At 68.6% G+C, this 56,446-nt stretch carries 49 protein-coding genes and 5 pseudogenes; 29 read left to right on the top strand and 25 right to left on the bottom strand.

What is annotated here, in order from left to right; translation table 11 throughout:
- Positions 1–324: 324 nt before the first annotated feature.
- Positions 325–705: a hypothetical protein gene (locus ACTWQR_RS30280; RefSeq protein WP_443230379.1), complete on the bottom strand. Its 381-nt coding sequence runs from the start codon at positions 703–705 to the stop codon at positions 325–327.
- Between ACTWQR_RS30280 and ACTWQR_RS30275 the strand changes: the two genes are divergently transcribed.
- Together ACTWQR_RS30275 and ACTWQR_RS30270 are read left to right on the top strand one after the other, a co-directional pair.
- Entirely contained in the window at positions 692–1,075 is a 384-nt protein-coding gene (locus tag ACTWQR_RS30275; RefSeq protein WP_443230378.1) for a DUF4232 domain-containing protein, read from the top strand. The genes ACTWQR_RS30280 and ACTWQR_RS30275 overlap by 14 nt on opposite strands.
- 78 nt (positions 1,076–1,153) lie before the next feature.
- Positions 1,154–3,331, top strand: coding sequence for a protein kinase domain-containing protein (locus ACTWQR_RS30270; protein WP_443230377.1), 2,178 nt, complete (start codon positions 1,154–1,156; stop codon positions 3,329–3,331).
- 86 nt (positions 3,332–3,417) lie between these two features.
- Here the strand turns inward: ACTWQR_RS30270 and ACTWQR_RS30265 are convergent, their stop codons facing one another.
- Positions 3,418–5,475 carry an ATP-binding protein gene (locus tag ACTWQR_RS30265; protein WP_443230376.1) on the bottom strand — a complete coding sequence of 686 codons (2,058 nt, stop codon included), beginning with the start codon at positions 5,473–5,475 and terminating at the stop codon, positions 3,418–3,420.
- 499 nt (positions 5,476–5,974) lie between these two features.
- On the opposite strand from ACTWQR_RS30265, the gene ACTWQR_RS30260 reads away from it, so the two are divergent.
- A complete protein-coding gene (locus ACTWQR_RS30260) occupies positions 5,975–7,114 on the top strand; it encodes an aminotransferase class I/II-fold pyridoxal phosphate-dependent enzyme (protein ID WP_443230375.1) in 1,140 nt (379 codons plus the stop codon).
- Positions 7,111–8,028, top strand: coding sequence for an AEC family transporter (locus ACTWQR_RS30255; RefSeq protein WP_443230374.1), 918 nt, complete (start codon positions 7,111–7,113; stop codon positions 8,026–8,028). The genes ACTWQR_RS30260 and ACTWQR_RS30255 overlap by 4 nt, the downstream gene beginning before the upstream one ends.
- Positions 8,029–8,180: 152 nt before the next feature.
- Here the strand turns inward: ACTWQR_RS30255 and ACTWQR_RS30250 are convergent, their stop codons facing one another.
- Together ACTWQR_RS30250 and ACTWQR_RS30245 are read right to left on the bottom strand one after the other, a co-directional pair.
- Entirely contained in the window at positions 8,181–8,705 is a 525-nt protein-coding gene (locus tag ACTWQR_RS30250; protein WP_443230373.1) for a CGNR zinc finger domain-containing protein, read from the bottom strand.
- Positions 8,695–8,952, bottom strand: a complete 258-nt coding sequence (locus ACTWQR_RS30245) for a hypothetical protein (RefSeq protein ID WP_443230372.1) — start codon at positions 8,950–8,952, stop codon at positions 8,695–8,697. Before ACTWQR_RS30245 ends, ACTWQR_RS30250 begins: the two co-directional genes overlap by 11 nt.
- An 864-nt stretch (positions 8,953–9,816) precedes the next feature.
- On the opposite strand from ACTWQR_RS30245, the gene ACTWQR_RS30240 reads away from it, so the two are divergent.
- Positions 9,817–10,872: an MBL fold metallo-hydrolase gene (locus ACTWQR_RS30240; RefSeq protein WP_443230371.1), complete on the top strand. Its 1,056-nt coding sequence runs from the start codon at positions 9,817–9,819 to the stop codon at positions 10,870–10,872.
- A 313-nt stretch (positions 10,873–11,185) separates the two neighbouring features.
- Complete coding sequence (locus ACTWQR_RS30235; protein WP_443230370.1) at positions 11,186–12,040, top strand: LLM class flavin-dependent oxidoreductase; 855 nt, start codon at positions 11,186–11,188, stop codon at positions 12,038–12,040.
- Between the two features lie 188 nt (positions 12,041–12,228).
- Here the strand turns inward: ACTWQR_RS30235 and ACTWQR_RS30230 are convergent, their stop codons facing one another.
- The gene (locus ACTWQR_RS30230; RefSeq protein ID WP_443230369.1) at positions 12,229–12,417 is read right to left on the bottom strand and encodes a hypothetical protein; all 189 of its coding nucleotides are present in this window, start codon (positions 12,415–12,417) and stop codon (positions 12,229–12,231) included.
- Positions 12,418–13,038: 621 nt separating this feature from the next.
- Between ACTWQR_RS30230 and ACTWQR_RS30225 the strand changes: the two genes are divergently transcribed.
- Entirely contained in the window at positions 13,039–14,466 is a 1,428-nt protein-coding gene (locus ACTWQR_RS30225) for an RICIN domain-containing protein (RefSeq protein WP_443230368.1), read from the top strand.
- Positions 14,467–14,561: 95 nt separating this feature from the next.
- Here the strand turns inward: ACTWQR_RS30225 and ACTWQR_RS30220 are convergent, their stop codons facing one another.
- From ACTWQR_RS30220 to ACTWQR_RS30205, 4 genes are all read right to left on the bottom strand, one after another.
- Positions 14,562–14,951 (bottom strand): hypothetical protein, encoded by a 390-nt coding sequence (locus tag ACTWQR_RS30220; protein ID WP_443230367.1) that lies wholly within the window; start codon positions 14,949–14,951, stop codon positions 14,562–14,564.
- On the bottom strand, positions 14,948–15,163 hold the full coding sequence (locus ACTWQR_RS30215; RefSeq protein WP_443230366.1) for a molybdopterin cofactor-binding domain-containing protein: 216 nt from the start codon (positions 15,161–15,163) through the stop codon (positions 14,948–14,950). Before ACTWQR_RS30215 ends, ACTWQR_RS30220 begins: the two co-directional genes overlap by 4 nt.
- Before the next feature lie 333 nt (positions 15,164–15,496).
- A complete protein-coding gene (locus ACTWQR_RS30210) occupies positions 15,497–16,849 on the bottom strand; it encodes an MFS transporter (protein WP_443230365.1) in 1,353 nt (450 codons plus the stop codon).
- A 389-nt stretch (positions 16,850–17,238) separates the two neighbouring features.
- Positions 17,239–18,231 carry an aldo/keto reductase gene (locus ACTWQR_RS30205; RefSeq protein WP_443230364.1) on the bottom strand — a complete coding sequence of 331 codons (993 nt, stop codon included), beginning with the start codon at positions 18,229–18,231 and terminating at the stop codon, positions 17,239–17,241.
- Between the two features lie 123 nt (positions 18,232–18,354).
- On the opposite strand from ACTWQR_RS30205, the gene ACTWQR_RS30200 reads away from it, so the two are divergent.
- Positions 18,355–18,990: a TetR family transcriptional regulator gene (locus ACTWQR_RS30200; RefSeq protein WP_443230363.1), complete on the top strand. Its 636-nt coding sequence runs from the start codon at positions 18,355–18,357 to the stop codon at positions 18,988–18,990.
- Between the two features lie 235 nt (positions 18,991–19,225).
- Here ACTWQR_RS30200 and ACTWQR_RS30195 read toward each other — a convergent pair whose 3' ends face one another.
- Positions 19,226–19,834: a TetR/AcrR family transcriptional regulator gene (locus tag ACTWQR_RS30195; protein ID WP_443230362.1), complete on the bottom strand. Its 609-nt coding sequence runs from the start codon at positions 19,832–19,834 to the stop codon at positions 19,226–19,228.
- Between the two features lie 132 nt (positions 19,835–19,966).
- Here ACTWQR_RS30195 and ACTWQR_RS30190 point away from each other — a divergent pair, with 132 nt between their 5' ends.
- The 4 genes and pseudogenes from ACTWQR_RS30190 to ACTWQR_RS30175 all read left to right on the top strand — a co-directional run bounded on the left by ACTWQR_RS30190 (position 19,967) and on the right by ACTWQR_RS30175 (position 22,924).
- Positions 19,967–20,806 (top strand): alpha/beta fold hydrolase, encoded by an 840-nt coding sequence (locus tag ACTWQR_RS30190; RefSeq protein ID WP_443230361.1) that lies wholly within the window; start codon positions 19,967–19,969, stop codon positions 20,804–20,806.
- A 161-nt stretch (positions 20,807–20,967) separates the two neighbouring features.
- A pseudogene (locus ACTWQR_RS30185) lies at positions 20,968–21,508 on the top strand (helix-turn-helix domain-containing protein); the annotation flags it as partial.
- Positions 21,509–21,665: 157 nt separating this feature from the next.
- Positions 21,666–22,415, top strand: coding sequence for an SDR family oxidoreductase (locus ACTWQR_RS30180; RefSeq protein WP_443230360.1), 750 nt, complete (start codon positions 21,666–21,668; stop codon positions 22,413–22,415).
- A complete protein-coding gene (locus tag ACTWQR_RS30175) occupies positions 22,412–22,924 on the top strand; it encodes an MFS transporter (protein WP_443230359.1) in 513 nt (170 codons plus the stop codon). The genes ACTWQR_RS30180 and ACTWQR_RS30175 overlap by 4 nt, the downstream gene beginning before the upstream one ends.
- Before the next feature lie 52 nt (positions 22,925–22,976).
- Here the strand turns inward: ACTWQR_RS30175 and ACTWQR_RS30170 are convergent, their stop codons facing one another.
- The gene (locus ACTWQR_RS30170; protein ID WP_443230358.1) at positions 22,977–23,702 is read right to left on the bottom strand and encodes an SDR family NAD(P)-dependent oxidoreductase; all 726 of its coding nucleotides are present in this window, start codon (positions 23,700–23,702) and stop codon (positions 22,977–22,979) included.
- Between the two features lie 597 nt (positions 23,703–24,299).
- Here ACTWQR_RS30170 and ACTWQR_RS30165 point away from each other — a divergent pair.
- The 4 genes from ACTWQR_RS30165 (at position 24,300) to ACTWQR_RS30150 (ending at position 27,678) form a co-directional block, all read left to right on the top strand.
- Entirely contained in the window at positions 24,300–25,115 is an 816-nt protein-coding gene (locus ACTWQR_RS30165) for an oxidoreductase (RefSeq protein ID WP_443230357.1), read from the top strand.
- A 71-nt stretch (positions 25,116–25,186) separates the two neighbouring features.
- On the top strand, positions 25,187–25,369 hold the full coding sequence (locus ACTWQR_RS30160) for a hypothetical protein (RefSeq protein WP_443230356.1): 183 nt from the start codon (positions 25,187–25,189) through the stop codon (positions 25,367–25,369).
- Positions 25,370–26,086: 717 nt separating this feature from the next.
- Positions 26,087–27,271 carry a serine hydrolase gene (locus tag ACTWQR_RS30155; RefSeq protein ID WP_443230355.1) on the top strand — a complete coding sequence of 395 codons (1,185 nt, stop codon included), beginning with the start codon at positions 26,087–26,089 and terminating at the stop codon, positions 27,269–27,271.
- A gap of 104 nt (positions 27,272–27,375) precedes the next feature.
- Entirely contained in the window at positions 27,376–27,678 is a 303-nt protein-coding gene (locus ACTWQR_RS30150; RefSeq protein WP_443230354.1) for a hypothetical protein, read from the top strand.
- A gap of 353 nt (positions 27,679–28,031) precedes the next feature.
- Here the strand turns inward: ACTWQR_RS30150 and ACTWQR_RS30145 are convergent, their stop codons facing one another.
- Entirely contained in the window at positions 28,032–28,736 is a 705-nt protein-coding gene (locus ACTWQR_RS30145; protein WP_443230353.1) for an SDR family NAD(P)-dependent oxidoreductase, read from the bottom strand.
- A gap of 407 nt (positions 28,737–29,143) precedes the next feature.
- Between ACTWQR_RS30145 and ACTWQR_RS30140 the strand changes: the two genes are divergently transcribed.
- From ACTWQR_RS30140 to ACTWQR_RS30130, 3 genes are read left to right on the top strand one after another with little or no spacing between them, the layout of a single operon-like run.
- A complete protein-coding gene (locus tag ACTWQR_RS30140) occupies positions 29,144–29,341 on the top strand; it encodes a hypothetical protein (RefSeq protein WP_443230352.1) in 198 nt (65 codons plus the stop codon).
- Between the two features lie 30 nt (positions 29,342–29,371).
- Positions 29,372–29,989, top strand: a complete 618-nt coding sequence (locus ACTWQR_RS30135) for a dihydrofolate reductase family protein (protein ID WP_443230351.1) — start codon at positions 29,372–29,374, stop codon at positions 29,987–29,989.
- Positions 29,990–29,993: 4 nt separating this feature from the next.
- On the top strand, positions 29,994–30,836 hold the full coding sequence (locus ACTWQR_RS30130; protein WP_443230350.1) for an alpha/beta fold hydrolase: 843 nt from the start codon (positions 29,994–29,996) through the stop codon (positions 30,834–30,836).
- Between the two features lie 201 nt (positions 30,837–31,037).
- Here ACTWQR_RS30130 and ACTWQR_RS30125 read toward each other — a convergent pair whose 3' ends face one another.
- Both ACTWQR_RS30125 and ACTWQR_RS30120 read right to left on the bottom strand, forming a co-directional pair.
- Positions 31,038–31,853: an SAM-dependent methyltransferase gene (locus tag ACTWQR_RS30125; RefSeq protein ID WP_443230349.1), complete on the bottom strand. Its 816-nt coding sequence runs from the start codon at positions 31,851–31,853 to the stop codon at positions 31,038–31,040.
- A gap of 374 nt (positions 31,854–32,227) precedes the next feature.
- Positions 32,228–33,148 carry a LysR family transcriptional regulator gene (locus ACTWQR_RS30120; RefSeq protein ID WP_443230348.1) on the bottom strand — a complete coding sequence of 307 codons (921 nt, stop codon included), beginning with the start codon at positions 33,146–33,148 and terminating at the stop codon, positions 32,228–32,230.
- A gap of 98 nt (positions 33,149–33,246) precedes the next feature.
- On the opposite strand from ACTWQR_RS30120, the gene ACTWQR_RS30115 reads away from it, so the two are divergent.
- Positions 33,247–33,738: a GNAT family N-acetyltransferase gene (locus ACTWQR_RS30115; protein ID WP_443230347.1), complete on the top strand. Its 492-nt coding sequence runs from the start codon at positions 33,247–33,249 to the stop codon at positions 33,736–33,738.
- 40 nt (positions 33,739–33,778) lie between these two features.
- On the opposite strand, the pseudogene ACTWQR_RS30110 reads toward ACTWQR_RS30115, so the two are convergent.
- Both ACTWQR_RS30110 and ACTWQR_RS30105 read right to left on the bottom strand, forming a co-directional pair.
- Positions 33,779–34,080 (bottom strand): annotated as a pseudogene (locus ACTWQR_RS30110) (IS3 family transposase); the annotation flags it as partial.
- A 304-nt stretch (positions 34,081–34,384) separates the two neighbouring features.
- The gene (locus tag ACTWQR_RS30105) at positions 34,385–35,068 is read right to left on the bottom strand and encodes a TetR/AcrR family transcriptional regulator C-terminal domain-containing protein (RefSeq protein ID WP_443230346.1); all 684 of its coding nucleotides are present in this window, start codon (positions 35,066–35,068) and stop codon (positions 34,385–34,387) included.
- A 97-nt stretch (positions 35,069–35,165) separates the two neighbouring features.
- Between ACTWQR_RS30105 and ACTWQR_RS30100 the strand changes: the two genes are divergently transcribed.
- The 3 genes from ACTWQR_RS30100 to ACTWQR_RS30090 all read left to right on the top strand — a co-directional run bounded on the left by ACTWQR_RS30100 (position 35,166) and on the right by ACTWQR_RS30090 (position 38,445).
- The gene (locus ACTWQR_RS30100) at positions 35,166–35,882 is read left to right on the top strand and encodes an NAD(P)-dependent oxidoreductase (RefSeq protein WP_443230345.1); all 717 of its coding nucleotides are present in this window, start codon (positions 35,166–35,168) and stop codon (positions 35,880–35,882) included.
- Positions 35,883–37,166: 1,284 nt separating this feature from the next.
- On the top strand, positions 37,167–37,994 hold the full coding sequence (locus ACTWQR_RS30095) for a class I SAM-dependent methyltransferase (RefSeq protein WP_443230344.1): 828 nt from the start codon (positions 37,167–37,169) through the stop codon (positions 37,992–37,994).
- Positions 37,995–38,037: 43 nt separating this feature from the next.
- On the top strand, positions 38,038–38,445 hold the full coding sequence (locus tag ACTWQR_RS30090; RefSeq protein WP_443230343.1) for a hypothetical protein: 408 nt from the start codon (positions 38,038–38,040) through the stop codon (positions 38,443–38,445).
- A 258-nt stretch (positions 38,446–38,703) separates the two neighbouring features.
- Here ACTWQR_RS30090 and ACTWQR_RS30085 read toward each other — a convergent pair whose 3' ends face one another.
- Together ACTWQR_RS30085 and ACTWQR_RS30080 are read right to left on the bottom strand one after the other, a co-directional pair.
- A complete protein-coding gene (locus tag ACTWQR_RS30085; protein WP_443230342.1) occupies positions 38,704–39,207 on the bottom strand; it encodes a hypothetical protein in 504 nt (167 codons plus the stop codon).
- A complete protein-coding gene (locus ACTWQR_RS30080; RefSeq protein WP_443230341.1) occupies positions 39,204–39,872 on the bottom strand; it encodes an SDR family NAD(P)-dependent oxidoreductase in 669 nt (222 codons plus the stop codon). The genes ACTWQR_RS30085 and ACTWQR_RS30080 overlap by 4 nt, the downstream gene beginning before the upstream one ends.
- A 148-nt stretch (positions 39,873–40,020) precedes the next feature.
- Between ACTWQR_RS30080 and ACTWQR_RS30075 the strand changes: the two genes are divergently transcribed.
- Positions 40,021–40,713: a TetR/AcrR family transcriptional regulator gene (locus ACTWQR_RS30075; RefSeq protein ID WP_443230340.1), complete on the top strand. Its 693-nt coding sequence runs from the start codon at positions 40,021–40,023 to the stop codon at positions 40,711–40,713.
- Between the two features lie 728 nt (positions 40,714–41,441).
- Positions 41,442–43,172 (top strand): 3-oxosteroid 1-dehydrogenase, encoded by a 1,731-nt coding sequence (gene kstD, locus ACTWQR_RS30070; RefSeq protein WP_443230412.1) that lies wholly within the window; start codon positions 41,442–41,444, stop codon positions 43,170–43,172.
- Between the two features lie 1,018 nt (positions 43,173–44,190).
- On the opposite strand, the gene ACTWQR_RS30065 is transcribed toward kstD, so the two are convergent.
- On the bottom strand, positions 44,191–46,539 hold the full coding sequence (locus ACTWQR_RS30065) for an alpha-L-fucosidase (RefSeq protein WP_443230339.1): 2,349 nt from the start codon (positions 46,537–46,539) through the stop codon (positions 44,191–44,193).
- Between the two features lie 121 nt (positions 46,540–46,660).
- On the opposite strand from ACTWQR_RS30065, the pseudogene ACTWQR_RS30060 reads away from it, so the two are divergent.
- Positions 46,661–46,894, top strand: a pseudogene (locus ACTWQR_RS30060) (IS701 family transposase); the annotation flags it as partial.
- Between the two features lie 218 nt (positions 46,895–47,112).
- Here ACTWQR_RS30060 and ACTWQR_RS30055 read toward each other — a convergent pair.
- From ACTWQR_RS30055 to ACTWQR_RS30035, 5 genes and pseudogenes are all read right to left on the bottom strand, one after another.
- Positions 47,113–47,313 (bottom strand): annotated as a pseudogene (locus tag ACTWQR_RS30055) (IS1380 family transposase); the annotation flags it as partial.
- A gap of 162 nt (positions 47,314–47,475) precedes the next feature.
- On the bottom strand, positions 47,476–49,701 hold the full coding sequence (locus tag ACTWQR_RS30050; RefSeq protein WP_443230338.1) for an MMPL family transporter: 2,226 nt from the start codon (positions 49,699–49,701) through the stop codon (positions 47,476–47,478).
- Between the two features lie 5 nt (positions 49,702–49,706).
- A complete protein-coding gene (locus tag ACTWQR_RS30045; RefSeq protein WP_443230337.1) occupies positions 49,707–49,922 on the bottom strand; it encodes a hypothetical protein in 216 nt (71 codons plus the stop codon).
- A gap of 764 nt (positions 49,923–50,686) precedes the next feature.
- Positions 50,687–51,355, bottom strand: coding sequence for a response regulator (locus ACTWQR_RS30040; protein WP_443230336.1), 669 nt, complete (start codon positions 51,353–51,355; stop codon positions 50,687–50,689).
- On the bottom strand, positions 51,330–51,935 hold the full coding sequence (locus ACTWQR_RS30035) for a sensor histidine kinase (protein WP_443230411.1): 606 nt from the start codon (positions 51,933–51,935) through the stop codon (positions 51,330–51,332). The genes ACTWQR_RS30040 and ACTWQR_RS30035 overlap by 26 nt, the downstream gene beginning before the upstream one ends.
- A 1,176-nt stretch (positions 51,936–53,111) precedes the next feature.
- Between ACTWQR_RS30035 and ACTWQR_RS30030 the strand changes: the two are divergent.
- A pseudogene (locus tag ACTWQR_RS30030) lies at positions 53,112–53,709 on the top strand (sigma factor-like helix-turn-helix DNA-binding protein); the annotation flags it as partial.
- 308 nt (positions 53,710–54,017) lie between these two features.
- On the opposite strand, the gene ACTWQR_RS30025 reads toward ACTWQR_RS30030, so the two are convergent.
- Positions 54,018–54,746 (bottom strand): hypothetical protein, encoded by a 729-nt coding sequence (locus ACTWQR_RS30025; RefSeq protein WP_443230335.1) that lies wholly within the window; start codon positions 54,744–54,746, stop codon positions 54,018–54,020.
- Between the two features lie 80 nt (positions 54,747–54,826).
- On the opposite strand from ACTWQR_RS30025, the gene ACTWQR_RS30020 reads away from it, so the two are divergent.
- Positions 54,827–55,129 (top strand): hypothetical protein, encoded by a 303-nt coding sequence (locus ACTWQR_RS30020; RefSeq protein WP_443230334.1) that lies wholly within the window; start codon positions 54,827–54,829, stop codon positions 55,127–55,129.
- A 214-nt stretch (positions 55,130–55,343) separates the two neighbouring features.
- Positions 55,344–56,090 (top strand): phosphotransferase family protein, encoded by a 747-nt coding sequence (locus tag ACTWQR_RS30015; RefSeq protein ID WP_443230333.1) that lies wholly within the window; start codon positions 55,344–55,346, stop codon positions 56,088–56,090.
- Positions 56,091–56,446 lie beyond the last annotated feature (356 nt).

Genomic DNA, 56,446 nt, shown 5'->3' with positions numbered 1-56,446 from the left:
TCCGAGAGGCTGGCCTCGACGGCCGCCCCGATGCCGTTCGGAGGTTACTGACCGCGACACCCAGATACGTGGTCAAGTCGTGCTCTGAGAATGCTCGAAACTGATCCCCCGTAAGTCATAGCCCTGAGCATAATTTGGCATGGAACGGCCAGGAAATGAGCACCGTGGCCACGCAGTCAGGGCCGGTGACGATGCAACGATCGGACCGTGAGGTGCCCGGTGCCCGGTGCCCGGTGCCCGCTGGGCGGCTGGTCTGCGTTGCAGAACGCTGACGGCGCTGTTCCAAGCACGAACCGACGCGGCCCATGGGCCGAGAACGTCCTGTCAAGAAGAGGTAACCAGCTTGCGCACACATCGACTTGCCGTGGCCTTGGCCAGTTCCACCGTTCTGGCCTTGGCGCTCACCGCCTGCGGAGAAGGCGACGCCGAGTCGAAGTCGGTCGGAACGGCATCCACGGAGCCCACCGACACGACTCTCACGCCAACCGCCTCCGCCACCGCCACCTCGGCGTCGGCCTCGGCGTCTGCCACCGCCGCTGGGCAAGCCACGAAGGGCGAGGGCTCCCAAGGCTCCGGAAACGGTGGCGGCACCGGAGCGGGTGCCACCAAGACCTCGTCCGCCGGCACGGGCTCCGGCAGCGCCAGGCTCGTGGACTGCACCGCCGGTTCGTTGAAGTTCGCCATCAAAGCGGTGAAGAGGCCCATCAACCATGTCCTCATCACGGCTACGAACACCGGCTCGAAGGCCTGCCGCATCTACAGCTACCCCGCCCTGCGGTTGAGTGAGAACTCGCAGGCCGAAGCAGCCAGGGTGGGGCAGAGCCAGCCACAGGCCGTCGTCACCCTCGACCGTGGGGCCACCGCGTACGCGGGCCTGATCACCGCGTCCGTCGACCGCAACAGTCAGACCAAGGTCACGACCTCCTCCATCGGTTTGTCCCTGTACGGCCCCGACGGGGGACCCAGCGAAGCAGGGCGGGACATTGCAGTTCCCGGCGGTTCCCTGTACGTCGAGGAAGACAACGCCCAGGTCACCTACTGGCAGGACAACGCGAGCGACGCGCTCGCCTGGTGACCTGGAACTGGCGTCCTGAGCAAGGGCCTTGGCCTAAGCCGAGCCGTCGATCCACGTAAGAAGAAGGTGTGACCGTCCATGCCATTGCGAGATGGTGACCCCGAATCGGTGGGGGGCTATGTCCTGCTCGACAGGATCGGCGCCGGCGGCATGGGCACCGTGTTCCTGGGCCGCTCGGCCGCCGGACGCAGGGTCGCGGTGAAGCTGGTGCACCCACAGCTCTGCGAGGACGAGGAGTTCCGTGTCCGTTTCCGGCAGGAGATCGCTGCGGTCCGCCGGGTCAGCGGGGCGTTCACGGCGCCCGTCGTGGACGCCGACCCGGATGCCGAGCAGCCATGGATGGCCACGCTGTACGTACCGGGACCGAGCCTGGCGGCCTGTGTGGAACGCAGCGGGCCGCTCACCGGACCGGAGCTGCGGATTCTGGCACTGGGGCTCACCGAGGCGCTGCGCGAGATCCACCGGGCCGGGGTGGTGCACCGCGACCTGAAGCCGGGGAACGTCCTGATGGCCGAAGACGGCCCACGCGTCATCGACTTCGGCATCTCGCGCGCCGCCGACAACCAGCAGTTGACCGTCACGGGCAACGTGATCGGCACGCCGCCGTTCATGTCACCGGAGCAGCTGAGCTCGCCGCGCGACGTCACGTCGGCGTCGGACGTCTTCTCGCTGGGCTCGTTGCTGGCCTACGCGGCCACCGGGAACGGACCGTTCGACGCGGACACGCCCTACATGGCCGGCTACCAGGTGATGTACGAGCCGCCGACACTGGACGAGGTTCCGCAACCACTGCGCGCTATCGCCGAACGCTGTCTGGACAAGGACCCGGCGGCACGCCCCGGACTGGTGGAACTGCACGACTGCTTCCGCGCGTTGCCACAGACAGCCGGCTCCGGCGACTTCGGCCACACCACCGGTCCCGGCGAACACGGCCACCTAGAGGATGCCCACGACCCCGGCAACGCGGTTGGCACAGGCGAAAGGGCGATCCCGGGAGCCTCCACCGAACCCGTCACCGACCGAGGTCTGCGCAGAGAACGCCGTGGCCGACGGCTCACGCGTGTGCTCACGGCCGTCGGTACAGCGGTCGCCGTCACCGGGTTGAGCCTCGCGGCGGTCAACGCCTTCGGCGGCGACGAACAAACCGCCGCGCGCACCGCTTCGCTGCCCGCCGGCTGGCAGCCCTGGCAGACGACGCTCCGGCACGGCTCCGTGCCCGACACCGCGATGGATTCCGGCCCGCCGGGATGCGTCCCCGAGCGCACCGTCCTCTACTGCGGCGGCGAGGGCTTCACCGTCGCCAAGGTCGATGCCGCCACCGGCCGCGTCATCTGGCGGTCCGGCGACTCCGTGCAGAACGCGAAGCCGTACGGCGTACAGAACGGGGTCGTGTACGTCGCCGAGCAGACCCAGGGCGAATTCCGGGCCGCGGCTCTGGACACCGCCACCGGGAAGCGGAGGTGGGTGCGAGACAGCCCGAACGGCCGCTCGGTCGTGTTCAGCGGCGGGCTGGTGATCTCCACGGGCGACATCCAGGGATTCATCGCGTACGACACGTTGGGGAAGGAGCTGTGGCAGTCGCCGAAGGCCGCGTTCTGCGAACCGCTGTCCCTGGACGGCGTGCCGTACGCGGAGTGCACGCTCGCCGGCCAGCCCACCACCCTGCTGCGCCTCGACCGGGCCAACGGCACGGCACGCAAACTCGTGACCCTGCCGATCGGGTCGAAGAGCATCGGGCAGTCCGGAGGCGCACCGGTCTACGCGCAGCCCGCGGCGGCGGCGAACCAGGACGGGGAGATCGAGAGCGAGCGCCGATACACCACGTTGCTCCGGGTCGACCCGCGTACCGGCGATGTCCGTCCCGTGCCGCTTTCCCGCACCCTGCGCGGCGCGCCGACCCTGCTCGGCGACGATGTCGTGGTCTTCGCCGAGACCAACGGAAGCGTCACCGCTGTGTCTGCCGATGAGGGCAAGCAGTTGTGGCGGCGGTCGACCGGCATGGAGGGCCTGTCGCAGCCGGTGTTGTCGACGACGTACGGGCGGATCTACCTCTCCAACCGCATCGGCCGCGTGGTGGCCCTGGACCTGAGCACCGGCAGGGAACTCTGGCGCACCGCCGCCGTCGACATCCTCGGGGACGCGTCCCAGGACTGGGCGCCGAGCGTGGTCCTCGTCAGGGACGAGATCGTGGCGATGGCCGGCAACACGCTCTCCTCCGTCGGTCCGGACGGCCCCACGGCGCAGGCCACCGACTGACGGCCATGGCGTGCGGCGGCAGAGGGCTCGCAGGCCGGAGGCCACCTCCACGGTGCGTCGACGGACATCGCTCAGGGCTGCACGCCTCACTGCTCCGCTGACACGTTCCGGCCCACCGGAAGGATCGGTGTTCCGCTCAGTTCGTGACTCCACAGCACGTCCCTGATGTGCTGCACCGCGGCCGTCAGGTGGCGGCGGTAGGTGCTGAAGGACATTCCGAGGCGCCGGGCTGCCGCTTCCTGGGTGGGGGCGGTCTTGCTGTACGTGGTCGTGAGGACCTGATGACGTGTCTCTCCGCCGCGCTCCCGCAGCAGGGTGTCGATGGCGTGGAGCAGGACATCGTGGAGGTTCTGGTCGTGCTCTACGACCATGCGGCTGCGGTTGAGGGGGTTTGCCGCGAGTTCGCCCGGCCACCACAGTGCACGCACGGCGTCCCGTACGGCGGTGTCGAACTCCGGCCGGGACAGCACCACGTGTTGCGACCGCTCCCGCGGAGCTGTGACGGCAGACGTGCCGGTAGCCACGCCCTCCTGCAGAGCTTTGTGCTTCTTCGCCATCCACGCCATTGCGGACTGCGTACGCCAGTCGTGGGCGAACAGGCAGTAGCCGTGGTCGCCGACTACGGGCCTGGCATCCGTCGGCAGCATGTCGCCGGGCTCAAGGTGAGCGTTCCAGAACCCGTCGTCCCGCATCACGACGAACAACCACGCCAGACGGTCGGCCCGGATGATCTCCGCCGTCACGCGCCACGTGACCAGGTTCAGAGATGCCGAGGGCCGCTGGTACGCCTGCCCGTCCACGATGAACCGTGCAATGGCCATGTGCTCGCCCGCTCGCAGTGGGCTTCCGGCGCGGGCGTGAGACCAGGCGGCGGCCACTACCGGATCGACGTCCTCCCCCTCCGGCCCGCTGAACCGCAGCAACGCCGAAAAGGCAGTGATCTCATCGCTCCGGTTCGAGCGGTAGACCTTGAACGCTTCGGGCTGCCGGTTCAGCCAGAAGCGGGCGATCGCGGCGGACTCGGCGCCCTCCGTCAGGTGGACGAGCTCCACCACGCGGCCCTCGTCGTCAGGCGTACAGGGCATTTCCCGCACCGCGTCCTCGGGGTCCCACACGAGGGTGTCGGCAAGATGATCGAGGGACCGGTCCAGGTACACGAGTGAGTTCATGGCCTGTAGCACCTGTGCGGCGGGCACCTCGCGGACCCGGCCGAGCAGATAGTGGTGCATCCGTCGGCGCAGGGCGGCGAATCCGTCGGGGTCTCGCCAGCGGAGATCGGCGGCCAGCACCTCGCGCACGACATCGTGCGGATAGAGCCCGGAGGCGGTGGATTCGATGAACGGCTGGCTGCGCAGCCAGGCGAACAGGTCGGCGGCGTCTTCGCCCGTCATCGCCCGCAGCAGGGCCTCGGAGGTGACATCGGCCTGCGCGCACACTTCCAACGCCGTGCGGTGCGCCGCACTCGGGGCGTGGCCCACGAGTTGGGCCAGCAACGTCGCCATCACGTCCTGGCCCGGTGACCAGTCGGCAGTACCCCGGGCCCTGCCCGTGTTCCGCTGCACGGCGAGCGTCGCCGCCAGCGACAGGGCCAGCGGATTACCACTGGTGAAGGACATCAGCGCGTGGTGCGTCCCGGCCGGGACACCATGTACCCGTAGGAAGGCGGCGGCATCCTCCCGGGCCAGATCCCGCAACCGCACCACCCGTAGCAGGTCCGCCCACCCCGGATCGGCGACCCAGCGCGGATCGGGGGCCGCGCGGCCGGCCACCACCACGACCGTGCCCAGCGGCAACCGCGGCAAGAACTGCTCCCACAACCAGTGCTCCAGGCCGTGGCAGAGCTCGAAGGTGTCGACCAGCAGCACCGTGTTCGGCTCGCCGATCGCCTTCGCGGCGGCGTGCTCGAAGTCCTCCGGCGTCGCGGCGACCGTACGCCCGTCCACCTCGATCACCAGCCGCCCCGCCTCCCGCGCCTCAAGAGCGAACCGCCTCAGCAGCGCGGACTTGCCGATCCCGCCCGGTCCATGCAGATACAGAACCGACGGCGCGTGGGAGTCTCCCGCCAGCGCGGACCGGAAGACCGCCCGCTCCGCCATCCGTCCCACGAACGCCCGGTCCCGCGCGGCGAACACCAGGTCACCCAACAAGCCACCGTTCCCCGAATCCACTAGCCCTCCACCAACCGAACCGTGCATGGCCGAGCACCTTACGCCGCGCTGCGCAGGCCAACCGATGAGACTAGACGTGCGTCGATACGACTTGGTTCACTCCGGCGCCGGTGGCGCGAGTGCTCGGTGCAGGGACCAGGCGGGCCTGGGCGTGCCATGGCCCCCTGCGCCGTGGTGGGGGAGCTGCGGTCGGGTCTGTAATGGTTGTAATGCCTGGCGAAGTTACATCAGCCTGTCGGTATGAACGGTGTGACACCAGCCCACGGGGTACGGATCCATCCCGCCCGACTCGCGGAGAAGCGGTTCTTCACCAGCAGGACGCAGGCGTGGGCCGCTGCGCGGATCTGGCAGGGCCCACTGCAGGCTCGCAGTCGGCCTGGCCCCGCGTTTCCTCCGGCCCGAGCGCGTGCGCTTGGCTCGCCGCGTTCCCTCGGCCAGTCGTCGGCGGGGGTGCTGAGCGGTGTCTAGTCGCCTCGTGGCACCTGCCGCTTCGCTGATCATGGAGATGGCACGCCGGGCGGCCGAGTACCGTGCGGCGGGCCGTCGCATCATTGACCTGACGCTCGGCGAGCCGGACTTCGCCCCACCTGCGCACGTCGTTTCTGCCGCGCAACAGGCCGCCGCCCGGCCGATGGGCTACACCCCTGCCAACGGGATACCGGAACTGCGCCGTGCCGCGCGGCGTGCGCTGGAACGAGACCGCGCTCTGAGGTACTCGGACGCCGAGGTGGCCGTGGGGTGCGGCGCCAAGCAGGTCATCTTCAACACGTTCTTCGCCACCCTGCGCCCCGGCGACGAGGTGATCATCCCGGCGCCCTACTGGGCGAGCTATCCGGACATGGTTCGTCTGTGCGGCGCCGTGCCCGTGATCGTTCCCTGCTCGGCCGAGTCAGGGTTCAGACTCTCTCCCGACGCGCTGGAAGCGGCCGTGACCGACCGCACGCGCTGGGTCGTGCTCAACGCTCCCGGCAATCCATCGGGCGCCACCTACAGCCATGACACCTTGGCTGGTTTCGCCGAGGTATTGCGGCGCCGCCCCTCGGCGCTGATCCTCTCGGACGAGATCTACGCCCACATCCGCTACCACGCCGGCGACTACGTCAGCATCGCCCAGGTCGCGCCTGACCTGCGCGAGCGGATCCTGCTCGTCGACGGCGTCTCCAAGGCGTACGCGATGACCGGCTGGCGTGTCGGTTGGGGGTTCGGGCCGGCCGAGTTGGTCCGCGGCATCACCGCCGTGCAGACGCACAACTGCACGCAGACCTCGGCCGTGAGCCAGATCGCGGCTGTCGCCGCACTGCAGGGGCCGCAGGATCTTCTGGCGGAGCGGCGTGAGACATACCGTCGGCGGCGCGATGCGGGCTTGGCGATCCTGAAGCGGAGCCGGTACCTGGACACGGCCGAACCTGACGGCGCGTTCTACCTCTTCCCGCGCCTTGCGGTCGGCGACGACATCGCAGCGGCGGACGCCCTCCTCGAAGCGGGATGCGCGACCGTCCCGGGCAGTGCCTTCGGCGCGCCGGGCCACCTGCGGCTCTCCTTCGCCACCGACATCGCCACCCTGGAAGAGGGCTGCCGCATCATCGTCGCCACGCTGGATGGGTTCTCGGAGTGATCGCACTGACCGTAAGGGCGCTCGTTCCGATAGTCCTGCTGATCGCGTTGGGCTACGCGCTCAGACGATCGATGATCACAGCCGAGAATTTCTGGTCCGAAGCCGAGCGCCTCAGCTATCGCGTCCTGTTGCCGGCCCTGTTCCTGCACAGCCTGGCGACCGCCGACATCGACGATCTGCCGGTGGGGGCTCTGACAGGCGCTCTGATCGCCTCCACGGTGGCAGTGGCCGTGCTGGTCATCGCCTGCAAGCCCCTGATGCGGCTGAAGGGCGACGCCTTCACCTCGGTCTTCCAGGGCAGTATCCGGTTCAACAACTACATCGGTGTGACGATCGCTGCCGGCCTGTTCGGCGCCAAGGGCGTCGCTGTCGCCGCGATCTGCAACGCGGCGATCGTGCCCACCGTCAATGTGCTGTGCGTGCTGGTTTTCGCCTGGTTCGGGACCGCGCGCCTGCACTTCTCGGCCATCGTCAAACAGCTCGTGACCAACCCGCTCATCCTCGCCTGCGCAGGAGGCATCCTCCTTCAGGCGCTCGGTCTGAGCCTGCCGCCGGGCATCGAACCAGCACTCCAGACGCTGGGAGCCGCCTCGATGCCGCTGGGGCTGCTCTGCATCGGTGCCGCGCTGCGCTTCGGCACGGCACGGTCGTGGGTGGTCCCGATCCTCGCGTCGTCGTCCGCCAGGTTCGCCCTCATGCCGGCCGCGACCTTCCTGGCGGCGCAGCTCGTCGGCCTGAGCTCCCACGCGCTGATCATCGCCGTGCTGTTCCAGGCCCTGCCAACGGCATCGTCGTCGTACATCCTGGCACGCCAACTCGGTGGCGACGCGCCGCTGATGGCCGGGATCACCGCGACGCAAACCGTCCTGGGCATAGCCGCTGTCCCGCTCGTCGTGTCCCTGGTCCCGGCATAGCGTCGGCCCGACGCTAGCGGCCGTGGTTGAGTTCGGTGCGGTACCGCGCCCCGCAAGGAGGCCGCGGGGAACTGCGCGACCAGCCCCCATCGGTCCGCGCATGCGGCGGAGCCGCATATCGACACCGCATCAGCGTTCCTCCAGCGGAGCGCTTAGCGTTGCTTGCTGCGGTGGCGGCGGACCGCATCGGTGTTTGCGCAGCGGGCGGAACAATAGGTACGGCGGCCGTTGCGGCTTGTGTCGACGAAAGCGGTCCGGCAAGAGCCCAGCGCACATACGCCAAGCCGTTCCCCTTCGGCCTCCATGGTGAAAATGGCCAGCCCTCCGGCGGTCAAGGCTTTCACACGGCTTTGGAGGTCTTGGCCGTCCGGAGCAAAGTGCAGATGTGGTCGCAGGTTGTCGTGCGTGGTCAGATACACACTCCCGGCGCCATCCGCGAGCAGAGCGTTGATGTTCTGGCATCGTTCGGTCTGTGAGGACGCCTCGAAGACCAGCCTCATCCGCTGCGACCACGCCCTGATCTCCTCGCAGGTGGAGCCAGTGACACGTGGACGACGGATCTGATGCTCCCGCAGCGCCCGTTCCAGCGCCTCAGGCATCCATGAACCACTTGAATCAAGGTTCACCAGCGCCACGGCCAGGTGAACCCCAACCATGTTGTCATGCTCAAACTGCATTTGACCATTGCAGCACAGGGGCCTCCGCTCCGGCTACTCGGGCCACTGCCCACTGCTCCCGCAATCCTCCATCGCGTTCGGTGCCGATCCGCTCGGCGCGCCCGTCGGCTTGCTCGCTGAGCGCACGCAGGTGGCCGGAGAACACGGCGGGCTTCCTGCTCGGGAAGACGGACAGCGTGAGCTCATAGGCGCGGAATCCAGCCCTTTTGACCTCGATGAGGCCGACGTACGGCCGGTTCCGCAGCATGGTGCCCCTTGCCGATCGCCCTGCGTAACCTGGGCCCAGGTGATCGCCGAGGTCGCCAGATGGGGTGCCCGGTCCCCTCGGATGCGATGGCGGCAGCCGGCTCCAGTTGCCGGACGACCGCCTCGATGATCTCCGCGCACTCGTGCTGTGGCTCACGGGGTGGTGAATCCGAGATGGAAGATCGCTTGTCGGCGGGTGCCACCGTGTGCCATTGGCGCCAGTCGGATGGCGGCGTCGCTGCGCGTTGGGGCGGCGCCCCGCCCTGGACAGCCCACCCTGTCCCAAGGCTGGTCGGCTATCGGGCGAGCCCGGCCCTGCGGCGACCGCGCAGTCGGCCACGCCCGCGTGTACCGGCGGGGGAGAAGACCCCGTTCCCCGACAAACGGTGCGGAGAGCAAGGAGCGACGGCAGAGTGGGGGAGGGACGCACTGGCACGCGGCTGCGGTAGCACGAAGGCGTTTCTCGGCTTCCCGGGTGATGCTTTCCTGCCACCAACGATCATTCCGGCTCCCGGCGTCAGTCGTCGTGTGGACCGCCGACAGCGGCAGTTGTCCAGCTGCTCCGTTCACGTCGCAGGACGGACGAACGGGGCGAACTCTTCGAGAGCGGGTGACTCGCAGTGCGGTGGCTCGAGGCAGCACGCGAAGCCGATACGATCCCGCTGCGGCACGCGGCAGCTGGACACGACTGAGTTGACATTGAGCAGGTCATGGCCCATATATGCGCAACGCCAACGTAGAGGATGTGTGATGCCCGGCGCTGCCGGGTCGGCACCGCTCGGTCCGCGCCCCGCGCAGACCGGTATCGGCCGGCCGAGCAGTCGCGAGATGTGATCCGCGAAAATAGCGAACTGGTGAATTCTCCATGGCCCACACAACCGAAACAGCCCTGGCGGCCAACCCCTCGTCGGGACTGCCCGGCCACAGCGCACCCATGACTCCTCCGCAGGACCAGGCGGTGTCCGCGAGTGCCCTGCCGGACTACGCGCCGGTGCCGCCCGGAGCGCTGGGTCCGGCACTCAACGAGGACGGCTACTACGTCGGCCGGATCGAGCGGAACCTGTATTGGGTTACGGATTCCATCTACCAGGCGATGTTCCTGACGACTCGTGACGGCGTGGTGCTCGTCGACGCGCCGCCGACCATCGGACGGAATCTGTTGAGGGCGATCCAGCAGGTCGCCCGGGCCAACGACAAGCCGGAAACGGTCACCCACCTCATCTACTCGCATTCTCATGCGGACCACATCGGGGCGTCCTCACTCTTCGGCAAAGACGTGGTACGGATCGGGCACACCGAGACCCGCCGCGTGCTGCAGCGAGCGGGCGACCCGGACCGGCCCGCCCCGGCAGACACTTTCGAGGACGTTTACGTCCTCAACGTGGGTGGCGAGACTCTGGAGTTGAATTACCACGGCCCGAACCACTCGCCGGACAACATCTTCATCTACGCGCCCAAGCAGAAGACCTTGATGCTCGTCGACGTGCTCTACGCGGGCTGGGCGCCCTTCAGGAACCTCGCCATGGCCCAGGACGTTCAGGGCTCGGTGAAAGCCGTGGACATTGCCATGGACTACCCGTGGGAAACTCTTGTCGGCGGCCACCTCGGGCGCCTGGGTGTCCGGGCGGACGGTGAACTGCAAAAGCAATACCTCAGCGACCTCGACACCGGCCTGCGGGCGGCGCTGAACTCGGTTGATCCCACTCCGTTCCTCGAGCGGTACAAGTCCTCGGGCAACGCATGGGCAATCAACAAGGCATACCTCGACGCCCTGGCCAAGCAGGCGGCGGACCCCGTCATCGCCAAGTACCTCGACAGGCTGGCCGGTGTCGACATCTACACCACGGAGAACGCCTTCTCACTGCTCGAGTCGCTACGGCTCGAGTCCAATGTGCTCGGCCCGTTCGCCGTCCGCAATTAGGTCCGTCTTCGTAGATCATCGGATGGTGGATCCCAGCGTGGCGTGTCGAGATGAGCCCCTCGATCAGGATGGGGAGTTACTCACTCCACTGTCACCGCCGACTGTGACGTGCCTGCCTCGCGACCACCACCGGGCAGGCACCATCCGGGACGAGCGCACCTGCTGCAACCTGCTTTCCGCGATTCCCCGGAAAGCTCTCGTCCGGCACGGGTGGATACGGGACGACGTCGACGGCGGAGGCGAACCGAATACACCGTATTCCGTCAACTCGCCGTCGGCACATGAGTTCTAACACGTAATAAGGAGTTTTGGCATGAAGATCGGTGTCGGCTTGCCCAACCAAGTGCGCGAGATGGACCCGTCCATCATCCCCGCGTGGGCTTCACAGGCCGAGACGGCAGGATTCTCGTCGCTCGGAACTGTCGGCCGAATCGCCTATCCGGGCCTCATGGACACCGTCGCACTCGCCGCCGCGGCCGGCGCCACCAGCACGATCGGGCTGATCAGCAACGTCATGCTCACACCGGTGTGGCCGGCCGAACTACTGGCGAAGGAAGTGGCCGGTATCGACGCGGTCTCCGGCAACCGTCTCACTCTCGGTATCGGCCTCGGCAGTCGCCCCGACGACTATGTTGTCGACGGGCGGGGGCCGCGCGGTACGGGCAAGCGGCTCGACCACGACCTCGAGGTCTATCGGAGCGTGTGGCGGGGAGAGACTGCTGACGGCGCGTCAAATCCCCTGGTGCCTACCGGTACGCGCGAGGTGCCTCTGATGTTCGGCGGCATGGCCCCTGCCTCCTTTGAACGCGTGGCGCGCTGGGGTGAGGGATACATCGGCCCTTCGGTTCCGGCGGAGATGGCCGCTCAGGCGTTCGACGCGGCCAGGTCCTCGTGGAAGAACGCGGGCCGTGAAGGATCGCCGAGGCTTGTCGCCATCGCCTACTACGTGTTCAGCGACGCCGAGCAGGGACGGGCAAACGTACGGAACTACTACAGCTCCGCGGATGAGCCGGTCATGGACATAGTCGACAGTGCCATCTGCACCGGGCCGGACGCGATCCGCTCCGCGGTGAGGGCCTACTCGGAGCTCGGAGTCGACGAGATCATCTTCAATCCGGCGCTCGCCGACATCGATGAGGTGGCACGGCTCGCCGACATCGTCCTGTGAACTCCGAGGCCCCCTCTGGCCCCTCTCCGTCTTGGTGATCCTCTACTGGGATGTGCGCATTTTGGCCCGTCGCGACCTCATCTGGTGCCTGATGGCGTCCTGGGCGTAGGGGCCGTACGGCGCAGTGGCCCGCGTGCGCGACGCTTCCCGGGCCACTGCGGGCTCAGGCGGACTTCGCTTTCCTACCCTCAGCCTTGCTCGGCCACCGCCATCACGGGCTCACCCGCGGTGTCCATCACATCCTGGGACGTGAGCTCCCTGTGGTTCAGCACCGGCAGGAGGTCCGCCGGAAGCGATCGCACTCGGCCACGGGAGTGGTGAGCCACGCTGGGCTCCGGGACGTGCGGTTCGTGGGGCTCGGTGGCTGCCATCGACATGGATGGTCCTGACCGGGTCGGTGAGGGAGCGATCGAAAGGACGATGGAGTCCGTGGTGGGTGCGGCGTCAGGCGGCGGAGCATGTCGCTGGACGGCGACGTGCGCACCTGGGACGGTCACACTCCGGTTGGGCCCCGCGGCGAGATAGCCGGTGCCCGCTGACACCAGAACTCCCGTTGGCCGCAACCTCTCCCGAGGTTGCGGCCAATACTTGTGCGCGACTGCGGTCAGGGGTGGCCCAGTTGGGCGAGTCTGAAAAGCAGCCTGTGGCAACACAGGTCGATCAGAACCCAACATGCCGAACGCGACGCCCCGCGAGGCGTTAGCCGGGCGCAAGGCCTGACCGCCTTACGTTATTGAAACTTGACCGACAGGGCATCACGCCGCGCTGACCTGCGACGAAACACTCTGTCGAGTGCGATGGCCAGAGGCGCCCAGCCGCGCCGCGCCCCGTCTTGGGAAGTAGGGAACCTCAGTCGCGTTCACGCCCTTGACGCACAGCCGTAACAGGCAGTCTGATGTGCGACAGCGTTTGATTCAGCCGAATTTTGATCGGTTGTGGTCTGCCTTGTTTCCTCCGAAGGATCCCCAAGGCAGCCGAGTGAAAGGGAAAGACCCTCGATGCGCCGTGCCTGGCTACTCATCCTCGCCGTGCTCCTCAGCCTCGTCCCGCAGGCCCTCGTGAGCGGCACCGCGCACGCGGCGACCGTCACGATCTCCAACGGGACCCAGTTCAGCGACACCACCGGAGCCGCGGTACATGCCCATGGCGGCGGTGTGATCAAGGTCGGCTCCTACTACTACCTGTTCGGTGAAAACCGCAATGAGGACAACTCCTTCCGGTACGTGTCCGCGTACCGCTCGACGGATCTGAAGAGCTGGGAGTTCCGACGCCATGTCCTGACCCAGGCCACCGACCCGGAGCTCGCCTCGGCCAACATCGAGCGCCCGAAGGTCATGTACAACAGCGCCACGGGCAAGTTCGTCATGTGGATGCACAAGGAGCTGGCCACCGACTACACCCAGGCCCGGGCCGCCGTCGCCGTCTCCGACACCGTCGACGGCGACTACACCTGGCAGGGCAGCTTCCGCCCGCTGGGCCACATGTCCCGCGACATCACCGTCTACACGGACGACGACGGCACGGGATACATGATCTCGGCCGCCCGCGAGAACCGTGATCTGCACATCTACCGCCTCAGCCCCGACTACCTCACCGTCGAAAGCCGTGTTCAGCTGCTCTGGCCCGGCCAGCTGCGCGAGGCGCCCGCCCTGTTCAAGCGCAACGGCGTCTACTTCCTGCTCACCTCCGGCGCCACCGGCTGGCGGCCCAACCAGCAGATGTACGCGACCGCCTCCAGCGTCACCGGCACCTGGAGCGACCTGCGGAATGTCGGAGACTCCACCGCCTTCGGTTCCCAGACCACGTTCGTCCTGCCCGTGCAGGGCAGCACGGGCACCGAGTACCTCTACATGGGCGACCGTTGGGGCAACTCCTTCGGCCAGAACGTCAACGCCTCGGAGTACGTCTGGCTGCCGCTGGAGTTTCCCACCGACACCACGATGACCATGGACTGGTTCGCGCAGATCAGCGTTGACACCACGGCCGGGAAGGTCGACGGCGTCGGCGGGCCCTGGGAGACGGTCACCGCGCGCCACAGCAACAAGTGCCTCGACGTCCCCAGCAGGTCCGAGGACGACGGTACCCAGATCACCCAGTACACCTGTAACGGCGGCATGAACCAGTCTTGGTGGTTCAAGGACATGGGCAGCGGATACGTCCAACTCGTCGCCAGGCACAGCGGCAAGTGCATGGACGTGGCCAACAATTCCACCGCCAACGGCAACCCGATCATCCAGTGGAGCTGCGGCACCGGCACCAACCAGCAGTGGCAGCTCCAGGACGCGGGTGACGGCTGGGTCCGCTTCGTCTCACGTCTCAGCGGCAAGTGCCTCGACGTGGCGGACAAGTCCACCGCCGACAACGCCAAGCTCATCCAGTGGAGCTGCGGCACCGGCACCAACCAGCAGTTCAGGCGCGGGGTCTGAGCATCAGCCTCCGCTCCATGCGGCCCGGCCGGATCCTCCGGCCGGGCCGCCTTTCGTGTTGGTCGCGAAGCAGGTGAGGCGGTCGCCCGGCCGCGTCAGTGCCGGGCGAGCAGTACTCCGATCGGTGAGCCCTCCGTGCCCGCCGTGTTCGGCGGACTGTGGCGGGCCGAGTGTAGGAAACAGCGGTGGCGCGGGGTGCCGTCCCTGTTCCGTTCGAACGACTCGGGCGGGGTGAGCGAGCAGAAGTCGGTGGCCGTGGCGACCGTCGTACTGTGGGAGTTCACGGCCCGCTCGCCGTCGAAGGGCAGGTTCGTGCGGTCGGCGTCTCCCGAGATGAACTCCCGTACGGTGGCGGCGCCACCGACTTCGCTGAGACCGACCAGCCCCAGCGGCACGGTGGATTCCGGGTCGTCGAGCCAGTCGACCTCGATGCGAGGGACGTCGGCGTGTGCGGGGACGAGGTAGCAGTCGAGGCCCGCGTTCAAGATGCGTCCGGTGCGCGGGTCGACGAGGGTTTGTCGGACACGTCCATGCCGATCCCCATCACCACGGCGCCGCGCAGCTGGCTCGCGGCGGTTTTGGGGTTGATGAACTTGCCGACGTCGAACAGGCCCAGCGATCGCGCGATCCGGATCTCTCCGGTGGCCGGGTCGATGCGCACCTGGCAAAACTGTGCGCCGGAAGTCCCTTGGCCCACTTCTGGTCCCGGACCAAGTGGGAGAAGAACTGGCCCGGTTGGTCAGCCGGCCGAGCCGGGAGCGCGAGTCGACGGCGGCTTCCACAGCCGATAGCCCCGCGTTGGCCAGTGTGGACTGGTGGCTCTGGCCGATGGTGTGGGTGCGGCTGGTGAGGCTGTCGAGTTTGCGCTTCAGCTTGTCGCAGGCAGCCAGGATGCTGCTGGCCACGATCGCCTCCCTTCCGGCGACGCCGTGATCATGCGGCGCATGGCGGTGCACGTGTGCATATTCGTTCCACGATGGCTTCGAGAGCCGCGTCAATGCCGTATCCGTGATCCGTGCCGAGTTCCATGTCACTCGACGTCACCTGAAGGGCAGTTGCCGGACCCGTGGACCTCGGCGCGGTCGGCCGTCAGCGGCGCATTCCGCGCGGCCGGAAGTGTCCGTCCAAGGCGCGCGAGCGGGGACAGAGTCATCACCACGGGGGAGAGCATCATGCCCGCGGCCGTCGCCAAGAGACTGGTGCGCAACCCCCACTCCTCGGCGAGGAATCCGCCGAGCAGGGAGCCGAGTGGGGACAGCCCCATGCCGACAAACGTGATCGTCGCGGCCGCGCGACCTTGCATCCCGTCGGGAGTGACCGTCTGTCGGACAGCCATGACCGCCACATTCACCAACTGGCCGCCGGCCCCGAACACGAAGCTGACTGCGAGGAGCACGGGAACGGTCACCGCAGAGGAGCCGTTCAGCGCGGGCACACACAAGAACACGCCGTCGCCGAGTGCCGCCGCGGCCACGAGTACCGGGCCGTACCCGAACCGGTTCGGCAGGCGGGCGGCCAGCATGGAGCCCAGGAGCGCGCCCGGCCCTGTCGCCGCGAGTGCCAGCCCGACGGCGGTGCCGGACAGGTGCAGTTCCCGCGGCAGGAAGAGCAGATAGACGGTCATCACGGCCGCGAAGGAGAACTGGAAGGCGGCCGAGGCCAGGCACACGGTCCGCAACGCGCTATCGCTGACGACAAAACGGATGCCCTCGTAGATCCGCCGCCAGACCCAAGAGGGACGCGCCAGGCGCTCCGGGGTCGATTCGACCCGACGGATTCGTCGGATTGACAGGAACGACAACGTGAAGAACAGCGCGCTGGAGGCGGCAGCGATCGGCGCCGACAGCAGGGACACCAACGCACCGCCGAGGGCGGGACCGCCAATCTGAGCCGCAGACCGGCTGCCCTCGAGCGCGCTATTGCCCCGCACCAGCTGATCGCGTTCCACCAGCCGTACAACAGACGCCTGGTATGCCACGTCGAAGAACACGGAAAGGGCCCCGATGGCGAAGGCGATCACGAACAGCGCGGGCAGCCCGAGCCAGCCGAAGAGGCCGGCCACGGCGGCGGCACCCAGGGCAACGGCTCGGCCGGCGTCTGTCAGTACCATCACTGTGCGGGTCCGCCACCGGTCCACCCATGCGCCGACGAAGAGCGAGAGCAACAGGATCGGCGCCTGGCCCACGGCGCGCAGGACGCCCAGCTGGGTGGCACTGGCATTGAGCGTCAGGACGGCGAAGAGCGGAAGAACAACCAGGCCTGTGTGTTCCCCGAGTTGGGAGGCGGTCTGCCCCACCCAGAGTTTGCGGAAGTTGCTGTCCCGCCACAGGCTTGACGGAACGGGTCGACCGGAATCGGATACAGCGGAGGAAGCGGACGGCACAGGGATCCCTCGGGTCGCCGACAACGAGGCCTGTTACCGGGCACACGACGGGTGTGCCGACGGTTCAGGCAGGAGAAGGCTCGCTGTGCCGCAACATCAAGGGCAGCACGCGATGACAGGCGGATCGGCCTACAACGTCAACGCGCGCTCTGGCGACCGGGCATGTCTGCAACTCCTCGTGGGTCAACTCGCTGCACCCGGACATTAGCGCCCGGTTGCTCAGGGCGAAAGGCAATTAGGGTTCGGGGCAGGCGGTCAGACCCTGTTCCGCCCCGACGGAACCTCCCGCAGCCCTGCATGGGGCATCCCTTACAGCACTCTCATCCAGCGCCGTCGCATCCGGCAGTTGCATGTCGGGCGACACGGTGTCGGGTCAGCTGGTGGAGAAGTCAGCTGGTGGAGAAGCTGGCCAGGCTGGCGGCCGGGTAGCGGCTGCCAGCCGCACCCGCGGGGATGATCTCGGTGATGCGCTTGAGGTCGGCGCTGGTGAGTTCGACGTCGGCGGCGCCCGCGTTCTCCTCCAGGCGCTTGGCGCTGCGGGTGCCAGGGATGGGAGCGATGTCGTCGCCCTGGGCGAGCAGCCAGGCAAGGGCGAGCTGGGCGGGGGTGATGCCCTTGGCGGCGGCGAGCTGCTTGAGCTGCTCGGTGGCGCGCAGGTTGTAGGTGTAGTTCTCGCCCTGCCAGCGCTCGTCCCAGCTGCGCATGTCGTCCGCGGGGTACTCGGCGGCGGGCTTGACCACACCGGTCAGGAAGCCGCGGCCAAGCGGGGAGTAGGGCACCAGGCCGATGCCCAGCTCGCGCAGGACCGGCAGGGTCTTCTCCTCCAGTTCACGCTCGAAGAGCGAGTACTCGTACTGGAGGACCGAGACGGGGGTGGTGGCATGTGCGCGGCGGATGTACTGGGGGCCGACGTTGCTCAGGCCGAAGTACTTGACCTTGCCTTCCGCGATCAGCTCGCCGACGACGCCCGCCACCTCTTCGACGGGCACGTCGGGGTCGGAGATGTGCTGGTAGAAGAGGTCGATGCGGTCGGTCTGCAGGTAGCGCAGGCTGTTCTCGGCGACCTTGCGGATGTTGTCGGGGCGGCTGTCGAAGGCGGAGGCGATCGGGTCGGCACTCATGTCGAAGCCGAACTTGGTGGCCAGGACCACGTCGTCGCGGAAGTCCTTCACGGCTTTGCCGAGCAGGATCTCGTTGCTGCCGGTGCCGGTGCCGTACAGCTCGGCGGTGTCGAAGAAGTCGATGCCGAGTTCATGGGCGCGGTGGATGGTGGCGGTGCTCTCCTCCTCGTTGGAGGAGCCGTAGGCGATGGTCATTCCCATGGTGCCGAGGCCGAGCGCGGAGACGCGCAGGCCCTGCGAGCCCAGAGTGCGGTGCTGCATGAGTTCTCTCCGTTCGTCGCCGATCCGGCATCCAGCAGGGCCGAACCGAACTGTTTGGTATTGACCTTAGCGCCGTGAGCCCGGATCGCCAAACGAATCAGTTCGGCCGTTTATCCTGGGTCTATGCCTCGTTCCACGTCTCCCGATTCGACCGCCGAGCCCGCAGCCGCCCCGGACAGCACCGACTCGACGCGCGAGCGGATCGTCGCCGCCGCCATGGAAGAGTTCGCCCGTCACGGCATCGCCGGCGCGCGCGTGGACCGCATCGCCAAGCAGGCCAGGACCAGCAAGGAGCGCGTCTATGCGCACTTCCGCGGCAAGGAGGCGCTCTACGGCCACGTTGCAGCCAAGGAGCTGGCCGAGCTCGCGGAGGCCACCAGGATGGATCCGGCCGACCTGCCTGGCTATGCGGGCCGTCTCTTCGACCACTTCACGGCCCGCCCCGATCACCACCGCCTGATCAGCTGGGGACGCCTCGAACTGGCCGGCTCAGCTGTCGCCGACACCGGCGCCGATCCCACGAGGGCGGCCATCGCCCGCAAGCTCGACCAGCTCCGACAGGCACAGCAGGCCGGACAGCTCGATCCCGCCTGGGACCCGGTCCACGTCCTCGCCCTGGTCAACCAGATCGCCACCACATGGGCCGCTCAGCCCGAGATGGGCACTGCCGCAGCCGAACAGGCCGCAGACACCTCGACCGCCGCCCGCCGGGAAGCCGTCGTGTCCGCGGTCGAGCGTCTCTTCCTCCGCCCGGGCTGAGGCAGCCGGGGCTCAGGTTAGCGCCGCAGCGTCTCGATTCCGGCCCGGTCATCGCGGGCGGGCCGTCGCGCAGGAGCTCCTGGCGACGGACCCGTGGCAGTTCCAGGCCGCGTGTGTCGATGCTCGTCGATCGGTTGAGAGACGGCTTCTCACGCCGCTCAACGACTCGGAACCGCAGCCGTTCTGCGTCAGTATCTGACCGTCGGGTGGCTGCGCTTGTGCCGGTCGGCTGTGGTCAGGCTTCCGGGCTCCGCGCCGCCGGCTGGTCGCTGTTGCCTTGTGCCAGTGACGTGAGAATTTCCTTGCGGCAGACGTCGAGGATTTCGTCTGCCAGCGGAGAACCGTCCGGGCATGCCCGCGACAACATGATCGCGCCGATCGAATGGGCGAGCATGTCGATCACCATGGCGCGATCCGCGCGCTGGCGCGCATCCCCCGACGTGTCGCTTTGGGCCTGAAGGGCCGTCAGCAGGCCCTCGATACCAGCTGCGAACTCTGTTTTGATGTCCGCCGGCTGACGTGCGGCATCGCCGCTGAGGGCTGCGATGGTACAGCCGTCACTACGCCCGTCGCGATGCTCCCGGGAGACGTAGTTCTCGACGAACTCGGCAGGGTCCCGACCTTCTGCCCGTGCCGCGGTCTGCGAGAGCCCGCTCGCGGAGGCTTCGGCCATCAGGTCGGCCTTGGAGCGGAAGTGCTTGTAGAACCCGCCATGGGTGAACCCGGCGGCTGCCATCAGTTCTGCCACGCCCACACCGTCATAGCCGCGCTCACGGAACAGTCTGGCGGCTGTCGCGACGATGTGCGCACGGTTGCGCTCCGCCTGTGCCTTGGTGACCCGCATGTCCAACCGCCCCCTTCTTCGGCCGACGCTCGATGATCCAGCATACATAGATGTCGATCGACATCAAAGTGGTTGACTTTTTAGATGATGACCGTCATCGTATTGCTCACCTCCTCCAGAAAGGCCCAGGCCATGAGTGACACGCACGTGACCGCACCGACTCAGTACATCGAGGTCGACGGCGACCGATTCGCCTACCGACGCTGGGGCAAGCCCTCTGGCGTCCCGCTCTTCCTGGTCCAGCACTTCCGCGGGGGGATGGACAACTGGGACCCTCTGCTCACCGACGGCCTGGCCGAAGGCCGTGAGGTCATCCTGTTCAACGGGCGCGGCATCGCCTCGTCATCCGGCACGCCGCGTAACCGGATGGAGGACATGGCCGACGACATCGCCGCGGTCATCCAGGCGCTGGGGCTGGAGCAGGTAGATCTGCTCGGCTTCTCGCTCGGCGGTTACCAGGCACAGGAGGTCACGCTGCGCCACCCCCAGCTGGTGCGCAAGCTTCTTCTGCTCGGCACCGGCCTCCGAGGCGGGGATCCCACGAGTGACCCCAAGGTGCCTGAGTACGCACTGAATCCGGTCCCCGTCCTGGAAGACTTCCTCTTCCTGTTCTTCGGCCGCTCAGAAGCCGCGCGCGAAGCGGGCCGCACCTTCTGGGAGCGACGCCACCAGCGCGCCGACCAGGACACGCCGAGCTCGCCCGCGGTCGCACAGGCGCAGTTCGAGGCGACTATTGCCTATGCGGAACCGCTGCCGGGCGAGAACCCCTATGCCCACCTGAACGCGATCACCCAGCCGACGCTGGTCCTCAACGGCGAGAACGACGTGATGATCGCCTCGATCAACTCCTGGCACCTCGCCCAGAACATTCCCAATGCTCAACTGCTGATCTACCCCGATGCCGGGCATGGAGCGCAGTTCCAGTACCCCGAGCGGTTCCTGAAGCACGCCATTCAGTTCCTCGACGAGTAGCACCTGCAGGGCTCGGTGTAGTCGCCGACGCCAGGTCCGTCGCCGATTTTCCTGCCGAGGATCAGTCGGTGGCTCCTGCCGAACGGAGCGAGCGGCCGAGATCGCCGACGACCAGACGAGGGTGGCGACGCCACCACCCTCATGTCGATGGGGTCGAATCCGCTGATCCGGTGCTGCAGGCCGGTCCCGGCGACACCCCGCGCCGTCGGAGGCGCGCTGTCGGGGATCGCCGTCAGCGACGCCCCGCCCGCGCTGCTCGACGCTGTGGTCCGTCTGTGCCTGCTCGACGAACCCCCGCGACCGCGCCGTCCTGGCCCCGCTGTGCGCCAGCTCGGCCTGGCCGACAGCAGCCTCAGCCACGTCTCCCGGGCGGTGCGCTGGATCCGCGAGCGCTACGCGCAGCCCTTCCGGGTCGAGGACGTGGCACGCCTGTCCGGCATGAGCGTCTCCGCGTTCTACCGCAACTTCCAGGCGGTGACCGCGATGAGCCCCATTCAGTTCCAGAAGCAGATCCGGCTGCAGGAGGCCCGGCTCCTGCTCGCGACCCACCCGGGCGACGTCACCGGAGTCGGCCATCGCGTCGGCTATGACAACCCGTCACAGTTCAGCCGGGAATACCGCCGCCAGTTCGGCGCCCCCCTGAGCCGGGACGCGGCCCGCCTGCGGAACACCGCACGCAACCCCGCGGGCGTCCTGCCCTGAGCGGGGTTGCACCACGGAGGAGGATCGTGCAAGGAGAAGCGAGGATAGTTCTACTATTTCCCCAGGTCAGAGCGATTCAATGGGATCACCAGTTCTTCCGCGAGGCAGAAAAATGCCTGTCCATCCGCGGATCCCACCACGTCGCAAGGATCACAGCATGAAGACAGTTCTGATCACTGGTGCCTCATCCGGATACGGGCGGGAGACCGCCCTCTACTTCCACTCGCAGGGGTGGAATGTCATCGCCACGATGCGCACGCCGCGTGCGGGCGTCCTGCCCGAGTCGGAACGGCTCAACGTCGTCGAGCTCGACGTGACCAAGCCCGAGACCATCACCGCCGCGTTCGAGGCAGCCGGGCCCATCGACGTCCTGGTCAACAACGCGGGCGTCCCATCGATCAGCGTGTTCGAGGGCACCCCCATGGCCCGAGTGCGGGAAGTCTTCGAAATCAACACGTTCGGCGTGATGGCGACGACGCAGGGGGTGCTGCCCCAGTTCCGCGAGCGCGGCTCCGGCGTGGTGGTCAACGTGACCTCCAGCGTGGTGCTGGGCCACATGCCGCTCTCGGCCGTCTACAAGGCGAGCAAGATGGCCATCGAGGGGTTCACCGCTTCCCTCGCGCTCGAGCTCGCGCCCTTCGGTGTGCAGGCGAAGACGGTCGAGCCGGGCGCCTGCCTGACGACGAACTTCGCGGCCAACGCGACGAAGGGCGCCTCGCTGGACGAGCTGGTCCCGGCTCCCTACGCGCCATGGGCGAAGAAGGCCATGGGCGACTTCACGGGCCAGGACCTGTTCACCAAGGAGAGCGACGTCGCCGAGACGGTGTGGCGGGCCGTGCACGACACGACCGGCCAGCTGCGATTCCCGGCCGGTCCCGACGCGGTCTGGCTCGCCCAGGCGAAGTGATCAGCCTGGCCGGCAGCGCCGCGGCACCCGATCTCGCCGCGCTGCTTGGCGCGTTCGCGCTGGTCGGGGTGACCACGGCAGCCGGGCAACTGCTGGTCCCGCTCACGGGTGAACTGGCCCGTGATGACCAGCGGGGCCGGGTCGTTGGTACCGTCGCCTCCGGGATGATCATCGGGATCCTCGTGTCGCGGGCGATCAGCTGCCTGGTCGCCGACGCGTTCGGCCGACGCGCGGTCTACGTGATGGCCGCCGTGCTCATGGTGGTCCTGGCCGCCGCCCTGGCATGGGTGCTGCCGGCGCTCCCGCCCCGGGCCTCGGCCGGCTACGGAGCACTGCTGGCGTCGGCGCGGCGGGTGGGCCCCCGTGATGACCGGCGCCGCCGTCCTGGTCGCCATCGCGCTGATCGTCTGGGCACTCGCGCGGCGGATGCTGACCGTAGCCCGACTCCACCAGCGACGTCACCCTTCACGCGGGAGCGCGGCGGCCCCACCAGGTCTGTTCTGCCCTGACGGGCTCCACGTCGACGACGTGGAGCCCCTCAACGCTGCCGCCAGTGACCGCTCAAAGTGCGGCGTCCGTCTCCTCGGTGAGCGTCTGTAGGAGGTGGTCCTGGAACGTCTGGTCGTTCACTGCGGGGTGCGGCTGTTGACGTTGGCGGTGATGCCAGTACCCGCCGGTGGTCAGGGCCTCGGGTTCATCGCTGGAGGCGAGCCACTCCTGCGTCCGATGACCGAGCTCAAGGTCGTCCGGTGCGCCCGGCCCGCCCATCCTCGTCGGCACCCAGCCCGGGTCCACGGCGTTGCTCAGCACCCCGGGGCGCAGGCGGGCCACCGCGGCCGCGAGCGTCGTGACGAACAGCTTGCTGTCGGAGTACGAGCCCGCGCTCTCGCCCCGCCACTGGACCCCGTCGAGCGCGGGATGCCCGCCGAAATGCGAGCTGCTGCTCAGATACACCAGCCGGCGCGGCCCGCGCAGCAGGGCGGTCAGCAGATACGGCGCGATGATGTTGACCGGCATGACCGCCGGTCCGCTCCACACACCGGCGTTGTGGATGACCGCATCAAGTGGCTCAGCGTCGTTCAGCTCCGCGGCGATGCGCCGTACGGCGTCACGCTCCGCGAAGTCGCCCACCACCATGTGTGCCCCACGGTCGACCAGCGCTTCGAGGCCCGCCGCGCGCTCGCGGTTGCGGGCGTGCACCACCACGTCGTGTCCCGCGGACAAGAGTGAGTCCGCCGCAGCACGTCCCAGGCCGTCCGCGGAACCGGTCACCAGGATCCGACTCACGAACGCACCGCCTCTTCGGGGTATGCATCAGCGCGCACGGCACTCGAGCTCAAAGGCGTGGCGTGTTCCGGGCGTTCTCGCGCGCCGTCGCGCACATCGCCGCCGCGATGCATGACTGCTCCTGGCATGGGGGTGTTTCCTTCCGTTCGTTCTGGCCCGCCCGGGTTCGGTCAGTCTCCGGGAAGCACGGCGGCCGCCGAGTGGGCGACGCTCGGTGGCTGTCGTGCCGGGAGGGTCCCGACAGCTCCTTGCCCGATGCTCAGCCGGAAAAGACTTGCTTCGCGGATGTGATCGCGGTTATTTGCGATGCATGCAGGACCGGAGCTTGCGGTTCGCCGGCGCGGTAGCCAGGCAGGCATTTGAGGAGAAACATCAGAAAAGTGAACAAAGAGAGACTATGCGCAGACGTCAGCCGGCGGTTCCGGCTCGTTGTCTGCTCATGGTCTTCCCCCTACCGCATCCCACGTTTCCCGGACCTTTCTCGAATCGCCGGACGTGACCGCTTGCCATCGGTCGACGACCACTCTATTGTCGTACGAACGTAAGGCATACGAACGTAAGACATACTGGCGTAGTCCAAAACCAAGGGAGCTCGTGATGGCGACAACTCGGCCGGTGGTACTCGTGACAGGTGCCTCGTCAGGAGTCGGCAAGGAGACGGCCCGCGCCTTCGCCACGGCGGGCTTCGAGGTGATCGGAACCGCTCGCAACACCGCGCGGGTCACCGCGCCCGCCGGGGTGACCTACCTCGACCTCGACGTGACCAGCGACGAATCGGTCGCCTCCGTGGTCAAGCAGGTGATCGACCGCTTCGGGCGCATCGACGTCCTGGTCAACAATGCCGGCGTCGGCGCCAACGGCGCCGCCGAGGAGTTCTCCGTCGCCCGGACGCACGAGGTCTTCGACGTCAACGTCTACGGCATCATGCGGATGACCAAGGCGGTTCTGCCGCACATGCGCACTCAACGGCGCGGACGCGTCATCAACGTCTCCTCCCTCAGCGGGTTCGTCCCCAGCCCGTTCATGGCCATCTACACCTCGACCAAGCACGCGGTCGAGGGCTACTCCGGGTCGCTGGACCACGAGGTCCGCGAGCACGGCGTCCGGATCCTGCTCGTCGAGCCCGGCCCGATCAACACCCCGTTCGGGGACCACAGCGTGCAGGGCGACACCCCATTGCCGCTCTACGCGTCGGGACGGCGCACCTTCGACGAGGTGCTGGCGAAAAACCTCAGCAGCGGCGACGATCCTGCCACCGTGGCCAAGGTGATCGTCGCGGCGGCCACCGACAAGAACCCGAAACTGCGGCGCACCGCCGGCTCGACGGCCGCCGGCATCAGCGTGTTCCACCGCGTCCTTCCGGCCCGGATCTTCGACCGCATCGTCCGCAGGTTCAACCGGATGTCGAACTGACGCTCACCTTTCGCGTCCCCGAACCCGCCCGAAAGCGACGACACGTCGTCGACGAGGTGACAGCGGATGCGATGAAGGACGGCGATGACCCCGCCGTCGTCGCCGAAACGATCGTCACCGCGGCCACCGACAAGAAGCCGAAGCTGCGCTACACCGCAGGCCCGCTGGCCTCACGCGTCACCACGGCCCGCCGCCTCGTCCCCGCCGGAACGTTCGACAAGCAGATCCGCAAGAACAACCGCCTGCCCACCTGACCCCCCGGCGGGCCGCAAGGGCGCCGATTCCGCCCGAGTGCCTCTGATGTACCCGACATCACTGGGATGTACCGGACATCACTGGCATCCCCGATGTTCCCGAAAGCCCACTGATCAGTAACTCGTTGATTCACCGAGGAGAGTCATGCAGCAACGCGAGCACACGGCCCGGCGCGGTGCTTCGAGCGCAAGGCGTTTTCTGAAGAGGAACGTCGGTATCGCGCTGGCGGCAGGCCGGCCGCGACAGGGCGGAAGTGGGCTGCGTTCGACCTCGCTCCCGAGATCGCCGCGGCGCTGGGCGCCAGTCCGCTCACGTTGACGGCAGATACGCCGGTGCACGGCTCTGGCGTTCTTGCCCTCACCCCAGCACGTCCAGGACTGCATCCGATGCTGCTGCCACAGGCGTTGAGGCCGGTCCTGCCACCTGAGGGAGCCGGAGGATCCGGCAGTTATGGAACACCGGCCCAGACGTAGCCCGCGGCTGCAGGTGTTCCACAACCCGCACCGGGCCACGGGCACAGTTCCCGGGCTTCGCCAATACCCCGGGTCAAAGCCCGTCTCAGAAAGAGCCGAGGTTAAAAATCAAGATAGGGCGTGTATCGAATGTGCTGGTGCCAGGAAGGTCGTCCGTGTGCGGGACGGGTCAGGGTGTGATCGGGGATCGCTCCGGGATGAACCCCGATGTTCGGGCGCGTGGCCGCTGACAGCGTGAGGGGCATGACCTCAACTCGCATGTCACGGAGGGCCTTCGCGGGCGCCACCCTATTAGGGACGGCTGCGCTGGTCACCACCGCCGCGCTGCCCGCGCACCGCGCCAACGCCTCGTCCGCACCGCTCCCCCCGCTGGATCCCACTGCCCTGCGGGCGGCGGTCGACGACCTGGAGCACCCGCCGTCGACCGCGGCCCAGCTGCGAGTCGGCGGCACGGCCGGCCACTGGCGCGGCACCTCGGGCGTGGCCGACATCAACACGCAGCGCCCGGTGACGGCACATGACAAGATCCGGATCGGCAGCATCACCAAGGTCTTCGTCGCCACGGTGGTGCTGCAACTGGTAGCGGAGGGCCGGGTCGACCTGGAGGCGCCGGTGCAGCGTGTCCTGCCGGGGCTGCTGCCAGCCCGCTTCGCGACTGTCACCGTGGCACACCTGCTGAACCACACCAGCGGACTGCCCGACCACGTCGGCATCCCGGAGCCGGAGACCGCAGAGGAGGTGTTCCGCCACCGCTTCGACCACTGGACGCCGCAGGAGTGGGTGGCGACGGCGACCCACGGGCCGCTGAAGTTCGCCCCGGGCACCCGGCAGGAATACCGCGGCGTCAACTACGTACTGGCCGCACTGATCATCGACAAGGTGACCGGCCGCCCTTACGGGGAAGCCGTCACGGACCGCATCCTGCGCCCGCTGGGGCTGGCGCGTACTGTCGTGCCCGGCGATGACCCGCGCATCCACGGTCGGCACGTGCGCGGCTATCTGCAGATGGCCGACGGCAGCCTGCGGGACATCACTGTCTACGACCAGTCGTCCTGCCGTGGCGAGGGCGACATGATCTCCACGACGAGCGAGGTCGACCGGATGCTTGCCGCGCTGTTCTCCGGCGAGTTACTCCCGCCCGAGTTGCTTCAGCTGATGTTGACGCTGCCGCCGAACGACGTGCGCATGCTGGACGGCTCGTCGGCCCGTTACAGCACAGGCCTGCAACAGGCCACCGTCAACGGCGTCACGTTCTGGGGCAAGACCGGCGAGACGTACGGCTACAAGAACGCCGTATTCTCCACTCGTGACCAGCGGCGCCGCTTCGTGCTCGCGTACCATCCGACGACCGCCCGCAACGGCGAGGAGAGCCAGATGATCGCCCGGGTCGCCGACCTCCTCACCCGCAGCCCGAGCGCTGAAGGCTAGGCGCCCTTGGGGGCTGTATCGGAGGTAGTGCTGTGCCCCGCCCCGCCTGGTCCGGCGCGATCAGCTTCGGCCGCTGGACAGAACACCTGATATGGAGTGGGTGTGTGTCGAGTGAGCGTGCGGGATCCTGCCCGTTCACGGGTGCGCCGGGCCTGGGCGGCGGTGCGAAGCCGGCGGGAGACGGCGCGTCGGGTTCGTCCGGCCGCATCGGCAGGGTGCCAGGGTTGCCGATGTGGCGGGATGTCGTAGATGACCGTGAAGGCGTCGACGCCTGCGGCGGGGGTGTAGCCGTCCCGGCCGTCCAGGAAAACCTCGCTGTACAGCGGCCGAAGACCATCGCCAAGGGGGCGCCGGTGTTCTGCTGTGCCCTCTGCAACAGATCGGCGGCCACGCTGAAGTCGTGGTAGGTCAGTCCCTCCTCGTCGCGCATGCGGGCCAGAAAGTCCTTGAACGCGTTGACGAGACGTACCGCACGGGGTTGATCAGTGCCCGGTCGACATAGGACGGGTCGGCGGTCGTGGTCATGAGGGTCTGCTCCTCGAAAAAGTGGGGGATCGGGCCGATGCGGCATCAGCAGGCCGAGGGCGTCAAGGAATGAGCCGCTCACGGGACTTGGTGGCCTCCATGCTGCCGGAGGTCGCTGACCGGGAGGCCGGCAGTGTCCAGCGCAACGGAACCCTTCTCCTTGATCGCGCCGCGGACCGGAACACCGCGGCGCGATCAGGGTTCGATGAGGCGGCGGCTACGGCTCGGTGCGCTGTCAGCCGCGGGGGAAGTCGTCGTCGATCTTGAAGACCAGCTCTGCCTTGTTTCGCTTGGTGGTGTGCAGCTCCCAGTAGAGGGGAGTGATCTGCTCGGGCCGGGCCGCCCTCACGCCGGGGATGACGGAGACGCCGATCGAGGAGTCGATGCCGACGTGGGCGGCCTGGATGCCGGTGCCGCTATCGGCCAGCTCCTTGTGCAGGTTCATCACCCAGTTGCGCAGCGCCGCGGCGGCGGCGTTCACGTTCGCGACCCGCGGGTCCGGCCAGATCGAGCCGGCGCCGGTGGTGTAGAGCAGGGTGCCCGCGCCGGCCTCGCGCATCGCGGGCAGCACCGCCTGTGTGGCGGCGATGGCCCCGTAGAGCTGGAAGTTCATCTCGAACTCCACGTCCGAGGGTTCGGTGGTGGCCGGAGCGGTCAGCGTGGTGACGCCGAACGTCCCCACCGGGGAGTACTCCAGGACGTCGATGCCGCCGAAGCGGATGGTGGCGTCCTTGAGGGCCTGGGTAAGCGCGTCGCGGTCGAGGACGTCCGCGGGGAACGCGGCGGCGGTGATGCCCTCGGCGGTGAGCTTGGCGACGAGGCCGTCGAGCTTCTCGCGGTTGCGGGAGATCAGGGCGACGTCGAAGCCCCGGGAGCCGAAGGTGCGGGCGATGGCCAGGCCCATCTGGGGGCCGGCTCCGACGATGGCGATGCTGGTCACAGCAAAATCCCTTCGGGGGAGAGGTGGCGCTGGAAGGCAAGAAGATCTGGATAGGCCTATCCGTTTCACTCTCGCCACCGTACCACGGAACTGGATAGGGCAATCCAATTGCCTGTCGCGTGGTGCCGGCCCTGGCGCCCGCCACCGCGACGATCCCGCAGCCACTGCGCCCGGCGACGCCGAAGACAACCGGACGCGGACCCTCGCCGCCGCTCGCGAAGGGCCGGATGCCCTACGTCCGCATCCCGAGGGAGCGAGATCCGGTGGCGGCTGCACGAGGTGCCGCCGGCGGAGGTCCGGGCCGCGGACCGGCTGGGCAGGTCCCGGTCGACGTTCGCGGGAATGGCTGCCGCCGAGGGCCGCCCGAAGGGAGCGGTGAGGTTCGCGGGCTGCGGGATCGCGTCCAGTTGGTCGGTGGTGAGCAGGCCGGCTTCGGCGGCGAGGTCTTTGATGGCGCGCCCGGTGGCCAGGGCCTGGCGGGCGAAGAGGAACTCGCAAAAGTGGCGGCCACCGGGGAAGAGGCCTTGCGCGAGGATCCGGTATGCCGTTTCGGGCGTCGTGTTATCGGGTTCACATCCGGCACACGCTTCATGCGTGAGCGATGAGTTTGGGCGGCGGATCGGGTCTGCCCTGGCATGACTCAAATCATCGCTGACATCTCCGTCTCCCTCGACGGCTTCGTCACCGGGCCCGACCCCGGCCCGGACAACGGTCTGGGCACCGGCGGCGAGGCCCTGCACACCTGGGCATTTTCCGACGACCCCGACGACCGCCGGTTCCTGCGCGAGGGGACCGCCCGCTCGGGCGCCGTCGTCCTCGGCCGCCACCTCTTCGACGTGGTCGACGGGCCGAACGGCTGGGACGACAAGACCGGCTACGGCGCCGGCGAGGTCGGCAAGCCCGCGTTCGTCGTCGTGACGAGCTCGCCGCCGCAATCGGTGCGGCTCACCGACCTCGACTGGACGTTTGTCACCACCGGTCTGCCCGACGCCGTCACCGTGGCGCGCGAGCGCGCCGAGGCGGCGTCGTCGGACAGCGGCAAGGACCTCGACGTCGTCCTCATGGGCGGCGGCGCCACGATCGGCTCGGCGCTCGACGCCGGGCTGGTCGATGTGTTGACGCTGCACCTCGCGCCCGTCGTACTGGGTGCCGGGACGCCACTGTTCACCGGAGGAGCGTCGCGCACGCTGGTGCAGCGGAGCGTGACCTCGACATCGACCGCGACGCACCTGACCTACGACGTCCTGAGGTGATGCGATGACCACCGTCAACGTCAATGAGATCGTCTTGGGCATCGAGTCGTTCGGTGACGACGACGCGCCACTCGTCCTGCTCGCGGGCGGGACGACGATGCTCTCCTGGCCCGACGCGCTGTGCGAGTGCCTCGCCGCCGGCGGGCGCCGCGTGGTGCGTTACGACCTACGCGACAGCGGAGAATCGACGACGACGGACCCGGAGGCGCCCGCCTACACCCTGCGCGACCTCGCCGCCGACGCGGCGGCCCTTGCTGACGCGCTCGGCGGTGGGCCCGCGCACCTCGCGGGGATCGGCGTCGGCGGGATGGTCGCCCAGGTGGCAGTCCTCGACCATCCGGGCGCGTTCTCGGCGCTCACCCTGGCCGGCACCCGCGCGGTTGCGCCCGGCCCACCCGACGACGACCTCCCCGACCATGACCAGGCGACGATGAGCCGGCTGTTCGCGCATCCGATGCCCGACTGGGCCGACCGCGAGGCGGTGGCGGAGTTCGCCGCCGCGGGCGCGGAGATCCTCGGCGACGACCCAGTCGCCGCACGGGCGATCGCCGCGCGCATCTGGGACCGCACGCCCGGCACCGTACCCCCGGTCCAGATGGCCAACCAGATGGGCATGGTGTTTTCCAGGCTCGACTGCAAACCCCGCTGGCGCGAGCGCCTGCCCGAGATCGAGATCCCCACGCTCGTCGTCCACGGCCGCCACGACTGGTTCTTCCCCGTCGGCAACGCCGAGGCGATCGCGCGCGAGATCCCCGGGGCGCGGTTGCTCGTCCTCAAGGAGGCCGCCACTGCGCTCCCCGATGCGGCGGTCGGCGAGGTCGCCGAGGCGATGCTCACGCTCGGGTAGAGGATGGCGTGTGCCGGGCGGGTATGGCGTCTGTGCAGCAGTGGGCGTCGGAGGCTCGACCCGGCCGCGCGTCCGCGATCGACGCCCGCGGATGATCGGCTTCACGGAGCAGTTCACCGACGGCTTTGATCAGCGGGTCTACACGGCCGTGGTCTACATCGACCATGAGGGACTGTCGTACGGCGGCTTCCCTCCCGTCAGTCACGCCTTCCGGGCGAGTCCGCCGTGCTCGGCGATGACCTCCGGGGTGGGCGAACCGGGCTCCGGGCGCCACTGTGTTACCGAGACGACGCCAGGTTCGAGGAGTTCCAAGCTGTCGAAGAACGTGGTGATCTCGTCGACGGTGCGCAGGTTGTACGGGACGGCGCCGCTGTTGTTGTAGGCGTCCTGGGCCTGTTTGAAGACCGGGTCGATGCCGCGTGACCCGTCGTTGATGGAGAGGTAACTGCCAGAGGGCAGGGCGTCCATCAGTCGGGTGACGATGGAGCGGGCCTGATCGTAGTCGGCGACGTGGCCCAGGATGTTGCTGAGGACGAGCGCGGTGGGGCGGCCGAAGTCCAGTGTTTCGGCGGCGGCCGCGAGGATGCGGTCCGGGTCCGTCACGTTGGCGTTGATGTAGGCGGTCGCGCCCTCGTCGGTGGAGTAGAGCAGGGCGCTGGCGTGGGCGAGGACCATCGGATCGTTGTCGACGTAGACGATCCGTGTCTCGGGGGCGAGCCCCTGAGCGACCTCGTGGGTGTTCTGAGCGGTCGGTAGGCCAGTGCCGATGTCCAGGAATTGCCGGATGCCTGCCTCGGAGACGAGATACGTGATGTTACGGCGCAGGAAGGCACGGCTGCGGCGGGCGATGGTGACGATGCCGGGGAAGACCGCGGTGTACGCGTCACCGGCCTCCTCGTCGACGGGATAGTTGTCCTTGCCGCCGAGCCAGTAGTTCCAGATGCGGGCGGAGTGCGGAACCGACGTGTCGATCTTCTGATGCTTCGCTGGTTCGGGCGTCGTCACATAGTCGGTCATAACTCGTGTCCGTCCTTCAACCGAGGCGTGGATCATTCACGGCACAACCTATGTCCGAACACCCGGCGTCTACCCACTAGTTCAGGTTTTCCGGCTGGTCGGTCCGCGACGCCTGGTCCCCGACCGACCCGAGCCGTTCCGCCGATCAAGCGCACAGGCACTCAGCAGCGCTGGTCGTGGGGAGGGCTGCAGGAAGTGCGAAGTACCCCCTGTAGCTGGAGGTGGGCGCCATGCCACGACGCGTCTGCGTCCGACAGGGGGCAGCTTCGGGTCATCGGCTGGGGCAGTTGCAGCGGAGGGTGCTTCAGGTCGCGGCGGATGAGGCTACGGGTGGTAGGTCGGTCGACCTTGCTTGGAGGCGATTGCTCCGCAGGTCAACGCGCTCTCGTCGGCCGGTCGTGGTCACGGCCTGTCATGGACTCAGATGCTGCCAGGAAGGCTTGCAGGAGGGGGCGGTCGTCTCCTCGGCGGGTGGCCATGAAGATCCGGCTCACTGTAGGAGGCCCGTCGAGTTCGAGTCTTCGTGCGCCTGCGGGGAGCAGCGTCGTGACGCTGTAGGGGGCGATGCTGACGCCGAGGCCGGCTGCGACGAACATGATGATGGTGTGCCAGTTCGAGCACTCCTGCGCGACCTGGACGTCTATGCCGGCGTTCCGTAACGGCTGCGTGTTCACGTCGAAAGCGTGAGTTCCCGCTGACCGCGGAAACAGGATCAGCGGGTCTGCGGCCAGCGCCCTTGCTTCCACATGGTCACTCCTTGCGGCGGGGTGCTCTGTGGGGATGACGGCGACGAACCGTTCCGATGTCAGTGGGGAAAGCTCGATGTCGTCTCGCTCCTCAGCGTCCCGCACGATCCCGACGTCGGCGGTGCCCCGCTCCAGGGCCGCCAGGACGTCGGTGGTGAAGCCGTCGTGCAGTTTGACCTGGACGTCCGGGCGGCGGCGGGAGAATTCACGGAGGTGTTCGCTGACGATCGCGGTGGCGGAGGTGATGAAGGCGACGTCCAGGCGGCCGGCCTCGCCGCGGCCGACACGGCCCGCCTCGTCGAGGTCGGCCGCCAGACGGTCCAGAAGGTTCCGGCCCCTTGGCTGGAACGCCGCTCCTGCCTCTGTGAGGTGGACACTGCGGGAGGTCCGCCGGAACAGCTCAACGCCGACGATCTTCTCAAGCTGTCTGATCTGCTGGGACAGGGCAGGCTGAGCGATGTGCAGGCGCTGGGCGGCGCGGCCGAAGTGCAGTTCCTCGGCCAGTGCCAGGAAGTACCGCAGATGGCGGAGCTCGATTCGCTGATCCATAACTTCAGCTTATCGATTGAGGCAAAGGCTTGTATTGGACATATAGGTGAGCGGGGCGGAGGCTACGGGGAGCCACATCAGAAAGGGAAACCCCTCTCATGCCGCACGCTTCTGCCCCTGCCATGGTCTCCTCGATCGGCTCGCCGAGTGACGCCGACGCGTTCTACGCGCTGAACGAGGAGTGGATCTCGCGCCTGTTCACCCTGCAGGAAGAGGACCGGGCCGTTCTCGGTGATCCGTTCGGCCGCATCGTGGGCCAGGGCGGCGACGTGCTCGTGGCGCGCGAGCCGGGCAGTGGCACCGTAGTCGGGTGCATCGCGCTTCTGGCTTATCCGGACGCCGTGTTCGAGCTGGCGAAAATGGCCGTGGCTCCCGCCGCGCAAGGACGCGGCATCGGCCGCCAACTCATAGCCGCGGCGATCGACCGCGCCCAGGCACTCGGTGGGGCCCGGCTGTTCCTCGGCACGAACACCAAGCTGGCCCCCGCCATTCACCTCTACGAGGACACGGGGTTCGTCAGGATCACCCGCGACCGTCTCCCAGTGGCCGACTATTACGCACGCGCCGACATCCTCATGGAACTGAAGTGATTCCCCGGCCGCGGGCCCGGAATCTGCCTCGCGGCACGACCGGCACCGGCGGGGCCGTCTTCTCCTGAATGGTCGTGCGCTTCTTGCGGCGCAGATGCCGCCCGACGATGCGGTTGATCCCCATCAGTCTGCTCCCTCGCTTGCGGTTGATCTTTCTCCCGCGGGAGCGGAGTTCGCCATGGACGCGCGGGGCGCCATAGACGCCCTGGTGGTCGGCATGGATCTGTCGGATCTCCGGCACCGTCCGCTCTTCCGCGACGGCTCGTCGAGGCGGGCGTCTGCCGTGGCCCGGTGCTGGTGGTAGCCGGAGCGCGTCGCACGCCCACGGACCAGCAGCCGTACGGGCGTTACCCGCGCGCCCTGGTCACGGCGGGAGCGGTGGGGCGAGGCCAAGCACCCCGTCCTGCGGCGCGGCGAGCTCACCGCCGACGCCTCGCCGGAGCCGGTGTACAAGGGCAGGCCCCTCAAGGTCACAGGCAAGCTGACCCGTGCGAACTGGGACAAGCGCACCTACGCCGGCTACGCCGCCGAGCCGGTGAAGCCGCTGGGGGCTGCGGCTGTCCGGGCGGCATTCTGCGCAAGGCGGCTGCTCGTGTGCTGCTGGGGGCGCGGGCAGTGCGGCGGCATCCGAGAGGCTGGCAATGAGTCAGGCGCTCGCGGGTTCGTCCGGGTGGAGGGCGTCGAGGATGAGGGTGAGGCCGAAGGTGAACTCGTCGGCGTAGTCGTAGCCAGGTTTGAGTACGTGCTCGGTGGCCAGCTCGGTGAGGTGGGGGTAGGCGTCGGCGGGCATCTCGCGCAGGATGGCGCCTGCGACCTCGTCCAGCTCCGCCGCGCCCGTGAAGGGCAGGCTCAGCTCCTGGAGCACGAACCCGTACAGGTAGCTGTCGATCAGCGAGACGGCGTGTGCGGCCATCGGGACGGAGAAGCCTCCGCCGCGCAACGCTCCGATGACGGCATCGTGGTGGCGCAGGGTCGCCGGGCCGGGGTGGGAACGGGAGTCCATGAGGCCGATGGCCCACGGGTGGCGCCTGAGGACGGCACGGGCGCCGACCGCGCGATGGCGCATGGCACTCTTCCAGTCCGTGTCGCGCGGCGGCAGGTCGATCTCGCCGAACACCGCGTCCACCATGCCGTCGAGGATGTCCTCCCTGCCCGCCACGTGGTGATAGAGCGACATCGCCTCGACTCCCAGCGGTTCGGCAACGGCCCGCATGGTGAGCGCGGCCGACCCCTTCTCGTCCGCCACCGTCACCGCCGTACGAATCACGCGCTCGCGACTGAGCGGGGTGCGCGCCGACGCCCCGCGCCGGCCCTTGCCTCCCTGGCGCATACGCCCCTCCTTTTCGCTCCCCTTGACGGCCTTACAGCATAAGGCTACCTTGCCTTACAACATAAGGTAAGCAGGCTGCCGGCGAAGGGGCTGTGCCATGGGCACGGATCGTGTGAAGAAGGTCTGCATCGTCGGGGCTTCGGGGAAGCTGGGGCAGTACATGGTCGGGCACGCGCTGGAACGCGGCTACGAGGTGGTCGGCGTGTGCCGGGAGCGCAGCGTGCCGAAGCTGGCCGCGTTCGAAGGCCGGATGACCGTTGTCCCCGGACCCACGAACGACCCGGAGGTGATCCGGCGGGCGGCCGCCGGGTGCGACGGGGTGTTGACGGTGCTGGCGCCCTGGGGTGTGCGGCAGTACGCGTCGGGCACGGCGCAGGCGGTGCTCGACCACGCACGGCCGGGCGCGCGCCTGGTCTTCTCCTGCGGCTGGCACATCACGCGCGACGGCAAGGACCAGTACTCGCGGATGTTCACCATGGGCGTCCGGATCGCCGCCGTGCTGGCCAAGCTCGTCCGCGCCGTCGAGATCGACGACCAGGTGGAGGCGTGCCGACGGGTGTTCGCCAGTGACACCCGGTGGACCGTGGTGCGCGGCAGCAGCCTGGAGGAGGGCGAAAGCCAGGGCCTGCCCGTGTGGAGCAGGCACGTGGGCGACCCGGTACTGGCCAGCAACCTGACACGCCGGGTGGACTTCGCGCTGTTCATGGTGGAAGCGCTCACCAACGACACGCTCGTCCAGGAGGCCCCGGCCATCGTCGGATGCCGAACCCCCAGCGCCCTCGCCCACACCGGCGGGCTCCACGACCACGCCTAGCCAGGCCGGGCAGGTTGTAGGTGCTGGGATGCGACAGAGGTCCGGGTGGAGACGGAGCGGTGGACCGCGTCCGTCTGATGGTGCCGACGGTCGCCTCGCACACGGCCACAATGGCGATGCCGGGCGGCGTCACATCCGCGAGGTTCCTGGACAGCCCGGGCCTCGTGCGGCTGTGGGCGGACAGTGCGTCCGCAATGGCCTCCTTGCGTCACTCTTCGCCACGGTTGTCGACGCCGTAGAAGGCGCAGGAGGCGTGCACAGCGCCTCGATCACCGCGGGCAGCGCCTCGTCCGGCAGTCCCTCAATGACGGTGAGTTGCGGCCACAGCGGGTACGTCCGGGCGTTTACCATCTTCGCCCTCCGGATCGCGACACCGTGTGACCGGCGGGTCACTGCATGGCTTGACGTGGAACTGCGTTATATGCCGTCAGCTACTGCCGTGGCGCCCTCCTCGGGAGGCCTGGAGAGTGAACACGGCTGACCACACGATGAGTTGGTGAAAGGCGGGTATTTCTTGCGGGACGACAGGCGGCAGATTCGGACGGCGGTTCTGGCAGCGCGGACTCGGAGGAACCGTTGATGCTCCCGCTGGAGGCGATCGAGCTGGACGCGTTCCGTCACCGGCACGAGCACGACACGTATGGTGCGGGCGGCTGCGGTGGCCGGCTGACGACCAAGCTGTACACCGATCTTCTCTGATGCGGTGAAAGGAGCTGGGCCTCCCGCTCCTGCCGGGTGCGCAGGATGCTCGGCTGAGGCAGAAGTCCGAACTCGGGGAGGCCCTCGATGGGCTTCACCGTACGACGGTGTGCAGTGGGAGGGGATGGGGACCTGCACCGGCGGCGCTCGGTCCTGGTCCGCATGGCAGCGGACAGGCGTCAGCTGGGGAAACGGTCCGTTTCAACAACGACCCGGCCCGGCTCAAGCGGGAGATCGCCAAGGCCGGTCCGCGCGCGAGATGGTACTGGAGGCGACTCTCGGCTGGTACTGGGCCGTTGACGTCCTCACCGAGGCCGGGCCCAAGGTTCGCCTCGCCCACCCATTGAGGGTGAAGACGTTTACGTACCGCCGGGTCAAGAACGATGAGTGAGACGCCGCCGACCTGGCCGACCTGCTGCGGCTGGGCCGACTGCCGGAAGCCTGGCCGGCACCGCCCAAGACGCGGGAGCTGCGGGAACTGGTGCTGGGCAGGCACAAGCAGGGATGAACTACGGCGGCAGCGCGTCAGCGGCCGCCGGCAAAGCAGTGGCGTCTCCATGGGCGAGCCTCATAGGTTGTGCGCTCGTGACTGACGACCCGAAGACGCGCCAGAATCCCCACAACCTTGGCCGGGTATTCAACGAGGTGCCGGAGCTCTACGACCGGGTCCGGCCGGGGTACCCCGACGAGCTGTTCGCGGACCTTGTCGCCATCACCGGCACGGACGCAGAGTCGTTGGTGCTGGAGGTGGGCTGCGGTACCGGTCAGGCGACGCGCTCGCTGGCAGCGCTCGGATGCTCAGTGACCGCCATCGAGCCTGGCGCGGAGATGGCCGCACTTGCTCGCCACCGGATCGCCTCCTTGCGCAACGTCGAAGTTGAGACGTCGACATTCGAGGAGTGGGACGACCGCGGTCGGCGCTTCGATGTACTCGTGGCTGCGTCGTCGTGGCACTGGGTCGACCCGTTGACGGGCTGGCAGCGAGCGCACGACGTGCTCTCTCCCGGGGGTTGGATGGCGCTGCTCGGCCACGTCGTTGTCCGCCTGCCGGGAGAGCCGGAGGTGTATGCCGAGACCGCCGATCTCCACGAGCGGTTCTGCCCCGGGAACCCCGGCTGGGGTCATCCACCGCTGGAGGACGATGTGCGAACCACCGACGAGGGGTGGGGCCTGGTCGACGATCCCGGTGGATTGTTCGGCCCCACGATCGTGCGCTGGTATCCAACCGTTCAGTGGTTCAACGGGGACGGTTTTGCCGACTTCCTTCGATCGCAGTCGCTGTATCGAAGGCTCGACCGGGATGTCCGTGAGCCTCTGCTCGACGCCATCGCCGAGCGCATCCGCACGCGGATGGGCGATCGAGCATCACGCCGTTATCTGAGCGTCCTGCGTGTCGGACAGCGTGCCGAGTGAGACCAGGCACCGATCTCCCACGACCACACCGGAGAGTCCCACGATGGCCACTGACCGCGACGCCGAACGCGACGCCATCACCGCGGCGATCCAGCGGCTGCTCGACGGCCGTCCAACCCGGTCCACCGGGGCGCTCACCACGCTGCAACTCGCCGCCGAGGCAGGGGTCAAACGCTGGGTCCTCACGCACCAACACGTTGAGCTGAAGGAAGAATTCACCCGCCGAAAGTCCGAGGCGAACGGCATCCCGCCCGCGTTCCAGCGTCTGCACGCCCGCGCAGCAGACGCCAAAGCGACCGCCCGCGCACTGCAGCAGGACAACGATGGGCTCCGCGAGCGCGTCGCCGTCTGTGCCCAGGTCATCCACGAACTGCGCACCGAGCTGGACCGGCGCACCGACAACAGCACCCAGCGCAGCCCCGTCCGGAGCCTCCCTACCAGCATCACCTGACGCGCGAGGCGGTCGCGGCGCTGACCGTTTCCCCAGCCTGGTCCGTGTCCTCCGGAACGACCCTCAATAAATATGAATAAGTGAAGCAATCTGGCAGACCAGGCAGATCCACTGCTCACGGAAGTCTCCCGCCGCATGGACCAGGAAATCCGCCCGGCCCGCCCACCGGCACCCCCGCGCCCGGACCTGGCCAAAGCCTGGAACTGCGATGCGTGTCTGGGATGGGGAACTCCGTCGACCGCATCAGCCGGTCGAGTGCTACCGGTCCGGCCGCTCGGGCTCCATCCGGAAGCAGACCAAGCGGGTCTTGGCGGCGGCCGTGCGCAGCTCGTCCTCGGTGGGCTGCCGGTCGCCTGGGAGGCCGAGCATCAGCCCCTTGGCGGCCTTGGGCCCTTTGCGCCGGCCGAACTCACCCAGCAGGGCGGCGACTTCCTCAGGGTCCTCGACGACCGTCGGGACGGCGCCGTGGTCCTGGCCCCGGATGCGCAGCCGGACGGCGGACCCTTCGCGCATGCTGGGGATCCAGCCCAGCTGGGAGGACATGGCGAGCACCGTGCCGGGATCCCAGTCGAAGTAGCCGATGGGGACCGTGAATTGGCGACCCGTCCGGTGCCCCTTGTACGTGAGGAGCATCAGGCGCCCGCTCAGCGGCTTGTGGAAGCGGGAGGCGAGCAGCGGCCGTACGACCTTGTTGGCGGCTCGGAAGATCTTCACCATGGGTGGCGTGGCCGTGTTCGCCGCAGGCGTGCCGGAGGTGCTCACCTGATGCCGCCGGGGACGGTGTGGACGATCTCGGCCTGGTCGCGCTTGGTGTACGCGTCCCAGTAGTGCTCGGCGATGGTCTCGGGCTCGGTGCCGGGACCGCTGCCGATGAACACCCCGATCGCCACGTGCGCGGCGTGCACCCCGCGCTCGGAGAGGTCGATGCCCAGGGCCATGGCGTAGTTGCGCAGGGCCGCCGCCGCGACGCCGATGCTGCCGAACGCGCCGCCGCTCGGCCGGACCGAGGAGGCGCCCGTGGAGAACAGCAGGGTGCCACTGCCGCGTTCGAGCATGGCGGGCAGCACCTGACGGACCGCGGCAACCGCTCCGTACAGGTAGTAGTCGAGCTGCTTGTGGAGGTCCTGCGCCGTGGCGTCGACGGCGGCGCCGGCGAAAGCGGGGTCGGCGGGCGAGTACTCCAGTACGTCGACGGCCCCGAACCGGTCGGCGACCGCCGCGAGCGCCGACTGCAGCGAGTCGGGACGCGTCACGTCCGCGGCGAAGCCTGCGGCCTCGATGCCCTCCGCGGCGAGCCGCGCGGCGAGCGCGTCGAGCTTGTCCTGGGTCCGGGAGACCAGGGCGACCTGGAAACCCTCCCTTCCGAAGCGGCGGGCGATGGACAGGCCCAGGCCTGGGCCTGCCCCGATGACAGCGATGACGGGCATGGGTGGTGCTCCTGTGGTCGGACGGGCTGGACGGATGAGAGGCACCCCCCGCCACGACAGCGGTCAGGACTGAAAGTCGAGGGCAGCCTCATGTTCTGGAGCGTAGCAGAGAACGTGAGGCATCCCTCCGGTTGGTAGGCTGAGGGACATGGCCATCGACCCGCCGTCCGCCTCCGCCGGGAACCCGGCCCCTGTCCGCCCCCTGCGGCGCGACGCGCAGCGCAATCGCGAGGCCCTGCTCACCGCGGCCCGCTCCTGCTTCGCCGAGCAGGGCCTGGAGGCACCCCTGGAGCAGGTGGCCAAGCGGGCCGGGGTGGCCATCGGCACGCTGTACCGGCACTTCCCCACCCGGCTGGACCTGGTGCAGGCGACCTTCGCCGAGAAGCTGGCCGCCTGGCGGGAGGCCGCCGAGAAGGCCGTCACCATGGATGACGCCTGGGCGGGGCTGTGCCACTTCCTGGAGACCATGTGCGAACTCCAGTCACAGGACCGGGGGTTCAACGACCTGGCCTCCATGCGGTTGCCGGAGAGCGCCTGCCTGGCGGGCGCCCAGACCCGCATCCGCGAACTCGGTGTACACATCGTCGAGCGTGCGCAGGAGCAGGGCAGCCTGCGCCCCGACCTCACCCCCGAGGACCTTGCCTTCGTCATCTGGTCGCACAGCCGCGTCACCGAGGCCACCCACGCCATCGCCCCGGACGCCTGGCGCCGCCACCTCTACCTTCTGCTCGACGGCTTCCGAACCGACCGCGCTCACCCGCTGCCGGCGCCGCCGCTCACCGAGGAGCAGCTGTACCGCGCCATGATCAGCCTCGGCGGAAACGGGGCCTGCGGCGCCTGACCGTCGGCACGCGTCGTTGTCTCAAGGCGCCGCGGGGAGCCCCTGTCTGGCGACCAGGCCGAGCCGGTACGCCTCCGTCCCCGCGACGCAGAGTTAGTGGAGGCGTTCGGTGACCTCCGCGTGCACCGGCGACACAGCGTGCGTCTCGAAGGCCGCCTCCTCGGCAAAGCGGTCGTACTGGGTGCGTGTCCCGGTCGGGCGCCTGGGAGCCGGCCGGACGCGGTCCCGAGCACCGGTCAGGCTCACCCGATCGAGGAAACGTCCGGACCAGACAGTGGGCAGCTGCCCACAAGGATCATGGTGATGCGGCTGGGACCGGCACCCGACGGGACATTGGGAGCAAAAGCTCGCAATAGGCGAGAGGACCGGCGGCCGCCACGGAGCCGCGGTGACGTCGAGTAGACCGCCGCGTATGGGCTGGCCGACGTGACGAAGGTGTACGTCGACCGGGGTCTGGTGTGAAAGCTGGTGCACCGCGACATCGGCCGGGCCGTCATTCAGCGCACCTCGCAACCGCGGGCTGGGCGTACCCCTTGACTTCGCGAGGCCATCACGTCACATTTCTGACTCTGCATCAGAACCCGGACAGCGTAAGCGCGTTGTTTCCCCGGGCGCACAGCACGCTCTCACATTCCTTCGCCCCGTTGGAGGGCCCTGTCATGGCCACGAGCGCGGACCCTGCGAGACGTACCGAATCCTCCTCTGCGCCCGGCCCGTCGCGGCGCGCGATGCTCGGCGGGGCGGGAGCCGGGCTCGCCCTCGCGGCCGGTCTCCCGGGACTCGCCGGGACCGCCGACGCGGCCGAGCTGCCCCTGCTCGGCACGTACGACGTCGTCGTGATCGGCTCCGGAGCGGCGGGGATGACCGCGGCACTGACCGCCGCGAAGCAAGGGCTGAGCTGTGTCGTCGTGGAGAAGGCGGCCACCTTCGGCGGCTCTGCGGCCCGCTCCGGCGCGGGCATCTGGATCCCGAACAACCCGGTGATCCTCGCCGCCGGCGTCCCCGACACCCCGGCGAAGGCGGCCACCTACCTCGCGGCGGTCGTCGGACCGGAGGTCCCCGCAGACCGGCAACGGGCGTTCCTCGACCACGGGCCCGCCATGCTCTCCTTCGTCATGGCCAACAGCCCACTGCGCTTCCGATGGATGGAGGGGTACAGCGACTACTACCCCCAACTGCCCGGCGGACTGCCGAACGGCCGCTCCATCGAACCCGACCAGCTCGACGGGAACATCCTCGGCGCCGAACTCGCGCGTCTGAACCCGTCGTACATGACGGTCCCGAGCGGCATGGTCGTCTTCAGCACCGACTACAAATGGCTCACGCTCGCCGCGGTCAGCGCGAAGGGCGCCGCCGTCGCCACCCAATGCCTGGCCCGCGGCACGAGGGCGGCACTGCTCGGTCAGAAGCCCCTCACTATGGGCCAGTCACTGGCGGCGGGCCTGCGCGCCGGACTGCTCGCGGCACAGGTGCCGGTGTGGCTGAACACCCCGCTGTCCGACCTGTACATGGAGAACGGAGCCGCCGCGGGAGCCGTGGTGGCCAAGAACGGCACACCCGGCCTGATCAGGGCCCGACAGGGGGTGATCGTCGGCTCCGGCGGGTTCGAGCACAACGCGGCCATGCGCGAGCAGTACCAGCAACAGCCCATCGGCACCCAATGGACGGTCGGAGCCAAGGAGAACACCGGCGACGGCATCCGGGCGGGCCGACGGGCCGGCGCCGCGCTCGACCTGATGGACGACGCGTGGTGGGGCCCGACGATCCCGCTGCCCGACCAGCCCTACTTCTGCCTCGCCGAGCGCACCCTGCCCGGCGGGCTCCTCGTCAACGCCGCCGGAGCGCGCTTCGTCAACGAGGCGGCCCCCTACAGCGACGTCGTCCACACCATGTACGAGCGGAACGCGACCGCCCCGCACATCCCGGCCTGGCTGATCGTCGACCAGAACTACCGCAACCGCTACCTCTTCAAGGACGTGCTGCCGACGTTCGCGTTCCCGGACTCGTGGTACGACTCCGGCGCCGCCCACAAGGCCTGGACCCTCGACGCCCTCGCCGGACGGATCGGCGTTCCGGCCGCCGCCCTGCGAGCCACGGTCAACCGCTTCAACGGCCTCGCCCGCAGCGGCACCGACAGCGACTTCGACCGCGGGGCGAGCGTGTACGACCACTACTACACCGACCCAGCGATCCTCCCGAACTCCTGCCTCGCGCCGTTGGCGCTGGCCCCGTACTACGCGTTCAAGATCGTCCCGGGGGATCTGGGTACCAAGGGCGGCCTGCTCACGGACGCCCGGGCTCGGGTGCTCCGGCCGGACGGCTCGGTGATCCCGGGCCTGTACGCCGCGGGCAACGCGAGTGCCGCGGTCATGGGCCACAGCTACGCCGGTGCGGGGTCGACGATCGGTCCCGCGATGACCTTCGGCTACATCGCGGCGCGGGATCTCGCGGAGGGGTGAAGTCCGCCGGACGTGACGGCGCGTGCGGCAGGTGCGGCGGTGTCAGCGATCCAGACGTGCTGGTTATGGAAGGGCAGGACACCGGCGACGATGGCCCGCTGTTCGGCCTGCCACAGGATGTCTCCGGTGAAGCCACGTGCGCGCAGTTCGCGGTGCAGCTGCGGGACGTCGTGGCAGCCCTCGCGTCAGTGGCTGTGCAGGCAGGGCTTGTGTCCGTCCAGGATCGATGCCCGGAAGGGTGGCCTTGACCAGCAGTTCGTCGAGACTCCGGGCACGGGCGAAGCGCCGTACGGTCGAGTGGTCCAGCCGCAGTTGTCGGCCGATCACGGCGAGGGATTTACCCGCGGACAGGAGCTGCTGCACCTCCGTGTTCCGCTCGGTGGTGCGGCCCACCAGCCGCCCCGGGTGCCCGATGATGTGACGTTCCTGCTGCCGTCCGGCGGGAGGAACGACACCTCTCTCCGGCGGTGGTTCCGCCGTCGGCAGTGGTGCTGTGGGGGACTTCGTGACGAGGCGTCGTGAACGCTGTGCGGAGGCACTGGTTGATGGGCACCGACCGTCTTCTTCAAGCTTCGGCGAGGTTGCGCAACAGATGCCAGGCGTCGGCCACTTGCCGGGCTTTCGGAGCCCCGCTCCAGGCAGCTTCGGGGTAGGTGCCAGCCCGGTCACGGCAGATCATCTCGACTTCCGGATGGCCGCGCAGCCATGGGGCCAGCTGTCGGCGCCTTCGCCTTGTGCCATCGGTGTTCAGCGTGGCCACGAGGCGGCGACGCCCGCTCTGGCGACTGACCACATCGGTGAACCGGGGCCAGGCCACGGAAGTGGCCGCGTGTCGGTGGCTGTTGGCGATATTGGACCGTCCGTGGTCCCCGCAGCCCAGGTCCCACCCGTCCGCGCCGAACCGGGGGCATCGGCATGCACGAACCCTCAAGCAGCCCCATTCCACGAGGAACCGGTGTGTCGCGAGCGGCGTCATGCCGTCGCGACCACCGGTCGTGCTCAGGGTGTCCGTCGGGTCTCAGGCACGCCAGTGCACTTTGAAGACCCACGCATGCTGCCCCGCCTTGCGTGCGGCTTCGGGGACGTCGATCACCAGCGCCCCGTTGCTGAGGTTCCATGTCAGAGGCCGACCGTGGCCGAGCATCGTCACCTTGTCGCCGCTGCGGATCGGGATCGGTGCTTCGACGGTGAGCTTCGCGCCCGGCTTGGCCAGGGAGTGGATGTAGAAGGCCTCGTCCGGGCGGATGGTGAACCGCAGGTCCTCGCCCAGTTCGGCCATCCTGGACCAGTACGTGGTGTCGTAGATCGCCTCTCCGTTGGTGCGCAGCCAGCGGCCTGTCTCGCGCAACCGGGTCTGCATGATCTCGGGGATGGTGCCGTCGGCACGCGGGCCGATGTCGAGGAGGAAGTTGCCGTTCTTGGAGACGATGTCGACGAGACTGTGCACCACCTCTTCGGTCGTCATGTAGGCGTCGTCGGGTGTCGCCTGGTTGTAGCCGTAGCTGAAGGGGTCCAGGCCGCGGCTGGACTCCCACTTGGCGACGACCGTGTTGTCGTACGTCGTGTACTCGGGCGTTGTGAAGTCGTGGAAGCCGATGCCCGCACGGTCGTTGACGGTGACCTCGATGGGCCGGGCGCGGTTCTTGGCGTGGTTGAAGTATTCGGCGAGGACATTCAGGCTGTCATTGGCGCCGCCGATGTCACACCAGATGACCTCGGGGTCGTATCCGTGGATCAGCTCCTTCATCTGTGGAGCCTGGTAGTCCTTCACGTAGTCCTTGCCCGAGGTATAGCCCGTGTAGGGCACCGGTTCCCGGGTGTATGGGTTGCGCGGGGCGTGGCCCATCCAGGGATTGTCCGGGTTGAACCACTCGGGCATGGAGAAGTAGAGCCCGCGGTGGAGTTCGGGTGTGTAGCGGCGGGAGGCATCGAAGAGTTCCTTGACGAGGTCCCTTTTCGGGCCCATCTTCACGGAGTTGCGGTCGCAGACCTTCGTGTCCCACAGGGCGAAGCCTTCGTGGTGCTTCGAGGTCAGCACGTGGTACTCCGCGCCCGCGTCCCGGAACAGTTCGACCCAGGCGCGCGGATCGAACTTCTCCGCCGTGAACATCGGGATGAAGTCGTCGTAGGCGAAGCCTTCGCCGTACTTCTCGCGGTGGTACGCGAAGACCGCGTTGGCGGGGTCCTGCATGTGGTTCCAGTACCACTCGGCGTACTGCTTTCCGACCGGCGACCAGGCGGGCACCGAGTAGACACCCCAGTGGATGAAGATGCCGAACTTTGCGCCGTGGAACCAATACGGCGCCTGGTGGCCGGAGAGAGAATCCGCAGTGGGCTGGTAGTCGGCGACGCCGAGGGTCAACCGGCTTTCCTGTGAGGCGACTTGAGTTCCGCGTCCGGTGACGGTCACCGAGCCGTCCCGGGCCGTGCCGGGGGCGGTGCCGGCACGGTTGCGGATGCCCACGCGGACGCGGGCCTGCTCGCCGGGGTCCAGACGGCCGACACGAGCGGCCTCGACGGTGCGGGCTCCCGGAACCTGGACGCGCACCGAGACGCCGTCCGTGGCCAGGACGGCGACCGTCCCCGCGTTGACGACGGTGGCTTCGACGCTCTGGGCGCCGGACGACTCCAGGAGCGAGTTGGTGGACCGGGCCCCGCGCAGGGCCAGCGCGCGTCCCTGAGCGGCAGGTTGCAGGGACAGCGCGAACACGTGGAGCGACGCCTTGTTCGCCTCCGCGGGGTTGGTCACCGGGAGCGTGATGGCTACGGCGTCGCGCCGTGGGTCGAGCCACAGCTCGGACGTGCCGATCCCCACGCGGTGTTCGTCCCTGGTGCCGTCCGGTCCGTAGCGGTACGGCACCGACAGAGATCCGCCCGCGGCGTACCAGTCGGATCCGCCGAGGGTGGCGGTCGTGGTCGAGCCGTCCGTGTAGTGGACCGTAGCCATGCCGGAGGCGTTGCCGTAGCTGCCCGCGGTGAGGAAAACGGCCGAGAGGTAGCGGCCTTTGGGTAGTTCGGCGCGCTGGCCGAGTGCGACGACATTGTTCTTCGCGCCATCAGCCGAGGCCGGGAAGACGAAGGGCACGCCGTCGACTTCTACACGGCCCGTCGGAAGTTCCTCACCCGGGAACGTGTAGCCCGAGCCGTCGAAGTCGCCGCCCCGTGCGGAGGCGGTGTCGATGCCGTCGTTGTCGTAGAGGGTGTCGAGCGGCACAGGGACGGGGTCGGGGACGGGAACCCACGGCCCGGCGTGCTCGGGGAGTGGTTCGGCGGCGTGTGCGGCGGTGGCTGAGGTGAGCGGAAGGGCTGCCGTGGCGGCGACTCCGGCCGCGGCGCCCAGGACCTGACGTCTCGGATACATATCCATGAGCGGCTCCAATTCATCGGATGTCTGATGATTGAGGGGACTCGCTGAGCTGTCAACAGGGCGGACAGGGAGGGTAGTTGGGGAGATAGGTAGGATGACATAGTGGGCGGCTCGAGTGTCCGGACCTCTGGATGCCAGCGCGCCGGACCTCTGCCCCGACGAGAGGCCAGAGAGGGGGACCAACCGGACCCCACCAACCCCGACAGCCCTGCTGGCCCAGGGCCTTACGGGCCATCCGTTCCTGGCTCACCCCCGCCGTCACCCTCAGCCGGTGGTGGCAAGCCGGGACGGACAAGGACCCACCCTCCGGGCTCCAGGCCCTGATCGACGCGGTCACCATCGGACATGGCATTGACCGCTACCCCCGGATTCAACGAACTACCGGTACTCAGGTCGAACTCGTGGTGTCCGGTGGTCTGATCAGGGCGGCTCGGTGATCAGACCAGTGGCCGCGAGGCAGCCGTCGATCAGATGCAGGCGGAACTGGATCTTCTTCAGCTTGCGCTTGAGCACACGGGTCAGGTGCGCCCTTTCGGCGGCGGACCGTCGACATAAGCCGTGCGGCCGGTCAGGGGTGTTGGTCGGGAAGCAGGTGATCCGCATGCCGCCGGCGTCCGTGATCCTCAACTGGGCTCCGGGATGCGGTCGTTCCTTGCGGACGATCAACCGCATGCCCTTCGGTCGGCCGTCCAGCAGCCTGCCGGTGACCTCGGCGGCCCAGGCCCCGTCGCGGACCGTGCCGTCGGCCTCGACGGCCGGCGTCCAGGCCGACGCGCTACACCTATGTCCGTGCCGTTGAGCGGGCGCAGCGCCCAGTTGCTGCTGTGCACAGCTGCCATCCACGCGCTGGGCTTGGATGGGTGTCCAGCCGAGCCCAGCGCGTGGCCCTGGCGCCGCATGATCAGCGTGCAGGGGCGAGCATCGGGAACCTCCCGATCAAAGGGCGGGGCTCCCCCTGCCCGCTGGTGGGCTGTCCGCAGGGGCTTCGAGCGTCACCTTGGGCAGGCGCCGGGCGAGCGGGGCGGGCAGCCACCAGGCCCACTTGCCGAACAGCTGCATGATGGCCGGGACCATCAGGCAGCGGATGACCAGCGCGTCCATCAGGATAGCCACCGCGAGGCCCAGGCCGAACTCCTGGAGCATCCGGTCGGCGCTCAGCATGAAGGCACCGAACACCACGATCATGATGGCCCCGGCCGCCGTGATCACCTTGCCGGTGGAGGCCAGTCCTTCCCGCACCGCGAGGGAGTGATCTTTCGTGCGTTCCCACTCCTCGTGCATTCGCCCGACGAGGAACACCTCGTAGTCCATGGAGAGCCCGAACACGATCGCGAAGATCAGCACGGGGAGGAAGGCTTCGATCGGGCCCGGCTGCACCCCGAAGAGACCGTGCTGGAACACCAGGGTCATGGCGCCGAGCGCGGCGGTGATCGAGATCAGGTTCAGCAGCGCTGCCTTGACAGGGATCAGGATCGACCGGAAGACCAACATCAGGAGCAGGGACGACAGCCCGACCACGACGGCGATGAAGAGCGGCATCCGCTTGGAGACGGTCTCCGAGAAGTCCTGGGAGGCCGCGGTGGCGCCGCCGACCAGGACCTTGGCGCCGGTATCGCGCTCCAGCTCCGGGGCCACGTCGTCACGCAGGTGGTGTACGAGGTCGGCGGTGCCCTTGTCCTGCGGTGACGTCGTCGGGTAGACGAACACGGTCGACAGGGCGCCGTCCTCGGAGGGCACCGCGGGGCTGGCCGCGGCCACACCCTCGGTCTTGGCCAGTGCGGACGACACGGTCTTGCCGGCTGCCACGTCTCCTTGTGCCAGGACGACCAGCGGACCGTTGAAGCCCGGGCCGAAGCCCTCGGCGAGCAGGTCGTACGCCTGCCGGGACGTCGTGGTCTTCGGATCGTTGCCCGCGTCGGCGAAGCCGAGCCGCATGCCGAGCGCCGGCGCGGACAGTGCCAGCAGGGTGATAGTGGCGGCAACCAGAGCCGGCAACGGCCGACGCTGTACCGCTGAGGCCAGGGCCCGCCAGCGGCGTCCTTCGGCCTTGCCCTTGGCGGCGGTCTTGGCGGCGTGCTTGAGCACATGGCGCTGGATGCGCTTGCCGAAGAGCGCCAGCAGTGCGGGCAGCAGGACCAGCGAAGCGGCCATGGTGGTCAGCACGGTCAGTGCCAGGGCGAGGGCCACGCCCTGCAGCGAGCCGAGGCCGAGCGCGACCAGGCCCAGCAGGGCGATGATCACGGTGCAGCCGGCGAAGAAGACCGTGCGGCCGGCGGCGTCCAGGGCCTTACGGCCCGCTTCGGCCGGTTCGGCGCCGTCGGTGAGTTCCTGCCGGTAGCGGTAGAAGATCAGCAGGGCGTAGTCGATACCGACGCCGAGCCCGACGAGCATCGTGATGGGCGGCGTGAAGTCGGCGACAGTGAAGACGTGCGAGGCGAGAACGATCAGGCCGAGGGCTGAACCGACCGCGAAGAGAGCGGTGAGCAGCGGCACGGCGGCTGCTACCAGGGACCCGAAGAGCAGCCCGAGGATGATCACAGCGGCCGCGATTCCTGCCAGTTCCGCGGTCGGGCTTCCCTTCTCCTGGGCGGCGCGCACGGCCTCGCCACCGACCTCGACCTGGAGATCGCCTGACACGGCGCCGTTGGCGATGTCGATGATCTTGGCGACGTCCTCCTTGGGCACGGCCTCGGCCTTGCCGTTGAGCGTGACGGTGGCGTAGCCGATCGTGCCGTCCTCGGACACGGCGGAGGCGTGGACGTAGGGACTGCGTACCTCGGCGACGCCCGGCAGCTGCGCGACCTTGGCCAGCATCTTCTCCACGGCGGCCTTGGGCTGGTCGATGCCCTGGCTGTCCTTGAGGACGATCTCGACGCTGTCCCCGGCCTGGTCGGAACCGTGCTCAGTGAAAAGGTCTGTGGCGGTCTGCGAGTCCGTGCCCGGCAGCGCGAAGTTGTTCTCGTACGCGGAGCCGGCGGCCGTCGAGCCCAACGTGACGGCGGCCAGGACTGCCACCCAGATCAGCAGGGCGCCCCAGCGGTGACGCTGGGCCCAGCCGGCCACGGCGCCGAACCGGCCGACGCGCGCTGTAGCTCGTCGGCCTCCTCGGCCTGGTGGTGCAGGCGGGGCAAGGGGCGCGGGTGCGCCACGGTTGGGAGACATGGTGACTACCTCGGATTCGAGCGTGAGTTGCCGGGCATGAGGGACGCGCCCACTACGGCGCCGCACAGGGCAGGTACGCCGATCGCCAGACCGGCGAACAGGCCGTCGACCTCCAAGGCCAGGGCGCCGGCGGCCGATACCAGCAGAATTCCGGCGGCAGCTCCGACGAGAGCGCCGACGAGCGCGGCCGGGACCCGTCCGGAAGAAGCAGGTGCGTTCATGCCTTTGAGCGTGCACGCGCGACCAGGCCGAAATCGTCAGTCCCGGGACGACACCAGGCGTACCCCAACAGATGTACGCGACGCGGTACCCCGGAGGTAGAACGGCGCCCACGGGCAGACGGTCAATCGGGTCAGGCCAGGCTGACCAGCCCGGATTTGACGGGGGTGATCACTGGCTGGTCCAGGGTCGTCTCGGTCGCTGTCCTGGGCGTGGCGGGCCCGGATGGTCGAGGCGTCCGGGAACTTCGGCTAAAAGCATGCTCGGCAGCCGGCTCGCCAGCACTGAGCTCCCCACCTCGTAGATGTCGCCGCCGACGCGTGCTACCTCCGGGCGGGCGAGGTGGTCAGACAGGTACAGGTTCAGGCGCCGTGCGTGGCCGCAGGCATGCCCAGTCAGCGAATGACCCGGACTGCAGTAGCGTGTACGGCCGCGCTAGTACGGCGCAGGTGCACCTGTACGGGGGCGGGTGCGCCCCAGGTGGGGGCCATAGTGACGTCCTGGGATGGAAGCGCGAATGACCGGGCGGAAGAAGCACCACGCTGCAGCGGCGACCCCGGTCACGCCGACCACCCCGGGGCCGCCAGCATGCAGCCGGCCTCCGTGGCCTGTCCGATGAGGGGGTGCGTTCATGGCCTTGATGGTGCACGCGCGACGCGGTTGAAATCGTCAGTCCCGGGATGACACAGGGCATACCCCAGAGCGGTACCCCGGGGCAGTACGACGCCTGCGGGCCCGCGGCCAGCCAGGTGAGGACCGGGTCTGCCTAGTCATCCAGCCAGCCGGGGCTGACCATTCCCGACTCGTACGCCAGCACCACGACCTGTGACCTGTCCCGTGCGCCCAGCTTCGTCAGAATGCGGCTGACGTGCGTCTTCGCCGTCGACATTTGCAGCACCAGCCGCTCGGCGATCTCGTCGTTCGTGAGCCCCGCGGCCACCAGCTGCATGACCTCGCGCTCCCGGTCGGTCAGCACATCGAGCCGAGGGTCCGGCTGAGGGCCCTTGACCCGGCCGGCGAACTCGGCGATGAGCCGCCGGGTGACTGAGGGACTGATCAGGGCGTCGCCCCGGGCGGCGACCCGCACCGCGTGCAGCAGTTCCTCCGGCTCGGTGTCCTTCACCAGGAAGCCGGTCGCCCCGGCGCGCAGCGCCCCGTACACGTAGTCGTCCAGATCGAAGGTCGTCAGGATGACCACCTTCACTGCCGCCAGCTGCTCATCCCCCGTGATCACCTGAGTGGCTTCCAGACCGTCCATCCCCGGCATCCGGATGTCCATCAGGACCACGTCCGGCTTCAGCCGGCGACAGGCCGAGACCGCGGCTTGCCCGTCCGCGGCCTCCCCTATCACCTCGATGTCGTCCTCGTCCTCCAGGACCGACCGGAACCCGGCCCTCACCAGCCAGTGGTCATCCGCCAGCAGGACCCTGATCATCGGCTGCTCCGCTCCATCGCTCTCCTGTGATCTCGTACGGTAGCCGGGCCCGCACCGCGAATCCGCCTTCCGGCCGTGGGCTCGCGGCCAGTTCGCCCCCCAGTGCCCGCGCCCGCTCCTTCATGCCGGCAATGCCGCTGCCGCCCGGCCTGGCCGGGCGGGCTGCCGGGCCCCCGCCGTCGTCCTCGACGGCCACAGTCAGCTCCTGATCCCCGTATGCGAGCCGGATCGTGACATGTCCGGCGCCGCTGTGCCGGACCGCATTGGTCAACGACTCCTGCACGATCCGGTACGCGGCCAGGTCGACTTGGGCAGGCAACGCGCGCTCAGCCCCAGTCCGCTCGATCCCCACCGTGAGTCCCGCGAGCTTCGCCGAGGCCACCAGTGCGTCCGCCCGGGCCAGACCCGGCGCGGGTGCCCTGGGCGCATCCTCGTCAACCCGGCGGAGCACGTCGAGGGTGGCCCGCAGTTCCTGCAAGGTCTCCCGACTACCCGCCTTGATGGCGCTCAGCGCCGCCTCGGCCTGCGCAGGGTCCTTCTTCAGCCGGTGCAGGGCCGCACCCGACTGCACGTTGATCATCGAAATGTTGTGCCCGATCACATCGTGCAACTCGCGGGCGATGCGCAGCCGTTCCTCGGTGGCCCGCAGCCGCGCCTCCTCCTCTGCGTACGCCACGCGACCGTGCCGCACGCTGCCGAGGGCCACGACGGCAACCAGCCAGCCGGTGAGCATGAACACCGCCGTACCGGTGACATCGCTGTTGGGCATGAGGGCGCCCACACCGACGCCGATCACCATCGCCGACGCAATGGCGACGGCCAACTGCATCCGGCCCTGGGCCGCGATGGCGTACAGCGCCACGATCGGGACCAAGACCAACGGCCCGTCGACGGCACTGAGTACGTAGTAGACCCCGGTGGCCAGCGCCGTGAACCAGCCCACCGTCGCCGGGCATCGGCGCCGGAACAGCAGCGCGCCGCACACCGTGACGATCAGCAGCCAGGAAACGATCAGCGAGGGCATCGAGCCCTCGCCGCTGTGCGGCCGCTGCCCCTCGGCGATCGCCAGCAAAACGAACGTCCCCAAAGCCAGTGCGGCGTCGGAACGGGCGCCACGAGGTAGCCGGAAACGGGTCTGGGTGAGTGGCGGCACGAGTCCATTCTGCCCGTGATGCTGATCAAAGGGGGACACCAGGGTGGGCAGGCAAAGGGCGGGATGTCGGTGGGGCAATTGGTGCACAGCGGGCAACGGCCCACTCGCGCTGCTTCCCATGGCCAGGAACCAGGCGAATTCGGCTGCTGCTGCGAGGTCGGCGGGGTCGCCCCAGGCTTGGGTCATCTCCGGCCCCTGGGCGGAGAGGTTCCTCTCCAGCCTCTCCTGCGCATCTGCCGGCAGGGCATCCCGGATGGGCAGAGCCTCCATGTCCCGGTACGGAATGCCGCATCGCCGGACGCCACTGGCCTGGCTCTCGCGTACGAGGCCCTTGACCTCGATCTTGCGTGAGGGTCCGTCAGCGTGCTGACGGACCCTTTCTGGTTGTTCAGAGTTTCGGAGATTTCTGCTTGCGGGCAGCTGATGACCCGGCTGTCGCGCCGGGTGGGCGCCGGGTTCCACGGTTCCGGGGTGTGTTGCTCGTAGAGACGGGACGCTGCTGGTCAGCCAGGGCTCGGCAGGGCATCGAGCCGGGCGAGCGCGCTGCTGATCACATGGGCCCAGGGCCAGTGCTTCGCGAGGCGGAGGATGCGGCGGCGGCCGACTCTCATGGAGCGCCTGGCACCCTTCGAGCGGGCCGTCTACCTCCTGCGCGAAGCGTTCTCCCACAGCCGCGCCGGAGATCGCCGACATCACCGAGTCCGCAAGCCAGCAGCACCTCCACCGGGCCCGGCGCCGTATCACCGCCGCGCGCCGCCGCGGCGGCGAAGTCGAGGCGGCATCCGCCCGCAGAATCGCCGAGGAGTTCCTCGCCGCTGGCTCCTCGAGCCGCACCGAACGGCTGGTGGGGTTGCTCACCGACAACGCGACCGCGATCTCCGACGGCTCCGGGTTGACCGAGACGCTGCTGCGGTACGACACTCCGCAGCGCATCGCCGCCGTCGCACGGGCCGGTTTCAACCCACCTCCGCGAAACGTCGATTTGCCGGCGGCACGCCCGCCATCCACTACGCGCTCGTCACCGGCGCCCCCGCCATCCTCTTCGTGCTCGGAAACCAGGTTCGTCGGCACCGTGACGTTCGACCTCACCAACGGCAAGATCGCAACGGTGCGCGGCATCGCCGCCCCACCCGCCTCACCCGTCTCATCGAAGCCTGGCGGCAGCACGAAACCGGGCACGTCGCTCATCACCGAGTGGTGACCCGGCACCGGTCGCGGCCAGGCGCAACACCGGCGCCGCGATAAACCGGTCGATGCAGCGGTGAGTACGTGACGAGGGCATGGTCAAGACGTCCTTGACCTGTACGCCACCGGCCACGCCACTACGGGGGGTTGGAGAGGGCTCAGTGTGGCTGGAGCCGGTGACAGCAGCTGTGGCGGCCCGGCCGTCGGTGACACGAAGTGTGCTGAGTCGGTGACACCGGTCGTGCGTCGGCACGGGAGCCCGCTGTTGTGGATGGCTCCGGAGGGTGCTGCGCCCCGGTGGACCCCGGCCGCCCGCGGCGGGGTTCAGCCAACGCCGTCGCCAGGCGCCACTGGATGCGTTTCCAGCTCCGGAGCGGCCAGCAGATCGGCGATCAGTGCCCGGGGCCCGCCGACGTAGGTACTTACCAAGTCCACGTCACCGCCCAGGCACCAGGCACGGTCCTGCGGCCACCATAGGTCGGGCAGTTCGGCGGACTCGTCCAGAGACACCGGCGAGAGAGCATCGGCCAGCGTCCCGGCGAGCAGCACTTCGTCCCGGCCGGGAGTCTCGAAGGAAGGAACCTGGTCGAAGTCCCACCGCCCGTAGCCGCTCCACAAACCGAACCAGCAGCGCCCGGAAGTCCGGGTGTGCCGGGCCAGGATGGGGATCAGGGCCTGGGCGACAGCGGGCGGAGTCGGACCCTCCGGCGGATGCTCGTCCCAGACGCCGGGCAAGCCGTACGCGGAGGCGTTGTGGTAGTCGCGGTCCATCCCGATCAGCTCATGCCAGTCAGTGCCCGGTGTCACGTCGCGCTGGTAGGCGGCAGCCACCGCCGTCCACCGTACCGGCCGCTCACTCAGGGAAGCCGGATGCAGAACCCGGGCGTAGGCGGCGAATCCAGGCGCGGCGACACCCGCCACCGTCCCGAAGTCGCCGTGGCCTGGGGCACGCTCGGTGAGCCAGCGGGCCGGGCCGAGATCGACGGTCTGCACGCGCAGGCGTCCGTACCATTCGGGAGCAGGATCCCGGTCCACCGGGCGATAGTTGTCCATCCCGCACAGTCGACCACATCGGCGGCTACCGCGGGTTCGGGATCCGCGGCTACGAGGGACTGGGACCGGTGTGCTGGTGCTTGGATCTCGAGCACCGGACCGGCGTGCCGTACCGGAAACGGGAGTTGGTCGACGCGCTGACCGACCCCCAGTCCGGTCTGCCCGTCGCACGGCCCCACCACCTCGATGCGATGTATCCGCCGCACGAGATGGAGAACTGGTTCCGGCTGGATGTTGAAGCCCGCACCGGCTTGATCGAGCTGCGGCTCATCACCATCAACTACCCCTCGGTCCAGCCGGACTCGCCCAAGGCAGACCTCGAGTACCGGGCGATCGCAGGAACCATGCGGGCTCGCGTAGTCGCAGTGCTGGCGTCTGGCTGACCGGAGCGCTGTAACCGTGGCAGGGCCGGAGGGGCGGCCGAGGTCAAGGCGATGGGGGATGGGGCTAAGGACTCCTAACGAGAGTGGTGGGCTGGACCTCGTCAGAGGTCGGTCTCGTGCACGAGACCGCCGGGTAGCGGGACGCGGTCAGCCGCGTAAGCGCACGCGATAAACCTGGCGACGTCGGCGATCATCCCCGGGATACTGGTCGCCCATGGATGAGGTCGAAGTCGTCGTCGCCCATTCCGAGCGCGCGACTCTGCGCGTCGGTGACGTGTTCTTGAAGGTGGACGCCGATCAGGCGCGCATCGACGTCGAGGTCGAGGCGATGTCCCTCGCGCCGGTCCCGACCCCGCAGGTCCTGTGGCGCAAGCCGCCCGTGCTCGCGATCGCCGCACTCCCGGGGACGACGCTTGGGCGCCTCGGCGGGCCGTCGACCGGGGCGCCGGCGGCGTGGGCCGCGGCGGGCGCCGCCATCCGGCAGCTGCACGAAGCGCCCCTGCCACCCCTGCCGGGCCGGGCCGGCCGGAGCATCGTCGCGCTGGCGGCGGAACTCGACGACGAGTGCGAGTTGCTCGTCACGAACGGCGTCCTTCCCCCCGACCTGGTCACTCGCAACCGCCAGGTCGCCGAGGCCGCGCTCCGGCCGTGGACTGCGGCGTTCACACACGGCGACCTGCAGATCGCGCACGTCTTCGTCGAAGGCGACGAGGTCACCGGCATCATCGACTGGTCCGAGGCGGGCCAGGGTGATGCCCTGTACGACCTCGCCACCTTCACGCTCGGACACGAGGAGCACCTCGACGACGTCATCGCCGGCTATGGCACCGACATCGACCTCGACGTGATCCACGCGTGGTGGTCGTTGCGAAGCCTGCTGGGGGTTCGCTGGCTGATCGAGCACGGCTTCGACCCGTTCGCGCCGGGCTGTGAGGTCGACGTGCTGAGATCCCAGATGTGAGGCGGCGCGGGCCCGACTGCTGCGTATGCGTTCTGACGCATCGAGGACACCATCCCCTGGGGCGAATTGCCTGCCCTTACTCTCGACAAAGTGCGGTGCGCGATCGTCGTCGGCAGATGACGGCGCAGCCGAGGGTGTGACGAACGCGTGGTGTATGTCGTCGCGGATCTCCCAGCGGATACGCAGGCGGCGGAACCAGCGCAGCAGCCACACACCTGACCAAGCCCTACTAGGGCCTGTGTGACGTCGTGATCAATCTTGCCGATCCTGATACCTCTGGAAGGCGGATCCGGTAGGAAGATGACCGTGACGCGCAGGCAACTCACCGACGGGCAGTGGAAGTTGATCGAGCCGTT

The sequence above is a fragment of the Streptomyces sp. 2A115 genome (assembly GCF_052245575.1).
Lineage (GTDB): Bacteria > Actinomycetota > Actinomycetes > Streptomycetales > Streptomycetaceae > Streptomyces.
The sequence above is the reverse complement of the archived record's forward strand: the minus strand, read 5'-3'. Positions and strand labels throughout refer to the sequence as shown.

Excerpts from the sequence above, each read along its gene's own strand:
- ACTWQR_RS30080 (WP_443230341.1), bottom strand. The coding sequence starts at position 39,872 with ATGCCCGTCATCGCTGTCATCGGGGCAGGCCCAGGCCTGGGCCTGTCC.
- ACTWQR_RS30270 (WP_443230377.1), top strand. The coding sequence starts at position 1,154 with ATGCCATTGCGAGATGGTGACCCCGAATCGGTGGGGGGCTATGTCCTG.
- ACTWQR_RS30230 (WP_443230369.1), bottom strand. The coding sequence starts at position 12,417 with ATGTCGATGGCAGCCACCGAGCCCCACGAACCGCACGTCCCGGAGCCC.
- ACTWQR_RS30190 (WP_443230361.1), top strand. The coding sequence starts at position 19,967 with ATGAGTGACACGCACGTGACCGCACCGACTCAGTACATCGAGGTCGAC.
- ACTWQR_RS30250 (WP_443230373.1), bottom strand. The coding sequence starts at position 8,705 with ATGCAGTTTGAGCATGACAACATGGTTGGGGTTCACCTGGCCGTGGCG.
- ACTWQR_RS30035 (WP_443230411.1), bottom strand. The coding sequence starts at position 51,935 with ATGATCAACGTGCAGTCGGGTGCGGCCCTGCACCGGCTGAAGAAGGAC.
- ACTWQR_RS30100 (WP_443230345.1), top strand. The coding sequence starts at position 35,166 with ATGGGCACGGATCGTGTGAAGAAGGTCTGCATCGTCGGGGCTTCGGGG.
- ACTWQR_RS30025 (WP_443230335.1), bottom strand. The coding sequence starts at position 54,746 with ATGGACAACTATCGCCCGGTGGACCGGGATCCTGCTCCCGAATGGTAC.
- ACTWQR_RS30160 (WP_443230356.1), top strand. The coding sequence starts at position 25,187 with ATGAAGGACGGCGATGACCCCGCCGTCGTCGCCGAAACGATCGTCACC.
- ACTWQR_RS30120 (WP_443230348.1), bottom strand. The coding sequence starts at position 33,148 with ATGGATCAGCGAATCGAGCTCCGCCATCTGCGGTACTTCCTGGCACTG.
- ACTWQR_RS30200 (WP_443230363.1), top strand. The coding sequence starts at position 18,355 with ATGCCTCGTTCCACGTCTCCCGATTCGACCGCCGAGCCCGCAGCCGCC.
- ACTWQR_RS30235 (WP_443230370.1), top strand. The coding sequence starts at position 11,186 with ATGAAGATCGGTGTCGGCTTGCCCAACCAAGTGCGCGAGATGGACCCG.
- ACTWQR_RS30195 (WP_443230362.1), bottom strand. The coding sequence starts at position 19,834 with ATGCGGGTCACCAAGGCACAGGCGGAGCGCAACCGTGCGCACATCGTC.
- ACTWQR_RS30125 (WP_443230349.1), bottom strand. The coding sequence starts at position 31,853 with ATGACCGACTATGTGACGACGCCCGAACCAGCGAAGCATCAGAAGATC.
- ACTWQR_RS30075 (WP_443230340.1), top strand. The coding sequence starts at position 40,021 with ATGGCCATCGACCCGCCGTCCGCCTCCGCCGGGAACCCGGCCCCTGTC.
- ACTWQR_RS30130 (WP_443230350.1), top strand. The coding sequence starts at position 29,994 with ATGACCACCGTCAACGTCAATGAGATCGTCTTGGGCATCGAGTCGTTC.
- kstD (WP_443230412.1), top strand. The coding sequence starts at position 41,442 with ATGCTCGGCGGGGCGGGAGCCGGGCTCGCCCTCGCGGCCGGTCTCCCG.
- ACTWQR_RS30135 (WP_443230351.1), top strand. The coding sequence starts at position 29,372 with ATGACTCAAATCATCGCTGACATCTCCGTCTCCCTCGACGGCTTCGTC.
- ACTWQR_RS30050 (WP_443230338.1), bottom strand. The coding sequence starts at position 49,701 with ATGTCTCCCAACCGTGGCGCACCCGCGCCCCTTGCCCCGCCTGCACCA.
- ACTWQR_RS30015 (WP_443230333.1), top strand. The coding sequence starts at position 55,344 with ATGGATGAGGTCGAAGTCGTCGTCGCCCATTCCGAGCGCGCGACTCTG.
- ACTWQR_RS30240 (WP_443230371.1), top strand. The coding sequence starts at position 9,817 with ATGGCCCACACAACCGAAACAGCCCTGGCGGCCAACCCCTCGTCGGGA.
- ACTWQR_RS30280 (WP_443230379.1), bottom strand. The coding sequence starts at position 705 with ATGGGCCTCTTCACCGCTTTGATGGCGAACTTCAACGAACCGGCGGTG.
- ACTWQR_RS30105 (WP_443230346.1), bottom strand. The coding sequence starts at position 35,068 with ATGCGCCAGGGAGGCAAGGGCCGGCGCGGGGCGTCGGCGCGCACCCCG.
- ACTWQR_RS30180 (WP_443230360.1), top strand. The coding sequence starts at position 21,666 with ATGAAGACAGTTCTGATCACTGGTGCCTCATCCGGATACGGGCGGGAG.
- ACTWQR_RS30225 (WP_443230368.1), top strand. The coding sequence starts at position 13,039 with ATGCGCCGTGCCTGGCTACTCATCCTCGCCGTGCTCCTCAGCCTCGTC.
- ACTWQR_RS30065 (WP_443230339.1), bottom strand. The coding sequence starts at position 46,539 with ATGGATATGTATCCGAGACGTCAGGTCCTGGGCGCCGCGGCCGGAGTC.
- ACTWQR_RS30205 (WP_443230364.1), bottom strand. The coding sequence starts at position 18,231 with ATGCAGCACCGCACTCTGGGCTCGCAGGGCCTGCGCGTCTCCGCGCTC.
- ACTWQR_RS30115 (WP_443230347.1), top strand. The coding sequence starts at position 33,247 with ATGCCGCACGCTTCTGCCCCTGCCATGGTCTCCTCGATCGGCTCGCCG.
- ACTWQR_RS30045 (WP_443230337.1), bottom strand. The coding sequence starts at position 49,922 with ATGAACGCACCTGCTTCTTCCGGACGGGTCCCGGCCGCGCTCGTCGGC.
- ACTWQR_RS30090 (WP_443230343.1), top strand. The coding sequence starts at position 38,038 with ATGGCCACTGACCGCGACGCCGAACGCGACGCCATCACCGCGGCGATC.
- ACTWQR_RS30040 (WP_443230336.1), bottom strand. The coding sequence starts at position 51,355 with ATGATCAGGGTCCTGCTGGCGGATGACCACTGGCTGGTGAGGGCCGGG.
- ACTWQR_RS30165 (WP_443230357.1), top strand. The coding sequence starts at position 24,300 with ATGGCGACAACTCGGCCGGTGGTACTCGTGACAGGTGCCTCGTCAGGA.
- ACTWQR_RS30155 (WP_443230355.1), top strand. The coding sequence starts at position 26,087 with ATGACCTCAACTCGCATGTCACGGAGGGCCTTCGCGGGCGCCACCCTA.
- ACTWQR_RS30245 (WP_443230372.1), bottom strand. The coding sequence starts at position 8,952 with ATGCTGCGGAACCGGCCGTACGTCGGCCTCATCGAGGTCAAAAGGGCT.